General features: G+C 68.3%; 52 protein-coding genes and 1 pseudogene (1 of these 53 running past the window's edge). 25 read left to right on the top strand and 28 right to left on the bottom strand.

The features are described from left to right. Positions 1 to 232: pseudogene (locus QTI17_RS28575) on the top strand (UxaA family hydrolase); the annotation flags it as partial. A gap of 161 nt (positions 233 to 393) precedes the next feature. Here the strand turns inward: QTI17_RS28575 and QTI17_RS28570 are convergent. Beyond that, positions 394 to 2,274 carry a DEAD/DEAH box helicase gene (locus QTI17_RS28570; RefSeq protein WP_286537031.1) on the bottom strand — a complete coding sequence of 627 codons (1,881 nt, stop codon included), beginning with the start codon at positions 2,272 to 2,274 and terminating at the stop codon, positions 394 to 396. Between the two features lie 247 nt (positions 2,275 to 2,521). Further along, positions 2,522 to 3,109 (bottom strand): oligoribonuclease, encoded by a 588-nt coding sequence (orn, locus tag QTI17_RS28565; RefSeq protein WP_286537029.1) that lies wholly within the window; start codon positions 3,107 to 3,109, stop codon positions 2,522 to 2,524. Positions 3,110 to 3,226: 117 nt separating this feature from the next. Here orn and QTI17_RS28560 point away from each other — a divergent pair, with 117 nt between their 5' ends. From QTI17_RS28560 to rsgA, 3 genes are all read left to right on the top strand, one after another. After that, positions 3,227 to 4,498, top strand: coding sequence for a M48 family metallopeptidase (locus QTI17_RS28560; RefSeq protein WP_286537027.1), 1,272 nt, complete (start codon positions 3,227 to 3,229; stop codon positions 4,496 to 4,498). 14 nt (positions 4,499 to 4,512) lie between these two features. Further along, entirely contained in the window at positions 4,513 to 4,848 is a 336-nt protein-coding gene (locus QTI17_RS28555) for a 4a-hydroxytetrahydrobiopterin dehydratase (RefSeq protein ID WP_286537025.1), read from the top strand. A 101-nt stretch (positions 4,849 to 4,949) separates the two neighbouring features. Then, positions 4,950 to 5,810: a ribosome small subunit-dependent GTPase A gene (gene rsgA / locus QTI17_RS28550; RefSeq protein WP_286537047.1), complete on the top strand. Its 861-nt coding sequence runs from the start codon at positions 4,950 to 4,952 to the stop codon at positions 5,808 to 5,810. Here the strand turns inward: rsgA and hisC are convergent. The 7 genes from hisC to rpsP all read right to left on the bottom strand — a co-directional run bounded on the left by hisC (position 5,804) and on the right by rpsP (position 10,950). After that, positions 5,804 to 6,895, bottom strand: coding sequence for a histidinol-phosphate transaminase (hisC, locus tag QTI17_RS28545; protein WP_286537024.1), 1,092 nt, complete (start codon positions 6,893 to 6,895; stop codon positions 5,804 to 5,806). The two genes, rsgA and hisC, sit on opposite strands and share 7 nt — an antisense overlap. Beyond that, positions 6,892 to 7,893: a CobD/CbiB family protein gene (locus QTI17_RS28540; protein WP_286526779.1), complete on the bottom strand. Its 1,002-nt coding sequence runs from the start codon at positions 7,891 to 7,893 to the stop codon at positions 6,892 to 6,894. Before QTI17_RS28540 ends, hisC begins: the two co-directional genes overlap by 4 nt. A gap of 53 nt (positions 7,894 to 7,946) precedes the next feature. After that, positions 7,947 to 8,663 carry a CoA pyrophosphatase gene (locus QTI17_RS28535; protein WP_286537023.1) on the bottom strand — a complete coding sequence of 239 codons (717 nt, stop codon included), beginning with the start codon at positions 8,661 to 8,663 and terminating at the stop codon, positions 7,947 to 7,949. 171 nt (positions 8,664 to 8,834) lie between these two features. Further along, positions 8,835 to 9,218 (bottom strand): 50S ribosomal protein L19, encoded by a 384-nt coding sequence (rplS, locus tag QTI17_RS28530; RefSeq protein ID WP_286537022.1) that lies wholly within the window; start codon positions 9,216 to 9,218, stop codon positions 8,835 to 8,837. A 119-nt stretch (positions 9,219 to 9,337) separates the two neighbouring features. Next, entirely contained in the window at positions 9,338 to 10,084 is a 747-nt protein-coding gene (trmD, locus tag QTI17_RS28525) for a tRNA (guanosine(37)-N1)-methyltransferase TrmD (protein ID WP_286537021.1), read from the bottom strand. 28 nt (positions 10,085 to 10,112) lie between these two features. Further along, entirely contained in the window at positions 10,113 to 10,667 is a 555-nt protein-coding gene (gene rimM, locus QTI17_RS28520; RefSeq protein WP_286526785.1) for a ribosome maturation factor RimM, read from the bottom strand. A gap of 19 nt (positions 10,668 to 10,686) precedes the next feature. Next, a complete protein-coding gene (gene rpsP, locus QTI17_RS28515) occupies positions 10,687 to 10,950 on the bottom strand; it encodes a 30S ribosomal protein S16 (protein WP_028248676.1) in 264 nt (87 codons plus the stop codon). A 164-nt stretch (positions 10,951 to 11,114) separates the two neighbouring features. Here rpsP and QTI17_RS28510 point away from each other — a divergent pair, with 164 nt between their 5' ends. Then, entirely contained in the window at positions 11,115 to 11,636 is a 522-nt protein-coding gene (locus tag QTI17_RS28510) for a GNAT family N-acetyltransferase (protein WP_286537019.1), read from the top strand. Next, on the top strand, positions 11,633 to 12,079 hold the full coding sequence (locus QTI17_RS28505) for a TM2 domain-containing protein (RefSeq protein WP_286537018.1): 447 nt from the start codon (positions 11,633 to 11,635) through the stop codon (positions 12,077 to 12,079). The genes QTI17_RS28510 and QTI17_RS28505 overlap by 4 nt, the downstream gene beginning before the upstream one ends. A gap of 303 nt (positions 12,080 to 12,382) precedes the next feature. On the opposite strand, the gene QTI17_RS28500 is transcribed toward QTI17_RS28505, so the two are convergent. The 5 genes from QTI17_RS28500 to hda form a co-directional block, all read right to left on the bottom strand. Continuing rightward, complete coding sequence (locus tag QTI17_RS28500) at positions 12,383 to 13,393, bottom strand: inorganic phosphate transporter (RefSeq protein WP_286537017.1); 1,011 nt, start codon at positions 13,391 to 13,393, stop codon at positions 12,383 to 12,385. 17 nt (positions 13,394 to 13,410) lie between these two features. After that, positions 13,411 to 14,055 (bottom strand): DUF47 domain-containing protein, encoded by a 645-nt coding sequence (locus QTI17_RS28495; RefSeq protein ID WP_286510057.1) that lies wholly within the window; start codon positions 14,053 to 14,055, stop codon positions 13,411 to 13,413. A gap of 95 nt (positions 14,056 to 14,150) precedes the next feature. Next, positions 14,151 to 14,609, bottom strand: a complete 459-nt coding sequence (folK, locus tag QTI17_RS28490) for a 2-amino-4-hydroxy-6-hydroxymethyldihydropteridine diphosphokinase (RefSeq protein ID WP_286537016.1) — start codon at positions 14,607 to 14,609, stop codon at positions 14,151 to 14,153. Beyond that, positions 14,610 to 16,211 (bottom strand): polynucleotide adenylyltransferase PcnB, encoded by a 1,602-nt coding sequence (gene pcnB / locus QTI17_RS28485; RefSeq protein ID WP_286537015.1) that lies wholly within the window; start codon positions 16,209 to 16,211, stop codon positions 14,610 to 14,612. Positions 16,212 to 16,230: 19 nt separating this feature from the next. Continuing rightward, positions 16,231 to 16,917 (bottom strand): DnaA regulatory inactivator Hda, encoded by a 687-nt coding sequence (hda, locus tag QTI17_RS28480; RefSeq protein WP_286537013.1) that lies wholly within the window; start codon positions 16,915 to 16,917, stop codon positions 16,231 to 16,233. Between the two features lie 207 nt (positions 16,918 to 17,124). Between hda and purM the strand changes: the two genes are divergently transcribed. The 5 genes from purM to QTI17_RS28455 all read left to right on the top strand — a co-directional run bounded on the left by purM (position 17,125) and on the right by QTI17_RS28455 (position 21,489). Beyond that, positions 17,125 to 18,165, top strand: a complete 1,041-nt coding sequence (gene purM / locus QTI17_RS28475) for a phosphoribosylformylglycinamidine cyclo-ligase (RefSeq protein WP_286537012.1) — start codon at positions 17,125 to 17,127, stop codon at positions 18,163 to 18,165. A gap of 71 nt (positions 18,166 to 18,236) precedes the next feature. After that, on the top strand, positions 18,237 to 19,238 hold the full coding sequence (locus QTI17_RS28470; protein ID WP_286537045.1) for an AI-2E family transporter: 1,002 nt from the start codon (positions 18,237 to 18,239) through the stop codon (positions 19,236 to 19,238). Between the two features lie 102 nt (positions 19,239 to 19,340). Further along, positions 19,341 to 19,910 (top strand): isochorismatase family protein, encoded by a 570-nt coding sequence (locus QTI17_RS28465; protein ID WP_286537011.1) that lies wholly within the window; start codon positions 19,341 to 19,343, stop codon positions 19,908 to 19,910. Then, a complete protein-coding gene (locus tag QTI17_RS28460; RefSeq protein WP_286537010.1) occupies positions 19,907 to 20,527 on the top strand; it encodes a DJ-1/PfpI family protein in 621 nt (206 codons plus the stop codon). The genes QTI17_RS28465 and QTI17_RS28460 overlap by 4 nt, the downstream gene beginning before the upstream one ends. Further along, positions 20,506 to 21,489 (top strand): GlxA family transcriptional regulator, encoded by a 984-nt coding sequence (locus QTI17_RS28455; RefSeq protein ID WP_286537009.1) that lies wholly within the window; start codon positions 20,506 to 20,508, stop codon positions 21,487 to 21,489. Before QTI17_RS28460 ends, QTI17_RS28455 begins: the two co-directional genes overlap by 22 nt. A gap of 122 nt (positions 21,490 to 21,611) precedes the next feature. On the opposite strand, the gene QTI17_RS28450 is transcribed toward QTI17_RS28455, so the two are convergent. The 3 genes from QTI17_RS28450 to murJ are packed head-to-tail and all read right to left on the bottom strand — an operon-like array spanning position 21,612 to position 24,504. Continuing rightward, positions 21,612 to 22,031, bottom strand: a complete 420-nt coding sequence (locus QTI17_RS28450; protein WP_286537008.1) for a bleomycin resistance protein — start codon at positions 22,029 to 22,031, stop codon at positions 21,612 to 21,614. After that, the gene (locus tag QTI17_RS28445) at positions 22,031 to 22,882 is read right to left on the bottom strand and encodes a SirB1 family protein (RefSeq protein WP_286537007.1); all 852 of its coding nucleotides are present in this window, start codon (positions 22,880 to 22,882) and stop codon (positions 22,031 to 22,033) included. Before QTI17_RS28445 ends, QTI17_RS28450 begins: the two co-directional genes overlap by 1 nt. A gap of 56 nt (positions 22,883 to 22,938) precedes the next feature. Continuing rightward, on the bottom strand, positions 22,939 to 24,504 hold the full coding sequence (gene murJ / locus QTI17_RS28440; RefSeq protein ID WP_286537005.1) for a murein biosynthesis integral membrane protein MurJ: 1,566 nt from the start codon (positions 24,502 to 24,504) through the stop codon (positions 22,939 to 22,941). Between the two features lie 118 nt (positions 24,505 to 24,622). Here murJ and rpsT point away from each other — a divergent pair, with 118 nt between their 5' ends. After that, positions 24,623 to 24,940 carry a 30S ribosomal protein S20 gene (gene rpsT / locus QTI17_RS28435; RefSeq protein WP_286526799.1) on the top strand — a complete coding sequence of 106 codons (318 nt, stop codon included), beginning with the start codon at positions 24,623 to 24,625 and terminating at the stop codon, positions 24,938 to 24,940. Between the two features lie 109 nt (positions 24,941 to 25,049). Here rpsT and QTI17_RS28430 read toward each other — a convergent pair whose 3' ends face one another. Beyond that, positions 25,050 to 25,382 carry a DUF3579 domain-containing protein gene (locus QTI17_RS28430; RefSeq protein ID WP_286526800.1) on the bottom strand — a complete coding sequence of 111 codons (333 nt, stop codon included), beginning with the start codon at positions 25,380 to 25,382 and terminating at the stop codon, positions 25,050 to 25,052. A gap of 161 nt (positions 25,383 to 25,543) precedes the next feature. Between QTI17_RS28430 and QTI17_RS28425 the strand changes: the two genes are divergently transcribed. The 6 genes from QTI17_RS28425 (at position 25,544) to QTI17_RS28400 (ending at position 31,851) form a co-directional block, all read left to right on the top strand. Continuing rightward, positions 25,544 to 26,749 (top strand): aspartate aminotransferase family protein, encoded by a 1,206-nt coding sequence (locus QTI17_RS28425; protein WP_286537004.1) that lies wholly within the window; start codon positions 25,544 to 25,546, stop codon positions 26,747 to 26,749. Then, entirely contained in the window at positions 26,746 to 27,672 is a 927-nt protein-coding gene (gene argF, locus QTI17_RS28420; RefSeq protein WP_286537002.1) for an ornithine carbamoyltransferase, read from the top strand. The genes QTI17_RS28425 and argF overlap by 4 nt, the downstream gene beginning before the upstream one ends. 77 nt (positions 27,673 to 27,749) lie before the next feature. Next, on the top strand, positions 27,750 to 28,397 hold the full coding sequence (gene kynB / locus QTI17_RS28415) for an arylformamidase (RefSeq protein WP_286537001.1): 648 nt from the start codon (positions 27,750 to 27,752) through the stop codon (positions 28,395 to 28,397). Next, complete coding sequence (gene kynU / locus QTI17_RS28410) at positions 28,394 to 29,692, top strand: kynureninase (protein ID WP_286537000.1); 1,299 nt, start codon at positions 28,394 to 28,396, stop codon at positions 29,690 to 29,692. Before kynB ends, kynU begins: the two co-directional genes overlap by 4 nt. 14 nt (positions 29,693 to 29,706) lie before the next feature. After that, the gene (kynA, locus tag QTI17_RS28405; protein ID WP_286526809.1) at positions 29,707 to 30,543 is read left to right on the top strand and encodes a tryptophan 2,3-dioxygenase; all 837 of its coding nucleotides are present in this window, start codon (positions 29,707 to 29,709) and stop codon (positions 30,541 to 30,543) included. A 57-nt stretch (positions 30,544 to 30,600) separates the two neighbouring features. Further along, a complete protein-coding gene (locus QTI17_RS28400; protein ID WP_286536999.1) occupies positions 30,601 to 31,851 on the top strand; it encodes an SMI1/KNR4 family protein in 1,251 nt (416 codons plus the stop codon). Here QTI17_RS28400 and QTI17_RS28395 read toward each other — a convergent pair whose 3' ends face one another. From QTI17_RS28395 to acnA, 5 genes are all read right to left on the bottom strand, one after another. Beyond that, positions 31,852 to 33,027 (bottom strand): FAD-dependent monooxygenase, encoded by a 1,176-nt coding sequence (locus QTI17_RS28395; protein ID WP_286536998.1) that lies wholly within the window; start codon positions 33,025 to 33,027, stop codon positions 31,852 to 31,854. A gap of 9 nt (positions 33,028 to 33,036) precedes the next feature. Beyond that, entirely contained in the window at positions 33,037 to 33,312 is a 276-nt protein-coding gene (locus tag QTI17_RS28390) for a DUF6587 family protein (RefSeq protein WP_286536997.1), read from the bottom strand. Between the two features lies 1 nt (position 33,313). Beyond that, complete coding sequence (gene feoB / locus QTI17_RS28385) at positions 33,314 to 35,212, bottom strand: ferrous iron transporter B (protein ID WP_478140264.1); 1,899 nt, start codon at positions 35,210 to 35,212, stop codon at positions 33,314 to 33,316. After that, positions 35,205 to 35,486 carry a FeoA family protein gene (locus QTI17_RS28380; protein WP_286537041.1) on the bottom strand — a complete coding sequence of 94 codons (282 nt, stop codon included), beginning with the start codon at positions 35,484 to 35,486 and terminating at the stop codon, positions 35,205 to 35,207. Before QTI17_RS28380 ends, feoB begins: the two co-directional genes overlap by 8 nt. 136 nt (positions 35,487 to 35,622) lie before the next feature. Further along, positions 35,623 to 38,358 carry an aconitate hydratase AcnA gene (gene acnA / locus QTI17_RS28375; RefSeq protein WP_286536996.1) on the bottom strand — a complete coding sequence of 912 codons (2,736 nt, stop codon included), beginning with the start codon at positions 38,356 to 38,358 and terminating at the stop codon, positions 35,623 to 35,625. A 145-nt stretch (positions 38,359 to 38,503) separates the two neighbouring features. Here acnA and QTI17_RS28370 point away from each other — a divergent pair, with 145 nt between their 5' ends. Further along, positions 38,504 to 39,325: a helix-turn-helix domain-containing protein gene (locus tag QTI17_RS28370; protein WP_503011121.1), complete on the top strand. Its 822-nt coding sequence runs from the start codon at positions 38,504 to 38,506 to the stop codon at positions 39,323 to 39,325. Positions 39,326 to 39,457: 132 nt separating this feature from the next. Beyond that, positions 39,458 to 39,958, top strand: a complete 501-nt coding sequence (locus QTI17_RS28365; protein ID WP_286536994.1) for a pyridoxamine 5'-phosphate oxidase family protein — start codon at positions 39,458 to 39,460, stop codon at positions 39,956 to 39,958. A 66-nt stretch (positions 39,959 to 40,024) separates the two neighbouring features. Here the strand turns inward: QTI17_RS28365 and QTI17_RS28360 are convergent, their stop codons facing one another. From QTI17_RS28360 to QTI17_RS28340, 5 genes are all read right to left on the bottom strand, one after another. After that, a complete protein-coding gene (locus tag QTI17_RS28360; protein ID WP_286536993.1) occupies positions 40,025 to 42,610 on the bottom strand; it encodes a bifunctional aconitate hydratase 2/2-methylisocitrate dehydratase in 2,586 nt (861 codons plus the stop codon). A 70-nt stretch (positions 42,611 to 42,680) separates the two neighbouring features. Next, entirely contained in the window at positions 42,681 to 43,262 is a 582-nt protein-coding gene (locus QTI17_RS28355; RefSeq protein ID WP_286536992.1) for a hypothetical protein, read from the bottom strand. A gap of 28 nt (positions 43,263 to 43,290) precedes the next feature. Then, the gene (locus QTI17_RS28350; RefSeq protein WP_286536991.1) at positions 43,291 to 44,298 is read right to left on the bottom strand and encodes an HpcH/HpaI aldolase/citrate lyase family protein; all 1,008 of its coding nucleotides are present in this window, start codon (positions 44,296 to 44,298) and stop codon (positions 43,291 to 43,293) included. Beyond that, on the bottom strand, positions 44,295 to 45,071 hold the full coding sequence (tam, locus tag QTI17_RS28345; RefSeq protein ID WP_286536990.1) for a trans-aconitate 2-methyltransferase: 777 nt from the start codon (positions 45,069 to 45,071) through the stop codon (positions 44,295 to 44,297). The genes QTI17_RS28350 and tam overlap by 4 nt, the downstream gene beginning before the upstream one ends. Before the next feature lie 13 nt (positions 45,072 to 45,084). After that, positions 45,085 to 46,071, bottom strand: coding sequence for a malate dehydrogenase (locus tag QTI17_RS28340; RefSeq protein ID WP_286510110.1), 987 nt, complete (start codon positions 46,069 to 46,071; stop codon positions 45,085 to 45,087). 191 nt (positions 46,072 to 46,262) lie between these two features. On the opposite strand from QTI17_RS28340, the gene QTI17_RS28335 reads away from it, so the two are divergent. From QTI17_RS28335 to QTI17_RS28315, 5 genes are all read left to right on the top strand, one after another. Then, positions 46,263 to 47,024, top strand: coding sequence for a GntR family transcriptional regulator (locus QTI17_RS28335; RefSeq protein ID WP_286536989.1), 762 nt, complete (start codon positions 46,263 to 46,265; stop codon positions 47,022 to 47,024). A 145-nt stretch (positions 47,025 to 47,169) separates the two neighbouring features. After that, complete coding sequence (gene sdhC, locus QTI17_RS28330; RefSeq protein ID WP_286536988.1) at positions 47,170 to 47,616, top strand: succinate dehydrogenase, cytochrome b556 subunit; 447 nt, start codon at positions 47,170 to 47,172, stop codon at positions 47,614 to 47,616. An 18-nt stretch (positions 47,617 to 47,634) separates the two neighbouring features. Next, complete coding sequence (sdhD, locus tag QTI17_RS28325) at positions 47,635 to 48,000, top strand: succinate dehydrogenase, hydrophobic membrane anchor protein (protein WP_286536987.1); 366 nt, start codon at positions 47,635 to 47,637, stop codon at positions 47,998 to 48,000. Between the two features lie 4 nt (positions 48,001 to 48,004). Next, positions 48,005 to 49,813, top strand: a complete 1,809-nt coding sequence (gene sdhA, locus QTI17_RS28320) for a succinate dehydrogenase flavoprotein subunit (RefSeq protein ID WP_286536986.1) — start codon at positions 48,005 to 48,007, stop codon at positions 49,811 to 49,813. Positions 49,814 to 49,835: 22 nt separating this feature from the next. Continuing rightward, positions 49,836 to 50,534, top strand: partial view of a succinate dehydrogenase iron-sulfur subunit gene (locus QTI17_RS28315; RefSeq protein ID WP_286526827.1) — the 5' portion only. It continues 3 nt past the right edge of the window; the window shows 699 of its 702 coding nt (coding positions 1–699); it begins with the start codon at positions 49,836 to 49,838; its stop codon lies beyond the right edge, outside the window.

Genomic DNA, 50,534 nt, shown 5'->3' with positions numbered 1-50,534 from the left:
CGAGGTGCCGGTGATCAAGGTCGCCACGCGCAGCGACCTGGCGCGCCGCTGGCACGACCTGATGGACGTCAACGCCGGGCGCATCGCCGACGGCGAGGCCAGCATCGAGGAGGTGGGCTGGGAGCTGTTCAAGCTGATGCTCGATGTGGCCAGCGGCCGCAGGAAGACCTGGGCGGAGCAGTGGAAGCTGCACAACGCGCTGGTGTTGTTCAACCCGGCGCCGGTTACCTGAGACCTTGCGGGACAGTCCTGAGACCTTGCGGGACAGACCAACAAACTGCGCAGCAGTTTTTGCTCTGTCCTCAACTGATCAGATGAAAAACAAAAAAGCCCGCACACAGGCGGGCTTCTTTCATGGCAGCGAGCGGCAACCAGCGCCGCTCGGCACCGACCTCAACGCGTCGGCTTGAACCCGCGCGGCTTCTGCGCATCGCGCGGCACGAACACCTTGCCGCCACCGCCGCCGGCATGGCCGCGCGGCGCGAAGCCCTCGCCGCGACCGGCGCCGCCACCACCGAAGCCCCCGCCGCGCGGAGCGCTGTCGCCCCAGCCCGGCTTGCGGCCGTAGCCGCCGCCGCCTTCATCGCGGCCACCGCCGAAACCGGCATTGCCCGCATTCTGGAAGCCGCGCGGCGCACCGGCGCCCGGGCCGCGTGCATTGCGGTCGTTGAAGCCGCTGGCACCGGCATAGTTGCTGCCGCCGCCACCGAAACCACCGCCATTGCCGCCGCGATGGCCACCACCGCCGCCGCCGAACTTGCGGTCGCGCGAATGGCTGTCACGGCTGTCGCGGCCGCGGAAGTCGCCCTGCGGCGCACGCGATTGCGGCGCACGCTGCTGCGGCTCGAGGCCGGGGATGACTTCGGACTTGAACTGCTGGCGCGTGTAGCCCTCGATGTCGAAGATCCGGCGGCGGTCACGCTGCTCGGCGAAGGTGATCGCCAGGCCGTCGCGGCCGGCACGGCCGGTGCGGCCGATGCGGTGGGTGTAGTCCTCGGCCTTCATCGGCAGGCCGTAGTTGAAGACGTGCGTGATGGTCGGCACGTCGATGCCGCGCGCGGCCACGTCGGTCGCCACCAGGATCTGCACCTGGCCCTGGCGCAGCGCCATCAGGCGGCGGTTGCGCAGGCCCTGGCTCAGGGCACCGTGCAGCGCCACGGCGCTGAAGCCGTCTTGCTGCAGGTCGTTGGCGAGGCCGTCGCATTCGACTTGCGTGCTGGCGAAGACGATCGCCTGGTTGATGGTCGTGTCGCGCAGCCAGTGGTCGAGCAGCTTGCGCTTGTGCTGCATGTTGTCGGCCCAGAACAGGCTCTGCTTGATGTTGGCGTGCTTTTCCTGCGGGCTGTCGATGGTGACCCGCTGCGGCTCGCGCATCACGCGCTGGGCCAGCTGCTGGATGCGCGGCGCGAAGGTGGCGCTGAACATCATGGTCTGCTGGCGTTCGATGGTCAGCTGGTTGACTTCGGCCAGGTCGTCCGAGAAGCCGAGGTCGAGCATGCGGTCGGCTTCGTCGACCACCAGGAACTTGACCTGGTCGAGCTTGATCTGCATCGAGCGCTGCAGGTCGAGCAGGCGGCCGGGCGTGGCGACCACGAGGTCGGCGTTCTGCAGCTTGGCGATCTGCAACTGGTAGGGCATGCCGCCCACCACGTTGGCGATGCGCAGGCCGCGGCAATGCTTGACCAGGTCGATGGCGTCATGTGCCACCTGCTGGGCGAGTTCGCGCGTCGGGCAGAGGATCAGGGCGCCGGGCGTGGCGGCCTTGAAGTGACGCGAGTTGGTCGGGTCCTTGCGCTTCGGCTTCTTGGGCGGTGCTTCGCCGCGTGCGGCGGCTTCGGCGGCCAGGCGCTGGAACTCGGCCTTGCTGGCGGCTTCGGCTTCGGCCTGCCGCTGCAGCAGCGTGTGCAGCACCGGCAGCAGGAAGGCCGCGGTCTTGCCGCTGCCGGTCTGGCTCGAGACCATCAGGTCGACGAAGCGGGTGGCGCCGTCGGCACCGCCGCTGGCGGTCATGGCGCGCGGGATCACCTGCTCCTGCACGGTGGTCGGCTGGGTGAAGCCCAGGTCTTCGACCGCGGCGATCAGCTCGGGCGCCAGGCCCAGCTTGACGAAGCCATTCGGCAGCTTGGGTTCGGCGGCGGTCTCGACTGCGTCGAGCGCCTCGAGCTCGGGCACTTCGGCGGCAACGGAAAGCGACTCGCTGACCACGGGGGAAACAGCGAAATCATCGGATTGCACAGGCGCGAACTCGCCCTGCGCTTCAAAAGCGTCGGTCATTTATTCAATCTCAAACGCGAGCGCTGCCGTAGGCGGCGCCCCGTCGGGTGGTGAAAAACATCAACCATCCAACGACGTTCAGCCGTCGACTCTCGTCGGGGCTGCGGCCCGTGATTCAGTCACTCGAATGACTCAGTCACTCAGTGGCTCGGGCGCGATGTGCAAGATAGGGAGATGCAAGAAAACGCTGAAAGCTCTTTCAGCGAAGCCCGCAATTATCGCATGAACTCGGGTTTTCACCTAATCCTTAGTCCACAAGCCTCAGAAAAGTCTCCCGGTAGTGCGCCAGTTCGTCGATCGACTCGTGCACATCGGCCAGCGCCGTATGGGCCTGCTGCTTCTTGAAGCCGTTGTAGGCCGCGGGCTTCCAGCGCTTGGCCAGCTCCTTCAGCGTGCTGACGTCGAGGTTGCGGTAGTGGAAATAGGCCTCCAGCTTGGGCATGTACTTGACCAGGAAGCGCCGGTCCTGGCCGATCGTGTTGCCGCACATCGGCGAGCCGCTCTTGGGGATGTAGCGCGAGATGAAATGCATCAGCTCTTTTTCGGCCGCCGCCTCGTCCAGCGTCGAGGCCTTGACCTTGTCGATCAGCCCGCTGCGGCCGTGCGTGCCCTTGTTCCAGGCGTCCATGGCGTCGAGCAACTCGTCGCTCTGGTGGATCACCAGCACCGGCCCCTCGATCCGCGGCGTCAGGTCGGGTCCGGTGACGACCACCGCGATTTCCAGCAGGCGCTCTTTCTCGGGGTCCAGGCCGCTCATCTCGCAATCGAGCCAGACGAGGTTCTGGTCGCTCTTCTTGAGTGTGGCGGGGGCGGTCGGTTCGGTGGTTTCGGGCATCGGGCGATTGTCGTCGATGCCCCGGCGCCGCCCGCGCGCCGGACGCCCCTGTTGCCAGCAGGCCGACCGGCCCACCCGGCTGGAGGCCCGGCAGGCGGGGGGCTAAACTCGACCGCCATGCCCACCCCCCTGCCCGCCTCCCTCATCCTCACGATGGCCTTCGCGCTCGCGCTGGTCGCGGGCCTGGTCGTGAAGTTCTGGCTCGCCAGCCGCCAGGTGCGACACGTCGCTCGCCACCGCGGTGCGGTGCCCGCCGCCTTCCGGCAAGCCATCACGCTCGACGCCCACCAGAAGGCCGCCGACTACACGGTCGCCAAGACCCGCTTCGGCCTGCTCGAACTGGCCTGGGGCGCGGCCGTGCTGCTGGCCTGGACCCTGTTCGGCGGGCTCGACCTGCTGAACCGCCTGCTGCTCGACCTCCTGGGCGGAGGCATGTGGCAGCAGCTGGCACTGCTGGCCGCCTTCGCGCTGATCGGCGGCCTGGCCGAACTGCCCTTCACGCTGTGGCAGACCTTCAGGCTCGAGGAGCGCTTCGGATTCAACAAGATGACCTGGCGCCTGTGGCTCACGGACGCGGTCAAGGGCGTGCTGCTCGGGGCGCTGATCGGCCTGCCGATCACGGCGCTGATCCTCTGGCTCATGGGCGCCGCCGGCAAGCTATGGTGGCTGTGGGCCTGGGCCGCGTGGATGGGCTTCAACCTGCTGCTGATGCTGGTCTATCCGACCTTCATCGCGCCGATCTTCAACAAGTTCAAGCCGCTCGACGACCTCGCCTTGAAGGAGCGCGTCAACGCACTGATGCAGCGCTGCGGCTTCGCGGCCAAGGGCCTGTTCGTGATGGACGGCAGCACCCGCAGCGCCCACGCCAATGCCTACTTCACCGGCTTCGGCGCCAGCAAGCGGGTGGTCTTCTACGACACGCTGCTGCGCCAGCTCAGTGCCGGCGAGGTCGAGGCCGTGCTGGCGCACGAACTGGGGCACTTCCGCCACAAGCACGTGATGAAGCGCATGGTCGCGATGTTCGCCCTGAGCCTGGCCGGCTTCGCCTTGCTCGGCTGGCTGTCGGCCCACAGCTGGTTCTACACCGGCCTGGGCGTGCAGCCCAACCTGATGGCGCCCAACGACGCGCTGGCGATCCTGCTGTTCATGCTCGCGATGCCGGTGTTCGGCTTCTTCGTGGCGCCGCTGCCGGTGCTGGTGTCACGCAAGCACGAGTTCGAAGCCGACGCCTATGCCATCGCACAGACCAGCGGCGCCGACCTGTCGGCGGCCCTGCTCAAGCTCTACCAGGACAACGCGTCCACCTTGACGCCCGACCCGCTGTTCGTGAAGTTCTATTACTCGCATCCGCCGGCTTCCGAGCGCCTCGCGCGCATGGCCGCTGCCTGAACCGAAAGCCGACCATGAGCAGCATGCTGAAAACCAAGGACTGGAAGACCCAGGCGCGCCGCGCGCTGAGCGCCACCGAGATCGTCGCCGCACTGGCGCGGCTCGAGGGCTGGAAGCTCACCGGCGACGGCAAGGACGTCGCGATCGAGAAGAGCTTCTCCTTCGCCAACTACTTCGAGACCATCGCCTTCGTCAACGCGCTGGCGCTGGTGGCGCACCGGCACGACCACCATCCCGACCTCTCGGTGCATTACAACCGCTGTGTGGTGCGCTTCAACACGCACGACGTCGGCGGCCTCTCGGCGACCGACTTCGAGTGCGCGGCGCAGGCCGATGCCCTGCTCGCCTGATCTCGGCATGGAAAGCACCCTTGGCTAAGCAGCAGCGCGGCGGCAATACCGGCGCTGCCCTCCACGACGGCTTGGTGGTCGCCAGCCATGGCCGCCATTGCATGGTCGAGACCCCCGACGGCACGCGCCTGATCTGCCATCCGCGCGGCAAGAAAAGCCAGGCCCTGGTCGGCGACCGCGTGCAATGGCAGGCCAGCGAGGACGAGGGCACGATCGAGCGCGTGCTGCCGCGCAAGAACCTGTTCTATCGCCAGGACGAGATCCGCACCAAGTCCTTCGCGGCCAACCTCGACCAGGTGCTGATCCTGATCGCGGCCGAGCCCGAGTTCTCGGAAACCCAGCTGACCCGCGCCCTGATCGCAGCCGGCGCCGAGCGCATCACACCGGTCATCGCGCTGAACAAGAGCGACCTGGCCGTGCCCTTCGAGCGCGCCTCGAAGCGGCTGGAGCCCTACCGCCGCATGGGCTATCGCGTGCTGCCGATGTCGCTCAGGGCCGACGGCGGCGCCGGCCATGGCGAACTGACCGAGCTGCTGGCGGGCAAGGTGACCCTGGTGCTGGGCCCCTCGGGCGCGGGCAAAAGCACGCTGATCAACCTGCTGGTGCCCGGCGCCAGCGCGCTGACCGGCGAAATCTCCCAAGCGCTGAATTCGGGCAAGCACACCACCACCAGCACCACCTGGTACTGGGTCGACGCCGAGCGCTCGACCGCGCTGATCGACTCGCCGGGCTTCCAGGAATTCGGGCTGCACCATATCGAGCCGATGCAGCTGGCGCACCTGATGCCCGACATCGCCCAGGAAGCCACGGCCTGCAAGTTCTACAACTGCAGCCACCTCCACGAGCCGGGCTGCGGCGTCATCGCGCAGGTCGAGTCGGCGACGCAGGCCGGGACGATCAGCGCCTCGCGCTACCGCATCTACGGCGAGCTGTTCGCCGAGCTGAGCCAGACCCGCTATTGAGACGTTGCGGGATCGCTCAGGATCTCGCCCAGCGCGCCAACCAGCGCACTGCACTGCTCCCTGCTGCCGACGCTGATGCGCAGGTACTGCGCGATGCGCGGCTGGGCGAAATGGCGCACCAGCACCGCGCGGGCGCGCAGCGCCGCGGCCAATGCCGCCGCGTCGTGCTCGGGATGGCGCACGAAAAGAAAGTTGGCTTGCGAAGGCAGCACCTCGAAGCCCAGGTCCTCGAGCTCCAGCGCCAGGCCCTCGCGGGTGTCGACCACCGCATCGCGGGTCTTCGCGAACCAGGCCTCGTCCTCGAGCGCGGCCACGGCGCCGGCGCTGGCGAGGCGGTCGATCGGGTACGAATTGAAGCTGTTCTTGACCCGCTGCAGCCCATCGATCAGCGGCGCCTGCCCGCAGGCGAAGCCGACCCGCAAGCCGGCCAGCGAGCGCGACTTCGACAGCGTCTGCACCACCAGCAGGTTGGGATGCCGGGCGATCAACGGCAGCGCGCTCTGGCCGCCGAAATCGACGTAGGCCTCGTCGACCAGCACCACGCGCTCCGGGCAGGCCGACAGCAGCGTCTCGATCTGCGCCAGCGGCAATCCCCTGCCGGTCGGTGCGTTCGGGTTGGCGACCACGATGCCGCCGCAGCCCGCCTTGGCACGCGCGGCCAGCGCGTCGGCGTCGATGCGCAGGGCTTCGTCGACCGGCTGCAGCGCGCAATCGATGCCGTAGAGCTGCGCGTAGACGCGGTAGAAGCTGTAGGTGATGTCGGGCAGCAGCAGCGGCGCGTCCTGCTGGAAGAAGGCGAAGAAGGCATGGGCCAGCACTTCGTCCGAGCCGTTGCCGACGAACACCTGCCGGATGTCGAGCCCGTGGCGAGCGGCGATCGCCTCGCGCAGCACGGTCGATTCAGGGTCCGGGTAGCGCTCCAGCCCCTCTTCGGCGGCGCGCTGGATCGCATCGATCGTGCGCGGCGATGGCGGATAGGGGTTCTCGTTGGTGTTGAGCTTGACCAGGTTGGCGATGCGCGGCTGTTCGCCCGGCACGTAGGGCTCGAGTGCCGCGATGCGCGGGCTCCAGAACGTCGGCGTCATCCGAGCAGGCGGGCGAGCGTCAGCAGCGCCAGCAGCACCATCCACATCACGACCGAACGCCAGACCAGGCCGACGACGCTGCGCAGGTGGCCGGGCTCGGGCTCGCGCCCGGGCGTGCTGCCGCCATCGGGCAAGGCGCCCCCGGCGAACGATTCCCCGGCTTGGGCGCGCGACAGCGGATCGTTGACCGGCACCGTGCTCAGCGTGCCGCCGCCGAGGCTCACGTTGACTGCGCCGGAGGTGGCCGCGAGGATCACGCCGTCGTTGCCGTTCGGGAAGCGGCGGGCGTCGTTGCGCCAGCAGTCGATCGCCTCCTCGAAGCTGCCGACCACCGCGAAGCCCAGCGCCGTGATCCGCGCCGGCAACCAGTCGATGACGCCCCAGGCGCGCGCCGCGGCCTGCTGGACCCAGATGCTGGACGGCTGCATCGAGGCGCCGTTCTTGTGGGCCCAGTAGCGCGAGACGAACTCGCTCATCCGATAGAAGACCGCGCCGGCCGGACCGAGCCCGATCGCCGCAAGGATCGAGAACCACGCCAGCACGCCGAACACGTGCCGATGCGCCGCGATCACCGAGTGCTCGATCACATGGCGCACGATCTCGCTGCGCGGCAGGTTGGCCGCATCGACCTGCTGCCAGTGGGCCAGCAGCGACCGGGCCAGCGGCTCGTCGCCTTCGTCGAGGGCATCGCGGATGCCGGTGAAATGGTGGCTGAACTGGCGAAAGCCCAGCGTGACATAGAGCAGCGCGATGCTCCACAGGACCGCGAACGGCAGCCCCAGCGTAAGGATCAGCGCCCAGTGGACCGCCAGCGCCAGCAAGGTCGGCACGCCCACCGCGAGCGACCACGCGACCCAGCCGTGGTGCGGCTTGCCGGCATCGAAATTGCGGCTGGTCCAGCGCGTCCACGCCAGCACGCCGCCGTAGACGGGGTTGTGGTACGCCAGCGGGCGCACCTGCTCGATCAGCAATGCGCAGAGGATCGCAAAGAAGCTCATTGCTCGATGATAGCGACTGCCCAGGGCTGGTTCGGACGCCCCCGCGTCCGCCGTCAAGCGCTGAGGAAGCGGTAGAGGTTGCGCAGCATGCCGGCGGTCGCGCCCCAGACGAAGCGCTCGTGCGGGCCATCCTGGTAGGGCATCGACAGCCACTCGCGCGCGGTCGCGTCCGCGCCGACCATGGCATGGCGGCGATGGTTGGCGGGATCCATCAGGAAGGCGAACGGCACCTCGAAGGCCTCTTCGACCTCGTAGGGATTGAGGTTCAGTTCGAAGCCCGGACGCACCAGGGCCACCACCGGCGTGACGATGAACGAGGTGACCGTGGTGTAGGTCGGGAGGCTGCCGAGAATCTCGATGTAGTCCGCCGACAGGCCGACTTCCTCCCAGGCCTCGCGCAGCGCAGCGGCGGCGATGTTGGCGTCCTCGGGGTCGACCCGACCGCCGGGGAAGGCGACCTGCCCCGAGTGATTCTTGAGGTGCGAGCTGCGCTCGGTCAGCAGCACCGTCGGCTGCTCCCGCATCACGATCGGCACCAGCACCGCGGCCTGCGCCGGCGCGCGGTCGAACATGCGCGGCTCGCGCCGCACCTCGGGCGTCCAGGCCGGCGGCGTGGCGAAGCGCGCGCGCAAGGCCCGGGCCCCGAGCTGCGCCGGATCGACAGCGGGCAGGCCGCTGTCGACACCGATCGGTGGCACCTCGCGCGGATCGAAGGACTGCAAGGCCGTCGGGACGACGGCGTTGATGACTTCGACGGGAGAGGCGCGCATGGCCGGCGGTGAGGTGGTCAAAAAAATAGATCTCTACAAATAAAACGCAAAAGGCCCCGGCGCGACGACCCAGGGCACACAACTAAATCACGAACCGCCCGCCCGCACGCGGCGCCAATGCAAAAAGCCGCCTCGGACGGCGGCTTTCTGCACGGCAAGGGCGCTCTCTGCTTACTGAGCGGCCGCAACGGACGGGGCCTTGCCCGGCAGCTTTTCCTTGATACGTGCCGAACGGCCGCTGCGCTCGCGCAGGTAGTACAGCTTGGCGCGGCGGACGTCGCCGCGGCGCTTGACTTCGATCTTGGCGATCAGCGGGCTGTAGGTCTGGAAGGTGCGTTCCACGCCTTCGCCGCTGGAGATCTTGCGCACGATGAAGCCGCTGTTGAGGCCGCGGTTGCGCTTGGCGATCACGACGCCTTCGTAGGCTTGCAGGCGCTTGCGCGAGCCTTCGACGACGTTCACGCTGACGATGACCGTGTCACCGGGCATGAAATCGGGAATCTGCTTGTTGAGCCGGGCGATTTCTTCCTGCTCGAGGGTCTGGATGAGGTTCATGTTGTCCTGGATTCGATCTTGTCCGCGCTACACAAAAGGCGCTGTGGGTTCGTTGGAGTGACCCTTGGGTCGCTTCACTGAACCCGGCGCGGCCGGCCAGAGGATCGGGGAACCCGAGATTATAGCTTTTTTTTGAGCATCTTCTCGTCGATCGCGCTGAGGCGTCCGGCGACCCTGGCCGCGTCGATCAGATCGGGACGCTTGTCGCGGGTGATGGCGAGCCGCTGGTCGCGGCGCCAGCGCTCGATCTGGACGTGGTGTCCCGACATCAGCGGCGCCGGCACGCCCTCGCCCCGCCATTGCTCGGGGCGGGTGTAGTGAGGGCAGTCGAGCAGGCCGTCGAGCGCCGGATTGAAGCTGTCCTGCACGTGGCTGGCCTGGTCGCCGAGCACGCCCGGCTGCAGCCGCGCGACCGCATCGAGCAGGGCCATGGCCGGGATCTCGCCGCCGGAGAGAACGAAGTCGCCCAGGCTCAGCTGGTGCGTGACGCGGGCGTCGATGAAGCGCTGGTCGATGCCCTCGTAGCGGCCGCAGACCAGCACCGCGCCCTCGCCGGCCGCCCATTGCTCGACCGCCTGGTGGCGCAAGGTCTCGCCGATCGGCGAGAACAGCAGCACCGGCGCCGCGGCGCCGCGGGCGGCCAGTGCGGCGTCGAGGCAGGCCGACAGCGGCTCGGCCATCATGACCATGCCAGGGCCGCCGCCGAAGGGCCGGTCGTCGACGCGCCGGTAGTTGCCCTCGGCGAAGTCGCGCGGATTCCACAGCACCACCTCGACCTGCTTCGATTCGTAGGCGCGGCGCGTCACGCCGCTCGCGAGAAAAGGCGCGAACAGCTCGGGGAAGAGAGTGATGACGTCGAAGCGCATGGCGGCACCGGTGCCGGGCCCGGACGGCTCAGTAGTCGGGCTGCCAGTCGACCGTGATCAGCCGACCTGCCAGGTCGACCTTGTCGACGAAGGCCGAGACGAAGGGCACCATGCGCTCGACCGGCTTGCCGTCCTCGATCGCATCGAGCACCAGCGTGGTCTGCGGGCCGGTGGCCAGCAGCTCGCGCACCTTGCCGAGCGCCACGCCTTCGCGGTTGACCACCGCCAGGCCGATCAGGTCGACCCAGTAGTACTCGTCGTCGCCGGCGGTCGGGAAGCTCGAGCGCGGCACGAACACGCGCGCGCCGCGCAGTGCCTCGGCCGCATTGCGGTCGGGCACGTCCTCGGACGAGGCGACGATGACGTCGGAATGTTCCTTGGCTTCGCGGATCGCGAGCTTGAACGCCTGGCTGCCCGCGGCGCCCGGGGGCTGGAGCAACCATCGCTTGGAAGAGAACAGCGCCTCGGGTTCGGCGCTGTGGGGCAGGACCTTGAACCAGCCCTTGATGCCCCAGGCATCGGCGATGCGCCCTACTTCGATCGCATCCGCCGGCAATTCGGCGGCTTCGAGTGATGGCAGCATCGCCTCAGTCAGCTACAGCTTAGGCTGCTGCCTTGGGAGCCGCGGCAGCGGCTTGCTTGATCAGGCGGGTGACCGTGGGCGAGGCTTGCGCGCCGACGCTCTTCCAGTAGGTCAGGCGGTCCTGGGCGATGCGGATGCTTTCCTCGTTTTCCTTGGCGGTCGGGTTGTAGAAACCCAGGCGCTCGATGAAACGGCCATCGCGGCGAACGCGCTTGTCCGACACGACGATGTTGAAGAACGGACGGCCTTTGGAACCGCCGCGGGAGAGTCGAATGACGACCATGATTTATCCTTGGGGTGGTGCAGCAAACCCGCAAGGTTCGCCCACAGTGTTCTTTCAGCGTCGAGACACGCGACATGGCCACCCGGCCAGCGACACGCTGAAAAGCCCATGATTATAGCCCGCTCTCCCGATTCTCCAATTCTCGGCCGCGCCGAGTCCCCCGAATGACACAGATCCGACCCAGCCGCGACGAAGACGTCGCTGCCATCACCGCCATTTACGCCCACCACGTGCTGCACGGCACCGGCACCTTCGAGACCGACCCGCCGACCGCCGCCGACATGGCCGCGCGCCGCGCCGATGTGCTGTCGAAGAACCTGCCCTACCTGGTGGCCGAACGCGACGGCGAACTGCTCGGCTTCGCCTACTGCAACTGGTTCAAGCCGCGCCCGGCCTACCGCTTCTCGGCCGAAGATTCGATCTACCTGGCCGATGGCGCCCGCGGCCAGGGCCTCGGCGCCCAACTGCTGGCGGCGCTGTCCCAGGCCGCCGAAGCGGTGGGCGTGCGCAAGCTGATCGCGGTGATCGGGGACTCGGCCAACGCCGGCTCGATCGGCGTGCACCGCGGCCAGGGCTTCAGCCACGTCGGTGTGCTGAAGGACTGCGGCTGGAAGTTCGGCGAGTGGCGCGACGTGGTGCTGATGGAGAAGGTGCTGGGCGAAGGCAGCACCACCCGCCCCGAATGAAAAACAAGACCGTGGCCGCATGGCTGGCCTTCCTCGGCGGGCCGCTGGGCCTGCATTGCTTCTATCTGCGCGGCTTTTCGAGCACGCTCGGCTGGCTGCTGCCGATCCCGACCGCACTCGGCCTCTACGGCCTCGAGCGGGTGCGCCTCTATGGCAGCGACGACGGCCTGAGCTGGGCCTTGCTTCCGCTGCTGGGCTTCACGATCGCGGGCTGCGCCCTGACCGCCATCGTGTACGGGCTCATGACGCCCGAGAAGTGGAATGCACGCTACAACGCCGGCCGCACCGGCGACGCCACGGCCGGCAACACCAGCTGGCTGACCATCGGCGCCGTGGTGCTGGCACTGTTCTTCGGCAGCACGATCCTGATGGCCAGCATCGCCTTCAGCTTCCAGCGCTACTTCGAGCACGAGATCGAAGCCGGGCGGAAGATGTCGCAGTAGCTCAGGCAAGGGGCGGGCTCACGCCGACGGTGTGCTCTGCTCCGCGAATGTCCCCCGCCCTTCGGGCTCCTCCTTTATTTCGCTGCGCAGAGCACACCATCGGCGCGAGCCGTCAAGTCGGTGGTTCATCCTCGGCCAGCACCCCGCGGCGCTACCCGTGCCGAGGGGACCGGGTGGCCCCCGCAGCGAAATAAAGGAGGAGCCGAAGGCGGGGGACATTCGCGGAGGGGGCCACCCGGTGCCCTCGGTACGCACCCCTGCAGGCCCCCGGATGAAACACCCCGAACGGCCCCCAAAAATCTCTCAAAAAACCTGGATCCCGATCCAGTAAGCAATCGCCGCCACGAAAGCCGAGGCCGGGATCGTCAGCACCCAGGCCCAGACGATGTTGCCGGCCACACCCCAGCGCACCGCGCTGGCGCGCTGCACCGAGCCGACGCCGACGATCGCGCCGGTGATGGTGTGGGTGGTCGACACCGGGATGCCCAGCGCGGTCGCCAGGAACAAGGTCAGCGCCCCCCCGGTCTCGGCGCAGAAGCCGCCGACCGGCTTGAGCTTGGTGATCTTCTGGCCCATCGTCTTGACGATGCGCCAGCCGCCGAACATGGTGCCGAGCGAGATCGCGGCATAGCACACGACGATGGTCCAGGTCGGCGGCAGCGCCGCATCGGCGGCCGCGTAGCCGGTGGCGATCAGCAGCATCCAGATGATGCCGATGGTCTTCTGGGCATCGTTGCCGCCATGCCCGAGGCTGTAGGCGCCGGCCGAGATCAGCTGCAGCGTGCGGAACCACCGGTCCACGCGCGACGGCGTCGAGCGCCGGAACACCCAGGCCACCAGGATCATCATGAACGAGCCGAGCAGGAACCCGAGCAGCGGCGAGACGAAGATGAAGGCCACGGTCTTCCAGATGCCGGCCGCGATCAGCGAGCTCGAGCCGGCCTTGGCGATCACCGCGCCCACGATGCCGCCGATCAGCGCATGCGAGGAACTGCTCGGAATGCCGTAGTACCAGGTGACCAGGTTCCAGCTGATGGCGCCCACCAGTGCGCCGAACACCACGTGCACGTCGACGATGCCCGGCTGCACGATGCCCTTGCCGATCGTCGCCGCCACGCTCAGGTGGAAGACGAAGATCGCCACCAGGTTGAAGAAGGCCGCGAACACCACGGCCTGGCCGGGCTTGAGCACCCCGGTCGAGACCACGGTGGCGATCGAGTTCGCCGCGTCGTGGAAGCCGTTCATGAAATCGAAGGCGATGGCCAGTACGACCAATCCCACCACCACCCAGAGGGCGACCTGAACCGTTGCCATTCGAAAGATCCGTTGCTTCAGGAGTTCTCGAGGACGATGCCCTCGATGACGTTGGCGACGTCCTCGCACTTGTCGGTGATGGTTTCGAGCAGCTCGTAGATCGCCTTGAGCTTGATCACCTCGCGCACGTCGGGCTCCTCGCGGAACAGCTTGCTCATGGCGCTGCGCATCACGCGGTCGGCATCGGATTCGAGCCGGTCGATCTCCTCGCAGGTCTTCAGCGTCGCCTCGGCCGTGGCCGGGTCGGTGATCTTCGAGAGGAACTTGACCGCGTCCTTGACCCGCTCGCAGCACTTCACGCTCAGCGTGGTGAGGCGCGTGATCTCCTCGGTCATGTGGCGCACGTCGTAGAGCGCCATGGTCTCGGCCGAGTCCTGGATCAGGTCGGCGACGTCGTCCATGGTGTTGATCAGCTTGTGGATCTGCTCGCGGTCGATCGGCGTGATGAAGGTCTTGTGGATCAGCCGGTTGACGTCATGGGTCACGCGATCGGCGGCCCGCTCGGCGTTGTCGACATCGCGGTTGTACTGCTCCCGAAGGTGCAGGTCGTTGTAGTTGGCCACGAGCTGCTCGAACGCGCGCGCGGCTTCGACGATGCGGTCGGCGTGCTGATTGAACATCTCGAAAAAATTCCCCTCGCGGGGCAGCAGCTTGCCGAACATGGCGCTCTCCTGGGTTCATGGGTCGTCGCAGGCACATGCCTGTGACGCCATCGTGAAAAACCGCGCAAGTGTAATGGGCGGGCCCGAAACGGCTCTCAGAGCCGCTCGATCCGCTGGTCCGCCACCTGTGCGAGTTGCTGGGACGTGACCTGCTCCGGGGCGATTTCCGCCAATGGCAGCAGGACGAAGGCGCGCTCGGCCAGCCGCGGATGCGGCAGGCTGAGCTGCGGGGTTTCGAGCACCGCGTCGCCATGGCGCAGCAGGTCGAGATCGAGGGTGCGGGGGGCGTTGCGATAGGGCCGCTCGCGGCCGGCGCCGGCTTCGAGGCGATGCAGCTCGGCCAGCAGCGCGTGCGGATCGAGCCCGGTCTGGAGCGCCACCACCGCGTTGACGAAGTCGGGGCCTCCCGCATCCACCGGTGCGCTCCGATAGAGCGACGAGCGGGCGCTGACGCGGGTGCGCGGCAGCCGGTCCAGGTCGTCCATGGCCCGGAGCACCGTGGCGCGTGCGTCGCCGAGATTGGCGCCGATCGCGACGAAGGCCCTACTGTCCATTCACTCGGCCGCCGCCACGCCGCCGGCCTCGCCGGCACCGCCGCTGCGCGGCTTGCGCCGGCGGCGGCGCTTGCGCGGCGCATCCGAGGCCTCGCCGTCGGGGCGCGGCGCAGTCTCGGCGTCCGCGCGCTCGCCCTCGTCCGGGCCGCTGGCGCGGCGCTCGGCGGACGCCGGGGCCGGCGTGCGCGCGGGCACCCGCTGGCGGGTCTTCTTGTGCTGTTCGTCGCGCACCTGGTCCATCAGGTCCTGGCGGCGCAGGTCGTCGGCGGTGCTGAACTCCTGCCACCACTCGGCGATCGCCTCGCCGACTTCGCCGACGTCGGCGCGCAGGCGCATGAAGTCGAAAGCGGCACGGAAGCGCGCCTGCTCGACCAGGCTGTGCGGCGTGCTGCCGCTGCGCTTGTCGAAGCGCGGCTGCATCATCCAGATCTCGCGCATGTCGGCGGCCAGCTTGCCGCGGCCCGACACATCGCCGATGCGGGCATTGAAGACATCGTCGATCGCGTCCTGCAAGGCCGGGAACGGCGCCTGCGGGCGCTGGCCGTGCCGGCCTTCGAGCCGCTGGGCCCAGCCGTCGCGCACGTCGGCCCACAGCACGCAGGCCAGCAGGAAGCTCGGCGCCACCGGCTTGCCCTCGCCGACCCGGCGGTCGGTGTCCTGCAGCGCGGCCTGGACGAAGGGCGTGTCGGCGCGCTCGACCACGACGTCGAGCAGCGGATAAATGCCGGTCGCGAGGCCGAGCTTGCGCAGCTGCGCCACCGTCGCGACCGCGTGACCGGTCTGCAGCAGCTTGAGCATCTCGTCGAACAGCCGGCTTTGCGGCACGTCGGCCAGAAGCCGGCTCGATTCGACCAGCGGCGCCGCGGTCTTGGGCTCGAGCTTGAAGCCCAGCTGCGCCAGCTTGGCCGAGAAGCGGATGGCGCGGATGATGCGCACCGGGTCCTCGCGGTAGCGCGTGATCGGGTCGCCGATCATGCGCAGCGTGAGCTTCTTCGCGTCCTTGATGCCGTTGTGATAGTCGACCACGATCTGGCTCGCCGGGTCGTAGTACATCGCGTTGACCGTGAAGTCGCGGCGTGCGGCGTCTTCTTCCTGCGGGCCCCAGACGTTGTCGCGCAGCACCCGCCCGCTGGCGTCCACGGCGTGCTTCATGCCCGCCAGCTCGCCCTTGCTGGTGCGCTCGTTGCCGGCCACCTGCTCGGCGCCGGCGTTGTCCATGTAGGCGCGGAAGGTCGACACCTCGATCACCTCGTGCTCGCGTCCGCGGCCGTACACCACGTGCACGATGCGAAAGCGCCGGCCGATGATGAAGGCGCGGCGGAACAGGCCCTTGACCTGCTCCGGCGTCGCGTTGGTGGCGACGTCGAAATCCTTGGGACGCAGCCCCAGCAGCAGGTCGCGCACCGCGCCGCCGACCACGTAGGCCTCGTAGCCGGCCTGCTGCAAGGTGGTCACCACGTTCCTGGCGCGCTCGTCGACCAGCGCCGGGTCGATGCCGTGGACCGAGGCGTCCACCTCCTGGCGCTTGCCGAAGCGGGCCTTGCCGCCGGAACCGGGAGCGCCGGATTTGCCGAGGAGTTTGTCGATGAATTTCTTGATCATTGGAGAGAGGGGTTGAGCCCTATTCGTTTTCGAGCATCGACCGGATCAGCGGGATGGTGATCCCGCGCTGGGTCTGCAAGGCATAGCCGTCGAGCTGCGCGAGCAACTCCATAAGGCTGCCGAGGTCGCGGCTGAAGCGGTGCAGCATGTAGTCGAGGACTTCGTCGGACAGCGCAACGCCGCGGTCGTCGGCCGCCTGGCGCAGCACAGCGCGCCGCTCGGCTTCGCTCAACACCTGCAAGTGGAACACATGGCCCCAGCCCAGCCGGGTGCGCAGGTCCTCGCGCAGCGGCAGGTCGGCCGGCGGCAGGGCGCCGGCGGCGACCACGCCTCGCTGCAGGCTCTGGGCGTTGATGAACCAGTTGAAGGCCGCGTGCTGCTGCACCGCGGTGTAGAGATGGACGTCGTCGAGCAGCACCGCGCCCCAGCGTTCGTCGAACTCGGGCGGGTTGACGGCCGCGGGGTCGAGCCAGCCGACGCTGGCGCCCTGCTCGCGCAGCGCGCCACGGACCGCCTCCAGCAGGTGCGTCTTGCCGCTGGCGCCTTCGCCCCAGAGGTAGGTCGGCACCGGCGAATGAAGGGTGGGCGCGCGCGCGTCGCCGACCCACAGCTGCAGGTGGCGCAGGGCCGGCTCGTTCGGACCGGCGAAGAAGCCCGCCAGGGTCGGACCGGTGGCGATGCCGATATCGAGCGCGAGCTGCTTCATGCCAGGGCCGCCGGGGGCGGCTGGAAGGGCGCGGACGACGCGAAGGAAGGGTTCATGAGGGATTGGCGCAGGACACGAAGTGGCAAGCGGGGGCCGGGTCGACCGGCGCCCTTAAAATCGTGGCGAATTCTATCGGCCCGCCCAGATCGGTTGCCGGCCCTCATTGTCCTCCTCCTTCCGCCCTCCCTTCTTCTGCCCGGCCCGACCATGAACTCCAACTCCACCACCCCGCTTAGCTACAAGGACGCCGGCGTCGACATCGATGCCGGCGACGCGCTGGTCGACCGCATCAAGCCGCTGGCGAAAAAGACGATGCGCGAGGGCGTGCTGGCCGGCATCGGCGGCTTCGGGGCCCTGTTCGAAGTGCCCAAGCGCTACAAGGAACCGGTGCTGGTGAGCGGCACCGACGGCGTCGGCACCAAGCTCAAGCTGGCCTTCGAATGGAACATGCACGACACCGTCGGCATCGACCTGGTGGCCATGAGCGTCAACGACGTGCTGGTGCAGGGCGCCGAGCCGCTGTTCTTCCTCGACTACTTCGCCTGCGGCAAGCTCGACGTCGACACCGCCGCGGCGGTGGTCGGCGGCATCGCCCGCGGCTGCGAACTGAGCGGCTGCGCGCTGATCGGCGGCGAAACCGCCGAAATGCCCGGCATGTACCCGGCCGGCGAATACGACCTGGCCGGCTTCGCGGTCGGCGCGGTCGAGAAGTCGCTCATCCTCACGGGCAAGGACGTCAAGCCCGGCGACGTGGTGCTCGGCCTGGCCTCGGCCGGCGTCCATTCCAACGGCTTCAGCCTGGTGCGCAAGGTGATCGAGCGCGCCGGCGCCGACCTGCCCGCCACGCTCGACGGCAAGCCCTTCCGCGAGGCCGTGATGGAACCCACGCATCTCTACGTCAAGCCGGTGCTCGAGGCGCTGGGCAAGCACCCGATCAAGGCGCTGGCCCACATCACCGGCGGCGGCCTGCTCGAGAACATCCCGCGCGTCCTGCCCGAAGGCACGGCCGCCCACCTCCGGAAGGGCAGCTGGCCGCAGACCGAACTCTTCGCTTGGCTGCAGAAGGTGGCCGGCATCGACGACATCGAGATGAACCGGACCTTCAACAACGGCATCGGCATGGTGGTGGTGATCGAGGCCGCCCAGGCCGCCGCCTGCGCCGCGACGCTGCAGGCTGCCGGCGAGACCGTGCACACCATCGGCGTGATCGCCGAGCGCGGCACCGGTGCCGCCGTGGTCGTCGCCTGAAGCGCCCCGCCCGCGTGAGCGACCCCACCGCTGCCCCTTCGCGTTACGTCGTCACGGCGAGCTACCTGCTGATGGCGGCGGGGCTGCTGCTGATCATGTGGCAGGGGCTGCTGCCGGGTTTGCTGTCCGCCTGCATCGGCTTCCTCGGCACGCGATGGCTGGCGCGGGCCTTCGATCTGGCGCTGCGCCGGCGGCGCAAGATCAGCGCCAACGACCCGGCCTGGAGCGCGGCACCGGCGCTGCCGCGGGTGACGGCGGCGACGCTGGTGATGCTGGCGCCGATCGGCCTCCTGATCCTGGGCTTCTCCGAGGCCCGCGAGTTCGTGCTGAACGCGCCCGACCAGTACAAGGAACTGCTCGACTACATCGCCCGCACGGTGCTCGAACTGCGGCTCAAGCTGCCGCCGGACATCGGCGCCTACCTGCCGGAGGGCTCGGGCGAGGTGCAGCGCATGATCGCCAACTACCTGCGCGGGCAGGCCGGTTCGCTGGCGCTGACCGGCCGCGCCTGGCTCGGCGGGCTGCTGTTCGCCTATGTCGGCCTGATCGTCGGCTCGCTGGCCGCGGTGGCCATCCAGCCACCTTCGCGCCGGCCGCTGGCGCGCGAGCTGCGCGCGCGCATCGTGCTGTTCGGCGAGGCCTTCGGCCAGATCGTCGCGGCACAGTTCTGGATCGCGGCCTTCAACACCTTCCTGACCGCCCTCTTCCTGCTGTTCCTGCTGCCGCTGTGGCAGATGGAACTCCCCTACACGCCGGCGCTGATCACCCTCACCTTCGTCGCCGGCCTGGTGCCGATCGTGGGCAACCTGATCTGCAACACGGTCATCACGCTGGTCGGGCTGTCGGTGTCGCCGCTCACCGCGCTGGTCTGCCTGGGCTTCCTGATCCTGATCCACAAGGCCGAATACCTGATCAACGCCAAGGTGGTCGGCAGCCGCACGCAGATGTCGGTCTGGGAGCTGCTGGCCGTGATGTTCGTCGCCGAAGCGGTGTTCGGGCCGGCCGGGCTGGTGGCGGCACCCCTGTTCTACGCCTACCTCAAGAAAGAACTGAAGACGGCGGGCCTGGTCTGATGTCCGAAAGTGATCGATTCCGGTCCGCCGCGGCCGGGACGACAAGCCGCATATCCTGAAAAATCGGGTGCATCATCCACTTTCGTTTCCGGAGATGCCCCCATGACCAGCTGTCTGATAGTGATCGACGCGCAGGAGTCGTTCCGCCACCGCCCTTATTTCGACGCGCGCGGCCTGCCGGCCTACCTGGCGGCGCAGAACGCGCTGATCCAGGGCTTCGCCGCCGCCGGTGCACCGATCGTCCGGGTCTTCCACAGCGACGGGCCGGCCGTCGCCAGCAACGCCTTCGCGATCGAATCGGGCCATGTGCGCCCGCTCGAAGGGCTCGCGCCCTTCGAGGCCGCCGCCACCTTCACCAAGCGCCGCCACAGCGCGCTGGTCGGCACCGGACTCGACGTCTGGCTGACCCAGAACCGCATCGAGCGGCTGGTGGTCAGCGGCATCCGCACCGAGCAATGCTGCGAGACCACCACGCGCCATGCCTCCGACCTGGGCTGGCAGGTCGACTACGTGACCGAGGCGACGCTGACCTTCGACATGGTGCAGCCCGACGGCCGGCCGCTGACGGCGGCGGACATCCAGGCCCGCACCGCCACCGTGCTCGACGGCCGCTTCGCCAAGGTGTGCAGCGCCGAAGAAGCGCTGGCCCGGCTCGCGGAATCGAGGCCATGAGCGCCCGGACGCTGCAGGTCGCGATCCTCGCCTTCGACGACGTCGAGGCCCTGGACCTGGCGGGTCCCTACGAGGTCTTCACGACCGCGTCCCGCATGCACCAGCGCGACGCGGCCGGCACGGCGCCGCCGTTCGAGGTGCAGTGCGTCGCCCGCACCAGGGCGCCGGTGCGCATGCGGGCCGGCCTCCAGGTGCTGCCGGACCGCAGCTTCGACGACCCGCTCGCGGCCGACGTGCTGATCGTCCCGGGCGGGGTGGTCGATGCCGCGATGGCCTGCGGGGCGACCCGCGACTGGATCGCCCGCGCCAGCCTGGAGGCCCGCATCACGGCCTCGGTCTGCACCGGCGCCTTCCTGCTGGCCGCCAGCGGCGTGCTGCAAGCCGGGGAATCCGTGACCACCCATTGGGAAGACATCGACGACCTGCGCCGCCGCTTTCCGGCTCTGGACGTCCGCGAAGGCGTGCGCTGGGTCGACCAGGGCCGCATCGTCACCTCGGCCGGCATCACGGCCGGCATCGACATGAGCCTGCACCTGGTGGCACGGCTGGCCGGCGAGCCGCTGGCGCTGCGCACCGCACGGCAGATGGACTTCGCGTGGACCCGAACCCCACCCTGATTCGCGTCGTCTTCGCGCTGCTGCCCCACAGCCTGGTGCTCGACTGGGCTGGCCCGGCGGAAGCGCTGCGCATCGCCAACCAGCTTCGGACCGCCGCCGGGCTGCCGCCCCGTTTCGAACTGGTGTTCGCGAGCCCGGAGCCCGAATCCGCCAGCTCGGTCGGCGTCCGGCTGGCCGGCCTGCAGCCGCTGCCGTCGGACTGGCGCATGCCAACCTGGGTGGTGCTGGTCGGACTGCCGGGCGAGGCCATCGCGGTCGACAACCCGCCGGCGCGGGCCCTGCTGCACTGGCTGCGCGGCCTGCGGCTCGAACCCGGCCGGCTCGAACTCGTCACGGTTTGCGCCGGCACGCTGCTCGCGGCCCACGCCGGCCTGCTCGCGGGCCGGCGCGCGACCACGCACCACCACCACCTGGACGAACTGAAGCAGGTCGAACCGAAGTGCGACGTGGTCGCCAACCGCGTCTTCGTGCTCGATGCGCCGCTCTACAGCAGCGCCGGCGTCACCACCGGCATCGACCTGATGCTGCACCGCATCGGCCAGACCTGCGGCGAGACACTGGCGGCCCGGGTGGCCCAGACCATGGTGGTGGCGATCCGGCGCGGCCCGCAGGACCCCGAGCTCTCGCCCTTCCTGGCCTATCGCAACCACCTCCATGCGGCGCTGCACCGGGTCCAGGATGATGCGGTCAGCGAGGCGCCGCAGACCGACTGGACGGTGCCGCGCATGGCCGAGGTCGCCCACACCTCGCCGCGCCACCTGACGCGGCTGTTCGTCGAGCACGCCGGCGTCGCGCCGCTGGCCTACCTGCGCCGGCTACGGCTGGCCACGGCGCAGCTGGCGCTGCATTCGGGCGCCAACGTCACGCAGGCGGCAGAAATGTCGGGCTTCGGGTCCGACACGCAACTGCGCCGCGCCTGGCGCCAGTTCGGACTTCCAGGCTCACCCTCGACGCCAACCTGAATGCGGCCGGCGCAGCCCGGCCGTGTTCGGGAAACACCGAGGAACCGGCTTTGCCGGGCCTCTGGTGTTGCCCCCGGTAGGGGGTGGGCGGGCTACACGCAGTGAGCCCAACCTGGGGCGAGCTACAGATAGCCGCAGAAGCGGAGGATGTGCCCGTCGGGCTCCCGGATGGCGAATTCGCGCAGGCCCCAGGGCTGGGAGGTGGGCGCTTCGACCACGTCGACCCCGCGCTTCACGTAGGCCGCATGCAGGCCGTCGATGTCCTGCCCGACATGGATCACGATCTCGCCGCGCCACGGGCTGGCCTCGCGCCGACCGCACTGCCAGAGGCGCAGGTAGACCGGGTCGCCATAGCTTCGGTCGCCCTTCTTGACTCGCGCATAGCTCGGCGGCTCGCCGGCGATGAAGTCCAGGTCGAAGCCCAGCACGTCGCAGAAATAGCGCGCCGCGCGCGCCGCATCGGCCACCGGCAGCACCGGCTGGACGCCGTGGAACTGGTGCCGGGTACCAAGGTCGGCCAGCGGCGCCTTGGCGGATTCCATCAGAACTCCGCCCGGCGCAGCGCGGCCACCCGCTCGGCGATCGCGTCGAGGTCGAGCGCGTCCTCGGCATGCGCGAGGTAGGTCTCGAGGTCGCGCACCGCCAACGCGGCATTGCCCTGTTCGGCGTGGGCCAGCCCGCGGTCGCGGTGCTCGCCCCAGGCTTCGGGCAGCAGCGCCACCAGCCGGTCCTGGACCGCGATGGCACGCTGCCAGTCTTCCTGGGCCTGGTGGATTTCCTTCAGGTTGCGCAGCATGCGCCCGATGATTTCGCGCGGCGTCGCCGGCTGCAGGTACAGGCCGAGCGGAACGTCGAAATCGCCGACCAGGCCGTTGCTGCGCTTGTAGGGCTCGAGGCGCTCGCTGAGCTCTTCGCGCGAGAGCGACTTGCCGGTGAAGGGATCGATCACCACCTGCCCCTTCGGCAGCGTGACCTTGAGCATGAAATGGCCCGGAAAGCCGACGCCGCGGGCCTGCAGGCCCAGCCCCTGCGCCAGCTCCATCCAGAGCACCGCGAGCGAGATCGGGATGCCGCGGCGGGTGCGCAGCACCGCGTTGAGGTAGCTGTTGTCGGGGTCGTAGTAGTCGTTGACGTTGCCGCCGAAGCTCAGGTCATGGAAGAAGAACTGGTTGAGAGAGCGCAGCCGGTGCAGCGGCGCCGCGTCGGCCGGCAGGCGCCGCTTGAGGCGCGCGAGCAGCTGGTCGACATCGCCCAGCACCTGCTGGACGTCGAGTTCGGGGTATTCGTCCTGCGCCAGGCTGGCGGCCGCCTCCAGCAGCGGGAACTGCTCGTCGCTCTTGACGAGCGATTCGAAGTATTCGAGAGCGGTGGGCGTCGAGAAGCGAAACGTCATGTGTCTTTGTAGAGGAGCGGACGGAGACCGTCAAGGCGCGAGCGAAAACGCGTCGATCAGCGGCGCACGAAGCTGCGCAGCTTGAGCCCGGTCAGCGCCAGCACCGCGAAATAGAGCAGCGCCCCGCCCGCGACCAGCGCGGCCAGCAGGCCGATGCGCTGCAGCCGATGCGCCTGCAGGCCGATCCAGTCGAAATGGCGATCGCCCCAGACCAGCAGCGCGCCGAGCACCAGGCTGGCGAACAGCACCTGGAGCACGAACTTTCCCCAGCCCGGCAGCGGCCGGTAGCTGCCGCGCCGGATCAGCCCGACCAGCAGCCACAGCGCGTTGACCAGCGCCCCGATGCTGATGGTGAGTGTCAGCGCCGCGTGCTGCAGCAGCGGCACCAGGAAGACGTTGAGAATCTGAGTCAGCACCAGCACCCCGACCGCGATCAGCATCGGCGTGCGGGTGTCCTGCTTCGCGTAGTAGCCGGGCGCGAGCACCTTGATCGCCACCAGGCCGACCAGGCCGACGCCGTAGCCCATCAGCGCCACGCTGGTGCGCTGCACATGCAGCGCGCTGAATTCGCCGTTGTGGAAGAGCACCGCCACCAGCGGGCGTGCGAACACCAGCAGCGCCAGGGCGCAGGGCACCGCCAGCAGCACCACCAGGCGCAGGCCCCAGTCCAGCATCGCCGAATAGCGGGCGTCGTCCTTGGCGGCGCGGGCGCTGGCCAGCTGCGGCATCAACACCACGCCGAGCGCAACGCCCAGCATCGCGGTCGGGAACTCCATCAGCCGGTCGGCGTTGGTGATCCAGCTGACGCTGCCGGTCGCCAAGTGGGAGGCGATCTGGGTGTTGATCAGCAACGAGATCTGGGCCACGCTGACGCCGATCAGCGCCGGCAGCATGAGCCGCATCACGCGGCGGGTGGTCGGGTCGCGCCAGGCGTCGCGCAGCGCGCCGAAGCTGGCGCCGATGCGCGGCATCATTCCCAGGCCGCGCAGGGCCGGGACCTGGATCGCCAGCTGCAGCATGCCGCCCACCATCACGCCCACGCACTGGGCATAGATCGGCTCGATGCCCAGGCGCCTGAACAGCGGCGCCCCTCCCACGATCGCCGCGATCAGCGCCAGGTTCAGCAGCACCGGCGAGGCCGCCGGCACCGCGAACTTGCGCCAGGTGTTGAGCACGCCGCCGGCCAGGGCCACCAGCGACATGAAGCCGATGTAGGGGAACATCCAGCGCGTCATGACCACCGCGGCGTCGAAGCCCTGCGGGTTCTTCTGCAGGCCGCTGGCCATGGCCCAGACCATCAGCGGCGCGCCGACGACGCCCAGCGCGCAGACCACCACCAGGGTCCAGGTCAGCAGGGTCGCCACGTGGTCGACCAGCGCCTTGGCGCCGGCGTCGCCATGTTCGGTCCGGGAGGCGGCCAGCACCGGCACGAAGGCCTGGCTGAAGGCGCCCTCGCCAAACACCCGCCGGAACAGGTTCGGGATGCGGAAGGCGACGTAGAAGGCGTCGGTCATCGCGCTGACGCCGAACACCGAGGTCATGAGGACGTCGCGGATGAGGCCGGTCACCCGGGAGGCGAGCGTCAGGAGCGAGACGGTGGAGGCGGATTTGAACAGGGACACGGGGCAGAAGTGTAGGCGCCCGCGCGTGCTCTCCCGGCGTCTGGCGACGGTTTGCCGCAACTCGCCTATAATGGAGGGCTTTGCTGCATCATCCCCAGACCCTCAAGGAACACTGAATATGGCATCCGCCAAGCCCAAGAAGAAGAACCCGCGCCTCGCGTCGGGCCGTAAACGCGTCCGCCAGGACGTCAAGCTCAACGCCGCGAACACCTCGCTGCGCTCCAAATACCGCACCGCCGTGAAGAATGTCGAGAAGGCCGTGCTGGCCGGCGACAAGACCAAGGCGGCAGAAGCCTTCGCGAAGGCCCAGAGCATCGTCGACACCGTCGCCGACAAGGGCATCTTCCACAAGAACAAGGCCGCTCGCGACAAGAGCCGCCTGTCGGCCAAGGTCAAGGCCCTGGCCCTCGCCCCTGAAAAGGCAGTCGCCGCCTGACGCCATCAGGCAAACAGCCCGGATTGGTTCACCGATCCGCCGTTTGATCGGGGTGCGCTGCAGCAAAGTGAAAAACCGCCTTCGGGCGGTTTTTTCATGGGCGTTCGATTCAGGCGGAGGTCTTGGGCAGGGTCGGCGCGTCGGGCACCAGGCAGGCCTCGGCCACCTGCAAGCCGTTGTCCTTGGCGAAGTTGACGCAAAAATCCCAGGCCATCGGCTCGAAATCGCGCAATTCGCGGTTCACCACCACGCACTTGATGCCGTTGATCACGGTCGGCACGCACCAGGGCGAATAGTTCAGGTGGCTGCCGGGCTGCGGGCCGCCGGGGCGGAAAGAGCACATCACGCCCGCCAGTCGCTCGGCCCAGTCGCTGGGACGAAAAGTGCGGCCATCCTGGGTGATTCCCTGAATGAAGATTTCTTTGGCGTTTGGAGAGACCATCTGTTGGCGAGAGAAAAGCGCGAGCAGTTGCTGCGCCGCACAAGATTCTATCCGGGGGTCCCCCGGGCGACACGCCTGGGGGCATTGCTGTGATGCGCAATCCTCACTGAACTGTCGCGACCGGCCGCCTAGAATCCGCGTTCCCTTTTCCGGAGATCCGCATGAGCGCCAATGTTGTCCCCTCGTCGCCCCACGTCATGAACACCTACGGTCGGCTGCCGATCGCGCTGTCGCACGGCCAGGGCTGCCGAGTCTGGGACACCAACGGTCGCGCCTACCTCGACGGCCTGGGCGGCATCGCGGTCAACACGCTGGGCCACAACCACCCCGAACTGGTGCCCGCGCTGCAGGACCAGATCTCGAAGCTGATCCACAGCTCCAACTACTACCACGTGCCGGGCCAGGAGCAGCTCGCGACGAAGCTGACCGAGCTGTCGGGCCTGACCAACGCCTTCTTCTGCTGCACCGGCCTGGAGGCCAACGAAGCCGCGCTCAAGCTGGCGCGCAAGTTCGGCCATGACAAGGGCATCGAGCGGCCCGAGATCGTGGTCTACGAGGCCGCGTTCCATGGCCGCAGCATCGCCACGCTGTCGGCCACCGGCAATCCCAAGGTGCAGCAGGGCTTCGGCCCGCTGGTCGAGGGCTTCATCCGGGTGCCGCTGAACGACATCGACGCGCTCAAGAAGGCCACCGAGGGCAATCCGAACGTGGTCGCCGTGTTCTTCGAGACCATCCAGGGCGAAGGCGGCATCCATCCGATGCGCTGGGAATACCTGCGCCAGGTGCGTGCGCTCTGCGACCAGCGCGACTGGCTCATGATGATCGACGAAGTGCAATGCGGCATGGGCCGCACCGGCAAGTGGTTCGCCCACCAGTGGGCTGGCATCAAGCCGGATGTGATGCCGCTGGCCAAGGGCCTGGGCTCGGGCGTGCCGATCGGCGCGGTGGTCGCCGGCCCGCGCGCCGCCCACATCTTCGGCCCGGGCAACCATGGCACCACCTTCGGCGGCAACCCGCTGGCCATGCGCGCCGGCATCGAGACCATCCGGATCATGGAAGAGCAGAACCTGCTCGAGAACGCCGCCACCGTCGGCGCCCACCTGAAGGCGGCGCTGGAGCGCGAATTCGCGGGCCTGGCCGGCGTGAAGGAAATCCGCGGCCAGGGCCTGATGCTGGGCATCGAGCTCGACCGTCCCTGCGGCGTGATCCTCGGCCGCGCCTGCGACGCCGGCCTGCTGCTGAGTGTCACGGCCGACAGCGTGATCCGGCTGGTGCCGCCGCTGATCCTCAGCATCGCCGAAGCCGACGAGATCGTGGCGATCCTGGCGCCGCTGGTGAAGGCCTTCCTCGCGGAGCCTCAACCATGAACACCACCGCGATCCGGCACTACCTGCAATTCTCGGATTTCGATGCCGGCGACTACGCCCACCTGTTCGCGCGCGCGGCGCTGATCAAGAAGAAGTTCAAGGCCTACGAGCGCCACCAGCCGCTGGTCGACCGCACGCTGGCGATGATCTTCGAGAAGGCCTCCACGCGCACCCGCGTGAGCTTCGAGGCCGGCATGTACCAGCTCGGCGGCAGCGTGGTGCACCTCACCACCGGCGACAGCCAGCTGGGCCGCGCCGAGCCGATCGAGGACAGCGCCAAGGTCATCAGCCGGATGGTCGACCTGGTGATGATCCGCACCTACGAGCAGACCAAGATCGAGGCCTTCGCCGCCCATTCGCGGGTGCCGGTCATCAACGGCCTGACCAACGAGTTCCACCCCTGCCAGATCCTGGCCGACATCTTCACCTTCATCGAGCACCGCGGCTCGATCGCGGGCAAGACCGTGGCCTGGGTCGGCGACGGCAACAACATGGCCAACACCTGGCTGCAGGCGAGCGAGATCCTGGGCTTCAAGGTGCACGTCAGCACGCCGAGCGGCTACGAGGTCGACCAGTCGGTCGCCGGGCTGCGCTCGAGCGCCAGCTACCAGGTCTTCAAGGACCCGATGGAAGCCTGCCGCGGCGCCGACCTGGTGACCACCGACGTCTGGACCAGCATGGGCTACGAGGCCGAGAACGAGACCCGCCGCGCCGCCTTCGCCGACTGGTGCGTCGACACCGAGATGATGCGCGTGGCCCAGTCCGATGCGCTCTTCATGCATTGCCTGCCGGCGCACCGCGGCGAGGAGGTCGAGGCCGACGTGATCGACGGCCCGCAGTCGGTGGTCTGGGACGAGGCCGAGAACCGGATGCACGTGCAGAAGGCGCTGATGGAGTTCCTGCTGCTGGGGCCGATCGCCTGAGCCCGCTGCATCTTCGTTTCAAAGCCTGTTGGAAATAACCGACACCACGACCCTTCGCATGGCGCTAACTTTGCGCCATGTCGAATCAACGCCTCTGGGATATCTCGCCGCCGGTGCATGAAGGCGCGCCGGTCTTCCCCGGCGACACGCCCTACCGGCAGCGCTGGGCCGCGACGATCGCGCCCGGCTGCCCGGTCAACGTCAGCGAGATCAGCCTGTCGCCGCACGTCGGCGCCCATGCCGACGCACCGCTGCACTACGACCCCGCCGGCGCGCCCATCGGCGAGGTCGATCTCGCGCCCTTCCTCGGCCGCTGCCGCGTGATCCATGCGATCGAGCGCGGCCCGCTGATCGAGTGGGCGCACATCGCCCACGCCCTCGACGACCTGCCGCCGCGGGTGCTGGTGCGCACCTACCGGCGGGCGCCGGTCGAGCGCTGGGACGGCGCCCTCGCCGCCTACGCGCCGGCCACCATCGAGCGCCTGGCGGCCCTCGGCGTGACGCTGGTCGGCATCGACACCGCCAGCATCGATCCGGCCGACAGCAAAACCCTCGACAGCCACCAGGTGATCCGCCGGCTCGGCCTGCGCGTGCTCGAGAACCTGGTGCTCGACGAGGTGCCCGAGGGCGACTACGAACTGATCGCCCTGCCCCTGAAACTGGTGAGCGCCGATGCCTCGCCGGTGCGCGCGGTCCTGCGCGAACTCAATCCGGAATCCCCATGACACTCGATGATTGCCGGCGCCTCGACGCCGAAGACCCGCTGGCCGCGCTGCGCGACCGCTTCCTGCTGCCCGAGGGCGTTATCTACCTCGACGGCAACTCGCTCGGCGTGCTGCCGAAGACCGCGCCGGCCCGCATCGCCGAGGTGGTCGCCAAGGAATGGGGCGAAGGCCTGATCCGTTCCTGGAACAGCGCCGGCTGGTTCGACCTGCCGCAGCGGCTCGGCGACAAGGTCGCGCGGCTGGTCGGCGCCGCGCCGGGCGAGGTGGTCTGCACCGACAGCACCTCGATCAATCTCTACAAGGTACTGTTCGCGGCCCTGAGCCAGGTGCTGCTGGCGACACCCGACGCCAGCCCGCAGCGCCGCGTCGTGCTCAGCGAGCGCAGCAACTTCCCGACCGACCTCTACATCGCCGAGTCGATCTGCCGCGAACGCGGCTTCACGCTCCGGCTGATCGAGGCCGACGAGCTGCCCGCGGCGCTCGACCAGCAGGTCGCGGTGCTGATGCTGACCCACGTCAACTACCGCACCGGCGCCATGCACGACATGAAGGCCGTCACGGCCGCGGCCCACGCGGTGGGCGCGCTGACGGTGTGGGACCTCGCCCACAGTGCCGGCGCGGTGCCGGTGGCGCTCAACGACAGCGAGGCCGACTTCGCGATCGGCTGCGGCTACAAGTACCTGAACGGCGGCCCCGGCGCGCCGGCCTTCGTCTGGGTGCACACGCGCCACGCCGGCCAGTTCACGCAGCCGCTTTCGGGCTGGTGGGGCCATGCGGCGCCCTTCGAGTTCACGCCGCACTACCGGCCGGCGCCGGGCGTCGCCCGCTACCTGTGCGGCACCCAGCCGATCATCGCCTTGGCCGGGCTCGAATGCGGGCTCGACAGCGTGCTGGCCGCCGAGCCCTTCGACGCCGGTCAGGGCCCGATGGCGGCGCTGCGCGCCAAGTCGCTGGCGCTCACCGACACCTTCATCACGCTGGTCGAGCAACGCTGCGCCGGGCGCTTCGCGCTGGTGACGCCGCGCGAGCATGCGCGGCGCGGCTCGCAGGTCTGCCTGGCCCTGAACGACGGCGGGCCGGGCGCCTATGCGATGGTGCAGGCGCTGATCGCCCGCGGCGTGATCGGCGACTTCAGGGCCGGCGATGCGCAGATGCCCGACATCCTGCGCTTCGGCTTCACGCCGCTCTACCTCGGCTTCGAAGATGTATGGAACGCGGTCGAGCACCTGGTGCAGGTGGTCGACCGCGAAGAATGGAAACGACCCGAGTTCAACCAGAAGCTCGCGGTGACCTGAGGCCAAGGACTGTCATGAGTACCGAACAAATCGTCCACGACGAAAAGGCGCAGCTCGACTTCAGCGCCTCGATGAGCTACAGCGACTACCTGAGCCTCGACCAGATCCTGACCGCACAGCATCCGCGCTCGCCGGCGCACGACGAGCTGCTGTTCATCGTCCAGCACCAGACCAGCGAGCTCTGGATGAAGCTCATGCTGCACGAACTGCGCGCCGCGATCCGCGCCATCGCCGAGGACGACCTCTCCAGCGCCTTCAAGATGCTGGCGCGCGTGTCGCGGATCATGGAGCAGCTGGTGCATGCCTGGGACGTTCTGGCGACCATGACACCGCCCGAATACAGCGCCATGCGGCCCTACCTCGGCGCCTCCAGCGGCTTCCAGAGCTGGCAGTACCGCTGCATCGAATTCGCGCTCGGCAACAAGAACGCCGCGATGCTCAAGCCCCACGCGCACCGCCCCGAGCTGCTGGCCGAGGTCGAGGCCGCCTGGCGCGCGCCCTCGCTGTACGACGAGGCGCTGCGGCTGCTGGCGCGCCGCGGCCTCGACGTGCCGGCCGACCACCTGGAGCGTGACTGGTCGAAACCCTACGAGGCCAGCGACGGTGTCGAGCAGGCCTGGCTGGTCGCCTACCGCGAGCCCAAGAAGCACTGGGAGCTCTACCAGCTCGGCGAAGAACTCACCGACCTCGAAGACGCCTTCCGCCTCTGGCGCTTCCGGCACGTGACCACGGTCGAGCGCGTGATCGGCTTCAAGCGTGGCACCGGCGGCACCGGCGGCGTAAGCTATCTGCGCAAGATGCTCGACGTGGTGCTGTTCCCGGAAATCTGGAAGCTGCGGACCGACCTCTAGGCAGACCGCGCGACGTCCTTCGCAGCTTCGCATCGACAACAAAGAGAGGAGACAACGATGGACAACGATTTCTTCGGGGATGACGAACTCGCGCAGCTGCGCTCGCACGGCGTCGCGCTGTTCGCGCGCCGCGTGATCTTCGACGCCCGCCCGCCGATGGACGAAGCCCAGGTCGCGGCGCTGCAGGCCCAGTGCGCCGGGCCGCTGCCGCCGGAGCTGCTGTCGCTCTGGCGCCTGACGGCCGGCGGGCGCATCGACTACGACCTCCACCTGCACATGAACGGCAACGAGGAGTCGGTGGTCTGGAGCGAGCTCTTCTACAACGGCGGCGATGGCCCGCGCGACCTGCAGGGGTGGATCGAGCACGAGCGCCAGGGCGCGCAGGAAGCCGCCGCGGACAGCGGCGAGGCCTGGGACGGCAAGCTCACGCTGCTGCCCTTCGGCGGCTTCGAGGACTGCGACCGGGTCTACGCCGTGGTCGAGCCCGGCCCCGACTACGGCCACGTGCTGGCCTGGAAGCAGGGTCTGCCGGCGCCCTGGGCGCACGAGATGCACGAGGACGGCATGACCACCGTCGCCCACGACCTGTGCGCCGCCTTCGAGGCGCTGCAGCTCGACGAGGACCCGCTGGCGCCGGCGGGCGACTACTTTACCGGCCAGGCGCTGCTCGAATACCTCGACCAGCGCCACCAGGAGCACGGCCTGTCGCTGGAGCTGATGGACCGGCTGATCGCCTTCTACCGGCGCGCCATGGTCGACTGGCGCACGCCGCTGGCGGCCGGCACGCTGGCACAGGACGCCCCGCTGGCACGCGTCGCGCTGCGGCATGCGATCGCCACCGACGACGCCGAACTGGTCGCGCGCCTGGCGGCCGCCGAGGTGACGCTCGACGGCCCGCTGCTGGGCAGCGCGATCGCCACCGACCTGGCCCTGAGTCACGGCGCCCACCAGGCCGCGCAGGCGCTGGTGCAGGCCGGCGCACCGGTGGCGCACGATGCGCTCGACTACATCGACAGCGCGGTCTCGCCCGAACTGGTCGGCCTGCTGCTGGAGCGCGGGGCCGAGCCCAGCGCCACCGCGATCGCCGAATGCGTGGCCTGCGGCGCGCCGGCGGCCGCACGCTTGATCGCCGAAGCCTACGGGCGCTCGCACGACGACCTGGCGGGCCGCTATGCCGCCGCCCGGGACGGCATGCTCGCCGAGCTCGAATCCGCCCTGGTCGAAGTGCATGCGGGCCGTCTCACCCACTACCTGGGCCCGGCGGGCCTGGCCAAGCGGGTCGACCATCTGCAGAGCTTCAGCCTCTGATCAACCCTCGTAGAGCCACGGCACGTCGAGCAATCGCGCCCCCAGCAGCCGCAGGGCGGCGTCGCGCCCGAAGCGCACCAGTCCGGTGGCATGGAAGATCCCGCCATTGCGCCGGGCCCGGGCCTGCACCAGGGCATTGCGCTGCCAGCGCGTCTCGGCAAAGCGCATCAACGCCGCCGGCACCGCCGCCGCGTCGCCGCCGTCCAGGGCCTCCGCCAGCGCCACGGCGTCCTCGATCGCCATGCCCGCCCCCTGGGCGAGGTAGGGCAGCATCGGATGCGCCGCATCGCCAACCAGGGCGATGCGTTCGCCCGCCATCTGCGACGGACTGGCGAGGGGCGGCCGGTCGTTGAGGGTCCAGGCCCGCCAATCGGGCACTGCCTCCAACAGGGCCTGGAGCGCGCCGCTGGTGCGCCCGGTCGCGGCCTGCAACGCCGCCAGGCTGGAGGACTGGTCCCAGTCGCGCGCATCGCCGGCGGGCGCCGATTCGGCCAGCACCACCACGTTGAGCGCATCGCCGCGGCGCACCGGATAGGCCACCGCGTGCAGCCGCGGCCCGAGCCAGACCGTGACCTGCGTGCTGCGCAGCGCGGCCGGCAAGGCCGACTGATCGACCAGCGCTCGCCACGCCGTGTGGCCGGTGGCCCGGGGCGGCGAATCTTCCAGCACGAACGGCCGCACCGTGCTCCAGAGGCCGTCGGCGCCGATCAGCGCATCGCCCTCCCAGGCCCGGCGCTCGGTGCTGGACACACAGACCGCATGGTCGCGCGCGACCACGCCGGTGACCCGGGCCGCGGTGGTCAGCGTGACGGCCCCGGTGCCGCGCGCCGCCGCCAGCAGCACCCCGTGCAGGTCGGCGCGATGGACGCAGAAATAGGGGGCGGCGTAGTTGTGCAGCATCGCGTTGCCGAGCGGCATGCGGGCGATCTCGCGGCCGTCGGTGGCGCTGCGAACCACCAGCGCATCGGGCCGCGCGGCGATCCGCACCAGCGGCTCCCAGACCTCCAGCTGCTGCAGCCGGCGCGTCACGTTGGGACCGAGCTGGATGCCGGCGCCGACCTCGCCGAAGGCCACCGCCTGCTCGAGCAGGTCGACCCGGTGGCGCCGCCGGGCCAGCGCCAGCGCGCTGGCGAGGCCCGCGATGCCACCGCCCGCAATCAGGACATGGGCTGGCATGGGCCGCGCTCAGCGGGAGTGCGTGGCAGCGGTCTGGACGTCGGCTTGGGCCTTCCGGCCGGCGCTGCCGCAACTGCCGCAGCTGTCGCAGGCGCCGCAACCCGAAGCCTTGCCGAGCGAAGCCGCCAGCTGCTGCGCCCGCTGGGCATCGACCAGGCCGGCGCGCTGCGTTCCGGCAGCCACCTTGCCCGCGGCCGCGCGGCGCCAGTTGGCAGGCATCCAGCGCCACAGCGCATAGAACGCGGCCAGCGCGACGATCAATCCGACAATGATTTCCTGCGTCATCTCATCCTCCTGTGAGCGCCAGTGCCACCCGATAGGTGATCCAGCACGCAATGTAGGCGAGCGCGAACAAATAGCCAGCCATGATCCAAACATAGCGCCAGGAGCCGGTCTCGCGTTTGACCGCGGCCAAGGTCGAGATGCATTGGGGCGCAAACACATACCAGACCAGCAGCGACAGCGCCGTGGCCAGCGACCAGCTGCCGGCGATCAGGGGCTGCAGCTGGCCGGCGACGTCGTCGCCGGTGGCGGACAGCGCATACACCGTGCCGAGCGCCCCCACCGCCACCTCGCGCGCCGCCATGCCCGGCACCAGCGCGATCGAGATCTGCCAGTTGAAGCCGATCGGCGCGAAGATGTGCTCGAGCCCACGGCCGATGATGCCCGCCAGGCTGTACTGGATGGCCGGTCCGGTGGCGCCTTCGGGCGGCGACGGAAAGGTCGACAGGAACCACAGCAGGATGGTCAGCGTCAGGATGATCGTGCCGACGCGCTGGATGAAGATCCAGGCCCGTTCGTAGAGGCCCAGCGCCAGGTTGCGCAGGTTGGGCCAGCGGTAGGCCGGCAGCTCCATCATCAGCGGCGAGCGCTGCTGGCTGTCGCGGAAGCGCTTCATGACCCAGGCCACCGCCATCGCCGAGACGATGCCGAACACATAAAGGGCGAACAGCACCACGCCCTGCAGGTTGAAGACGCCGCCGACCGTGCGCGCCGGAATGAAGGCGGCGATCAGCAGGGCATAGACCGGCAGCCGGGCCGAGCAGGTCATCAGCGGCGCGATCATGATGGTCGTGATGCGGTCGCGCCAGTTGCTGATGGTGCGGGTCGCCATCACGCCCGGGATGGCGCAGGCGAAGCTCGACAGCAGCGGGATGAACGAGCGGCCCGACAGTCCGACAGTGCCCATCACGCGGTCGAGCAAGAACGCGGCCCGCGGCAGGTAGCCGGAATCTTCCAGCGCCAGGATGAACAGGAACAGGATCAGGATCTGCGGCAGGAACACGATGACCCCGCCGACGCCGGCGATGATGCCGTCGACCAGCAGGCTCTGGAGCATGCCTTCGGGCACGACGTGCTTGATCAGTTCGCCGAAGGCGGCGGTGGCGTCCTTGATCGCGTCCATCGGCACCGCGGCCCAGCTGAACACGGCCTGGAACATCAGGAACATCGTGACCGCGAGCACCAGCATGCCCCACACCGGATGCATCACGACGCGGTCGATGCGATCGCTGGTGGCCAGGCTGCCCGTCGGCTCGCGCACCGCCAGCCCCAGGATGCGGCGCACCTCGCGCTGGGTGTCGAGCACCTCGTCGAGGCCGGGCGCATGCCAGGACTGCGGCATGGCGGCGGCCACCGGCGCGTCGAGGGCTTCGAGCAGGCCCTGGGCCCCGCCGCTGTGGACGCCGACGGTCTCGATCACCGGCACCCCGAGTTCGCGCGACAGCACGGCCGCATCGACCGTGATGCCCTGCTTCTTCGCCATGTCGGTCATGTTGAGCGCCACCACCATCGGCAGGCCCAGCCGCCGGGCCTCGAGCACCAGCCGCAGGTTGAGGCGCAGGTTGGTGGCGTCGGTCACGCAGACCAGCAGGTCGGGCAGCGCCTCGCTGCTCTTGCCGGTGACGACGTCGCGCGTCACGGCCTCGTCGGCCGACAGCGCATTGAGGCTGTAGGCGCCCGGCAGGTCGAGCACGAAGACGCGCCGACCGCCCGCCGTGCGCGAGATGCCTTCCTTGCGCTCGACCGTCACGCCGGCATAGTTGGCGACCTTCTGGCGGCTTCCCGTGAGCAGGTTGAACAGCGCCGTCTTGCCGCAGTTCGGATTGCCGAGCAGCGCGACGCGCTCCGGCGGGCTCAGCGAGACGGCGGCGCCGGGCTGGAAGTTCAGGGTCGCTTCAACCACGGCCGACCGCTCCCGGGGTCACGCGGATCAGCGACGCCTCGTGGCGGCGCAGCGCGAAGGTGGTGTGGCCCAGCCGCACCGCCAGCGGCTCCCGGCCGGGCACGCCGGTGGCGACGATGCGCACCGCTTCGCCGGGCACGAAGCCGATCTCGGTCAGGCGCAGCACCAGCTCCCGCCCCTCCTTCTCGTCGGGACGCAGCACGTCGAGTACCGTGGCCCATTGATGGTTGGGAAGCTGATCGAGGCTGATGGCGGCCGAGGCCGCGCCGGTCATTGTGGTCACCCGCAGAATCCAGAGATTGCAAAATGAGAATTATTCTCGAAAACTCTGGCGTTTGGGGCGATGAGCCCAAGAATCCCTCGGGAACGCGCGGTCCGACCGCGCGAACGCCTCGGAAGTCAGGTCCTCGTCAGGCGGCCAGCAACTGCCGCAGCACGAACGGCAGGATGCCCCCGTGCTTGTAGTAGTCGACCTCGATCGGCGTGTCGATGCGCAGGCGCACCGTGACTTCCTGATGGCTGCCGTCCGGCCGGTGGACCACGATCTTGACGTCCATCTGGGGCTTGAGCTCACCGCCGATCACGACGTCGATCTTCTCGTCACCGGTCAGGCCCAGGCTCTCCCATGAATCGGCGCCGCGGAACTGCAGCGGCAGCACGCCCATGCCGACCAGGTTGGCGCGGTGGATGCGCTCGAAGCTGCGCGCCACCACGGCCTTGATGCCCAGCAGCTGGGTGCCCTTGGCGGCCCAGTCGCGCGACGAACCGGTGCCGTATTCCTCGCCGCCGAAGATCACGGTCGGCACGCCCTGCTCGATGTACTTCATCGCGGCGTCGTAGATGAACATCTTCTCGTTGCCGGGCTGGAACAGCGTCAGGCCGCCCTCCTCGCGCGAACCCTCGGCATCGGCCGGGATCATGAGGTTCTTGATGCGCACGTTGGCGAAGGTGCCGCGCATCATCACGTCGTGGTTGCCGCGGCGCGAGCCGTAGCTGTTGAAGTCGGCCTTCGAGACACCGTGCGCCTTCAGCCAGATGCCCGCCGGCGAGCTTTCCTTGATCGAGCCGGCCGGCGAGATGTGGTCGGTGGTGATCGAGTCGCCGAACAGCGCCATGATGCGTGCCCCGGCAAAGCCGGCGTCGCTCGCGTGCGGCTTCATCTTGAAGCCCTCGAAGAACGGCGGCTCGGCGATGTAGGTCGACTTGGGCCAGTCGTAGACCTGGCCCTGGGTGCCCTTGATGCTGCTCCAGAGCTTGCCCGGGTTGGCCTTGATCTGCTCGTAGTTCTGGCGGAATGCCTTGGCGTTCATCGCGAAGCGCAGGTTGTCGTCGATCTCCTTCGGCGTCGGCCAGATGTCGCCAAGGTAGACATCCTGGCCCTTCTTGCCCTTGCCCACCGGCTCGGTCATCAGGTCGACCATCACGTTGCCGGCGATCGCGAAGGCCACCACGAGCGGCGGCGACGCCAGGAAGTTGGCCTTGAGGTTCGGATGGATGCGGGCTTCGAAATTGCGGTTGCCCGACAGCACGGCGGCGCCGATCAAGTTGTTCTGGGTGATGGCCTCGTTGATCTCGGGCGTGAGGTCGCCGGCATTGCCGATGCAGGTGGTGCAGCCGTAGCCGGCCAGGTAGAAGCCCAGCTTCTCGAGGTAAGGCAAGAGGCCCGCCTTCTCGAGGTACTCGGTCACGATGCGGGAGCCGGGCGCCAGCGAAGTCTTCACGTGCGGCTTGACCGTCAGGCCCGCCTCGACCGCCTTCTTGGCCAGCAGGCCGGCCGCCAGCATCACGCTCGGGTTCGAGGTGTTGGTGCAGGAGGTGATGGCGGCGATCAGCACGTCGCCATTGCCGATCGTGACCTCGCTCTTCGGCAGCGGATGACGCACCTTCAGCGTGTCGGCCGGCTGGTTGAAGCCGTTGGCCTCGTTCGGCTTGCTGTAGAGCTCGGAGAACTTGGTCGCCAGGTGGCCGAGGTCGATGCGGTCCTGCGGCCGCTTCGGGCCGGCCAGGCTCGGCGACACGGTGCCGAGGTCCAGCTTGACGACCTTGGTGTATTCCAGCTCGCCGGGCGCCGGCATGCCGAACAGCCCCTGGGCCTTGTAGTAGGCCTCGAAGCGCTCGACCTCGGCGTCGGTGCGGCCGGTGCCCTTGAAGTAGGCCACGGTCATCTCGTCGACCGGGAAGAAGCCCATGGTGGCGCCGTACTCGGGCGCCATGTTGCCAATGGTGGCGCGGTCGGGCACCGCGATCGAGGCGGCGCCGGGGCCGAAGAACTCGACGAACTTGCCGACCACCTTCTCGCCGCGCAGGATCGCCGTGACGTAGAGCACAAGGTCGGTGGCGGTGACGCCTTCGCGCAGCTTGCCGGTGAGCTCGAAGCCGACCACGTCGGGCGTCAGCATGTAGACCGGCTGGCCCAGCATGGCGGCCTCGGCCTCGATGCCGCCCACGCCCCAGCCGACCACGCCGATGCCGTTGATCATGGTCGTATGGCTGTCGGTGCCGACCAGCGAGTCGGGGTAGTACACCGGCGGATCGCCCTTGTCGTTGGGGCTCTTGTAGACGCCGCGCGCGAAGTACTCGAGGTTGACCTGGTGCACGATGCCGAAGCCCGGCGGCACGACGCCGAAGGTGTCGAAGGCCTGCATGCCCCACTTCATGAACTGGTAGCGCTCGTTGTTGCGCTGGAACTCGAGCTTCATGTTGAGGTCGAGCGCCTTGGGCGTGCCGTAGTAGTCGACCATCACCGAGTGGTCGACCACCAGGTCGACCGGCACCAGCGGCTCGATGGTCTTGGGCGACTTGCCGAGCGACTGCGCGACGCTGCGCATGGCGGCCAGGTCGGCCAGCAGTGGCACGCCGGTGAAGTCCTGCAGCACCACACGGGTGACGACGAAGGGCACCTCGTCGGTGCGCTCGGCATTGGGCGCCCAGTTGGCCAGCTGCTCGACGTGCTCGGCGGTCACCTTCTGGCCGTCGCAGTTGCGCAGCACCGACTCGAGCACGATGCGGATCGAGACCGGCAGCTTGGCGACGTTGGGATATTGCTTCGCGAGTTCCTTGAGCGACCAGTACTTACCGGCCTTGCCCGATGCGGTCTTGAAGGTCTTGAGCGTGGGGGCGAAGGCGTGTGCCGGGGCTTTGGCCATGTGGAAACTCCTGTGTTTTCGTGGAAGCTCCTCAAAGATAGCAGGGTTCGATGACCTCGGCTGCAGTCGCCCCACGGCCCGCGGCGCCAGGTCGATGACCTCGCAGGTCATGGCCGTCCTGCGCCGCTTCACTAGGATGGCGGCCATGAACACCCCGAGCAGCGCCCCCCCGACCGCGGCCGACCCCTTCGGCGCCCACCTCCGCCACTGGCGCCAGCATCGGCGCCTGAGCCAGCTCGACCTGGCCCACGAGGCGCAGGTGTCGACCCGGCACTTGAGCTATGTCGAGACCGGCCGCGCCGAACCCAGCCGCGAGATGGTGCTGCGGCTGGCGGAACGGCTCGACGTGCCGATGCGCGAGCGCAACGCGCTGCTGGTGGCGGCCGGCTACGCACCCATGTACCGGCAGCGCTCCCTCGACGACCCGGCGCTGGCGGCGGCGCGGCGGGCCGTCGACCTGGTGCTCAAGGGCCACGAACCCTATCCCGCGCTGGCGGTCGATCGCCACTGGAACCTGGTGGCGCACAACGCGCTGGTGCCGATGCTGATGGCCGGCGCGGCCCCGCACCTGGTCGAGGCGCCGGTCAACGTGTTGCGCCTGAGCCTGCATCCCGACGGCCTGGCGCCGCGGATCGCCAACCTGGCGCAATGGCGGGCGCACCTGCTCGAACGGCTGCAGCAGCAGATCGCCGCCACCGGCGACGCCACGCTGGCCGAGCTGCACGACGAGCTGGCCGCCTACCCGCAACCCCAGGTGAGCCACGACGCGCCGGCCGCCGGCGGCGAACTCTCCAACGTGGTCGTGCCCTTCCAGCTCGTGACGCCGCAGGGCGTCTTGAGCTTCATCAGCACCACGACGATCTTCGGCACGCCGGTCGACGTCACCTTGCAGGAACTCGCGGTCGAATCCTTCTTTCCGGCCGATGCGCAGACCGCGAATGCACTGAGCAGGCTCGCCGCCCGCTGAAAGACCGGCGGCAGCGCGTCGCACGCACGTCGGTCCTGGACGACACGCAAATGCGCCCGCCCAGCGCATGCCGGCGCCCGGGACGGCCCTAGCGTCGGGGCTTCGATCCACCGACACACCGGAGAACCGCGAATGAGCCAGACCGACGAACAAGCCAAGCTGTGGGAACTGATCAAGGACACCCGCTTCGGCATGCTGACCCACCGCCACGGCGACGGCCAGCTTCACAGCCATCCGCTGACGACGCAGAACAAGAAGCTCGACGAGGGCGCGACCCTGTACTTCTTCATTCCGAAGGACGGGGAGATCGCGCGCCACGTCGCAACCGACCCGAGCGTCAACGTCGCCTACGCCGACACCGACGCCGACAGCTACGTCTCGGTCTCGGGCCAGGCCACGCTGCAGGAAGATGCGGCGAAGAAGGAGGAGCTCTTCAACACCATGGCCAAGTCCTGGTTTCCGAAGGGCGCCGGCGACCCGAACCTGGGCCTGCTGGCGGTGCGCATCGTCGACGCCGAATACTGGGACGTCGACGACAGCAAGATGGTGCAGCTGTTCAAGATGGCCAAGGCCGCCATCACCGGCAACCCGCCCACCGACATGGCCGAGCACAAGAAACTCAACGTCACCTGAGCAGGCCGCCCATGAAAAAAGCCCCGCGCGAGCGGGGCTTTGCTGGGGTCGGACGCGACAGGGAGCTCAGGCAGCGACCTTGTCGGCGATCTCCTTGTACTCGTCGATCTTGTCAAAGTTGAGGTACTGGTAGATCTGTTCGCTGGAGGCGTCGATCACGCCGACGTTGGTCATGTATTCCTCCTTCGTCGGAATGCGGCCGAGGCGCGAGCAGATCGCGGCCAGCTCGGCGCTGCCAAGGTACACGTTGGTGTTCTTGCCGAGGCGGTTCGGGAAGTTGCGCGTGCTGGTCGACATCACGGTCGCGCCCTCGCGCACCTGTGCCTGGTTGCCCATGCAGAGCGAACAGCCCGGCATCTCGGTGCGCGCGCCGGCATTGCCGAAGACGCCGTAGTGGCCTTCCTCGGTGAGCTGCTGCGCGTCCATCTTGGTCGGCGGTGCGATCCACAGCTTGACCGGGATGTCGCGCTTGCCTTCGAGCAGCTTGGACGCCGCACGGAAGTGGCCGATGTTGGTCATGCACGAACCGATGAACACTTCGTCGATGGCCGCGCCGGCCACGTCCGACAGCGTCTTGACGTCGTCGGGATCGTTCGGGCAGGCCACGATCGGCTCGTGGATGTCGGCCAGGTCGATCTCGATGACGGCCGCGTACTCGGCATCGTCGTCGCCCTTGAGCAGCTGCGGGTCCTTGAGCCAGGCTTCCTGGGCGGCGATACGGCGCGCCAGCGTGCGGCCGTCGGCATAACCCTCGGCGATCATCCAGCGCATCAGCGTGATGTTGCTGTTGATGTACTCGATGATCGGTTCCTTGTTCAGGTGCACCGTGCAACCGGCGGCCGAGCGCTCGGCCGAGGCGTCGCTGAGCTCGAACGCCTGTTCGACCTTGAGGTCAGGCAAGCCTTCGATCTCGAGGATGCGGCCCGAGAAGATGTTCTTCTTGCCCTTCTTCTCGACCGTCAGCAGGCCCGACTTGATGGCGTAGAGCGGAATCGCGTTGACCAGGTCGCGCAGGGTCACGCCGGGCTGCATCTTGCCCTTGAAGCGCACCAGCACCGATTCGGGCATGTCCAGCGGCATCACGCCGGTGGCCGCCGCGAAGGCCACCAGGCCGGAGCCGGCCGGGAAGCTGATGCCGATCGGGAAGCGGGTGTGGCTGTCGCCGCCGGTGCCGACCGTGTCGGGCGTCAGCAGGCGGTTGAGCCAGCTGTGGATCACGCCGTCGCCCGGACGCAGCGACACGCCGCCGCGGGTCGCCATGAAGTCCGGCAGCTCGTGGTGCATCTTGACGTCGACCTTCTTGGGGTAGGCCGCCGTGTGGCAGAACGACTGCATGACCAGGTCGGCACTGAAGCCGAGGCAGGCCAGGTCCTTGAGTTCGTCGCGGGTCATCGGGCCGGTGGTGTCCTGGCTGCCGACCGAGGTCATCTTCGGCTCGCAGTAGGTGCCGGGGCGAACGCCCTGTCCTTCGGGCAGGCCGCAGGCGCGGCCGACCATCTTCTGAGCCAGCGAGAAGCCCTTCTTGGTGTCGACCGGGCTGACCGGCAGGCGGAACAGCGTCGAGGCCGGCAGACCGAGGGCCTCACGTGCCTTGGCCGTCAGACCACGCCCGATGATCAGCGGAATGCGGCCGCCGGCGCGCACTTCGTCGAACAGCACATCGCTCTTGACCGAGAACTCGGCAATCACCTTGCCGTCCTTCAGCGCCTTGCCGTCGTAGGGACGCAGTTCGACCACGTCGCCCATGTTCATCTGGCTGACGTCGAGCTCGATCGGCAGCGCGCCGGAGTCTTCCATCGTGTTGTAGAAGATCGGGGCGATCTTGCCGCCCAGGCAGACGCCGCCGAAGCGCTTGTTCGGCACGTAGGGAATGTCTTCGCCGGTGAACCACAGCACCGAATTGGTCGCGCTCTTGCGCGACGAGCCCGTGCCGACCACGTCGCCGGCGTAGGCCACCAGGTGGCCGCGGGCGCGCAGGTCCTCGATGAACTTCACCGGGCCGCGCTTGCCGTCTTCCTCGGGCACGATGCCGGGGCGGGCGTTCTTGTGCATCGCGAGCGCGTGCATCGGGATGTCCGGACGGGTGGTCGCGTCGGGCGCGGGCGACAGGTCGTCGGTGTTGATTTCGCCGGCCACCTTGAAGATGCTGACGGTGATGCTTTGCGGCACTTCGGGACGGCTGGTGAACCACTCGGCATCGGCCCAGCTTTGCAGCACGGCACGGGCGTTGGCATTGCCCTTGTCGGCCTTTTCCTTGACGTCGTGGAACTGGTCGAACATCAGCAGCGTCTTCTTGAGGCCTTCGGCTGCGACGCCGCCGACTTCGGCATCGTCGAGCAGGTCGACCAGCGGGCCGATGTTGTAGCCGCCGAGCATGGTGCCGAGCAGCTCGGTCGCCCTGGCGCGCGTCAGCAGCAGGCTCTTTTCGGTGCCGTGCGCGACGGCCGCGAGGTAGCTCGCCTTGACCTTGGCCGCATCGTCCACGCCCGCGGGCACGCGGTGCGTCAGCAGGTTGAGCAGGAACTCGGCGTCGGCGACGGCCGGCGACTTCATGAGCTCGATCAGCTCGGCGGTCTGCTTGGCAGTGAGCGGCAGCGGCGGGATGCCGAGCGCGGCGCGCTCGGCGACATGGTCAACGTAGGCTTGCAACATCTTCTTTTCTCCGGAAACACAAATGGGCGGGCGGCTCCCGCTCGGAAGCAAGAGCCGCGCCTTGGCGGGATTACTGCGTCTTGGCGGTCGGTGCCGCGTCGCCGCTTTCGAACAGGCTCTTGGGCGGGTTCTTCTTCATGTCCTCGGCCACCTCGAGCTGCTTGGCCGCCTGGCATTCGTCGGCCAGCCGCAGGCCCTGCTTCTGGCTCATGAGCATCGATTTGTTGCCGAGCTGCAACCACATGGCCTCGCGCACCGGGTCCTCGAGCCGCACCGCGCCGGTGCGGCTGCTGACCGGGTGCAGGCGGTACTTGACGCCGGCGTGCGTCAGGGTGAAGAAGCCGGGCTTCTTGGGATCGGCCTCGATGTTCACGCTGGCACCGAGTTCGCACTTGATGGTGCCGGTCAGGATGGTCTCGGCCACCTTCAGGTCCTGCTCCGACAGGGTGACGTCGGTTTCTTCGCTGATGGGCTTGGCTTCTTCGACCCGCTTGATGATGCGCTTGGGCACCACCTTCTGGACGACCTTCTTGCCGGTCGTGTTGGCGGCCGGCTTCGCTGCGGAGCCGGTCGAGCCGGTGGAGCTGGTCTGGGCCATGGCGGCCATCGGCAGGGCCAGGGCAGCGGCGGCAATCAGAGCAATTGTCTTCATGGGAATGGTCTTTCGGGGGGGTTGGATTTCAGGATGAAGCGGGTGCGAACCACGGCTGCGCCTCGGAAGGCAGGCTGCGGCCGGTGGCGTGCGCCCGTTCGAGCACCTGCCAGAAATGGCGATAGCTGGCACGATCATGCAATGTGCCATCGATGCTGACCGGCGCCCACGCGGCAAGGGCGGCGGCGGCAATGATTTTTGTAGCGATTTGAATCTGCCGCTCGTCGGGCGAGAAGGCCTCGAGGATCGGGCGGATCTGGTTCGGATGGATGCTCCACATCCGCGTGTAGCCGAACTCGGTGGCGGCGCGGCGGGCCGAGGCGCGCATCGCGTCGATGTCCTTGAACTCGGTCACGACGCAATGCGAGGGCACCTTGCCATGCGCATGCGCGGCGGAGGCGATCTCGAGCTTGGCGCGTACCACCAGCGGGTGCGTGAACTGCCCGGCGGCGGCCATGCCGTCGGCCGGAATGGCACCGCCGTGCGAAGAGACGAAATCCATCAGCCCGAAGCTCAGAGACTGCACCCTCGGATGGGCAGCGATCTCGAAGGCATGGTGCACCGCCAGCGGCGATTCGATCAGCACGTGCAGCGGCAGCGCCTCGGCGCCGACGGCATCGAGCGCCAGCGCGGCCTCGCGCACATCGTCGATCGACTCCACCTTGGGCACCATCAGGTGGCTCAGGCGATGGCCGGCGCGGCCGGCGATCGTCATCACATCGGCCGGGAACGCGGCATGGTCGACCGGATGGACCCGGGCGCCGACACGCATGCCGGGCGCCGCCGACAGCGCGAGCTCGGTCACCAGCGCCGCATGCTCGGCCTCGCCGCCCACCGGCGCGCCGTCCTCGCAATCGAGCGTGACGTCGAACACGCAGGCGCCGAACTCCTGGGCCATCTCGGCTTGCAGCGCCAGGCTCTTGCGCATGCGCGCCTCGACACCGCTGTAGTGGTCGCAGACCGGCAGCGCGACGGCGCCGGCCTGGGCGCCGAGCAGCACCTCGCGCGGATGGGGAACGGCGTTGTCGGTGCTCATGCTTTCTTCTGCGCCACGATGAACATGCGCGGGAAGGCCAGCAGCAGCCGGCCGTCGGTGCGCGCCGGGTAGGCGCGGGCGATGCGGCGTTCGTATTCGGCCAGGTAGCTGGTCTTCAGCTCGCTGGGCAAGGGATCGACGAAGGGCTTCAGCCCGGTGCCGCTGACCCATTCGACGATGGCCGCCGCGGAGGCCATCGGATGCTGGTAGGCGGTGCGCCAGGCGTCGACCGCCGCGGCCTCGCCGGCCAGCAGGTCGTAGTAGCCGTCGATGCCCAGCAATTCGGTGCGCAGCCGGTCGGGGTTTCCGATGGCCTGCGCCCAGGGTGCCTCGGCCGCCACCTCGCGCATCAACCGATGCGTGGGCTCCTGGCGGTTGTCGGGCATCTGGATCGCCAGCACGCCCCCGGGTGCCAGCAACGCGAAGAGCCTGGGGATCAGGGTCTCGTGGTCGGGCACCCATTGCAGGGCGGCATTGGCATAGATGAGGTCGGGCGCCGCCTCGGGCGCCCAGGTGGCGATGTCGCCGAGCTCGAAGCGGGCCTGCGGCAGGCGCTGCCTGGCACTGGCGAGCATCGGCTCGGAATTGTCGGTGCCGACCACCGAGGCAGCCGGGAAACGCTGCACCAGCAGCTCGGTGGAGTTGCCCGGCCCGCAGCCGAGATCGAACACCCGCGTGGCCTGGGCCAGCGGCACCCGGGCCAGCAGGTCCCGGGCCGGACGGGTGCGCTCGTCCTCGTAGCGGCTGTAGAGCGCGGGGTTCCAGTCGAGCATGCCGGGTCGCGGCTTACAGCAGGTGGGCGACGCCGGCTTGCTCGTCGGTCAGTTCCTTGAGCGTCTTGTCGATGCGTTCCTGGCTGAAGGCGTCGATCGCCAGGCCGTCGACGACCTTGTATTCGCCGTTTTCGCAGGTGACCGGGAAGCCGAACATCACGTCCTTCGGAATGCCGTACTGGCCGTCCGACGGGATGCCCATCGTGACCCACTTGCCGTTGGTGCCCAGGGCCCAGTCGCGCATGTGGTCGATGGCGGCGTTGGCGGCCGAGGCGGCCGACGACAGGCCACGGGCCTCGATGATCGCGGCGCCGCGCTTGCCGACGGTCGGCAGGAAGGTGTTGGCGTTCCAGTCCTGGTCGTTGATCATCTTGGCGACGCTTTCGCCGTTGATGGTGGCGAAGCGGTAGTCGGCGTACATCGTGGGCGAGTGGTTGCCCCAGACGGTCAGCTTCTCGATGTCGGCCACGGCCTTGCCGGTCTTGGCGGCCAGTTGGCTGGCAGCGCGGTTGTGGTCAAGGCGCAGCATGGCGGTGAAGTTCTTGCGCGGCAGGTCGGGGGCGCTCTTCATCGCGATGTAGGCGTTGGTGTTGGCCGGGTTGCCGACCACCAGCACCTTGACGTTGCGGCTTGCGACGGCATTGAGCGCCTTGCCCTGGGCAGTGAAGATGGCGCCATTGACGGCCAGCAGCTCGGCACGTTCCATGCCCGGGCCGCGCGGACGCGAGCCGACCAGCAGCGCGTAGTCGGCGTCCTTGAAGGCGGTCATCGGGTCGCCGTGGGCTTCCATGCCGGCCAGCAGCGGGAAGGCGCAGTCGTCGAGCTCCATCATCACGCCCTTGAGCGCCTTCTGGGCCTTTTCGTCGGGGATCTCGAGCAGTTGCAGGATGACCGGCTGGTCCTTGCCCAGCATTTCGCCGGAGGCGATGCGGAACAGCAGGGCGTAACCGATTTGGCCAGCGGCACCGGTGACGGCAACGCGAACAGGCTTCTTGCTCATGGGAATACTCCAGGAAATGATGAAAACGGGGCACGGCCGCGGAGCGCGGCCACGAGGTCGGGCCGGGACACCAAGCCCGGCCTTCAGGCCGTCTTCGATTTTATGCCGATTTGAGCTTTCGGTGGCGCCTGTCTTATGTCTTATATAAGATGTGGGCCCGAAGCACCCTCGCGGTGCACCCACGAAACCCCATGGCCACCTCTCCCACCACTGTCGCCGAGCCCTCCACGCCGTCGTTCAGTCCGCTCTACCAGCAGATCAAGTCGCTGATCCTGCAGAGTCTCCATGCCGGCGAATGGAAGCCCGGCGAGCCGATCCCGAGCGAGATCGACCTGGCCGCCCGCTTCCGGGTCAGCCAGGGCACCGTGCGCAAGGCGATCGACGAGCTGTCGGCCGAAAACCTGGTGGTGCGCCGCCAGGGCAAGGGCACCTTCGTCGCGACCCACGCCGAGCAGCATGTGCAGTACCGCTTCCTGAAGCTGGTGCCCGACAGCGGCGACGTCGACAGCGAAGGCCCGGCCGAGCGCGAGATCGTCGACTGCAAGCGCCAGCGCGCCAGCGCCGACGTCGCCCGCGCCCTGGCCCTGCGCACCGGCGACGCCGTGCTGCAGGTGCGGCGGGTGCTGGCCTACCGCGGCACGCCGACCATCCTCGAGGAACTCTGGCTGCCCGGAACCCCGTTCAGGGGCCTGACCGCCGAGCGCCTCACCGCCTGGCACGGGCCGATGTACGCGCTGTTCGAGACCGAATTCGGCGTCCGCATGGTGCGCGCCGAGGAAAAGATCCGGGCGGTGCTGCCCGATCCTGCGCAGGCGGCGCTGTTGCAGGTCGTCACCTCGACCCCGCTGCTGAGCGTGGAGCGCGTGGCCTACACCTACCACGACACGCCCATGGAACTGCGCCGCGGCCTCTATCGCACCGACACCCATCACTATCGAAACGACCTCGGCTGACAGCGGCCTGGTGCGCCATCATCCGACCATCGCGGTGCGATGACCGGAGCGGCGAAAGCCGCGAGATGGTGCGTTGCAATAGAATTTTGAGTTGTTTGCTTTTCGCCAAAGAACAAGTAGCCCCTCGTAAAACCCGAAAGCCCCCATGACAGAGTTGGCCACCCCACCCCGACAGCCGCGGCGAGAGTTCCGCAATATCAACCCCCTTTCCGACCTGACCACCTACCGGCTGCCGCCGGCCGGCATCGTGTCGATCCTGCACCGCGTGAGCGGGGTGCTGATGTTCCTGCTGCTGCCGTTCATCATCTGGATGTTCGACACCTCGGTGTCCTCCGAGATCTCGTTCGCCCGCTTCACGGCCGCCTTCAATGTCGGGCTCGGCTTCGTCCCGGGCTGGTTCATCAAGCTCGTCGCCCTGGCGCTGATCTGGGCCTACCTGCACCACTTCATCGCCGGCCTGCGCCACCTCTACATGGACGTGAACCATCACGCGGTCGACAAGAAGTCCGGCAACAGCACCGCGCTCGCCACTCTCTTCCTGAGCATCCTGCTGACCGTCGTCCTCGGCGCCAAGCTGTTCGGTCTCTACTGATTGCGCAAGGAAACTGAAATGTCTGTGAACTACGGCTCCAAGCGCATCGTCGTCGGCGCGCACTACGGATTGCGCGACTGGCTCAGCCAGCGCATCACCGGCGCCCTGATGGCGCTCTTCACCGTCATCCTGCTGGCGCAGGTGATCTTCAAGCCCGGCCCGATCGGCTACGACCTCTGGGCCGGCATCTTCGCCGCTCAATGGATGAAGGTGCTCACCTTCGTGGTGATCTCTTCGCTTCTCTATCACGTCTGGGTCGGCATGCGCGATGTCTGGATGGACTACGTCCAGCCGGTCGGCATCCGCCTGCTGTGCCAAGTTTTCACCATCGTCTGGCTTGTGGGTTGCGCGGGTTGGGCCATTCAAGTGCTCTGGAGGCTGTAACCCCATGTCATACACAAAAGAACAAATCACCAAGCGGAAGTTCGACGTCGTCATCATCGGCGCCGGCGGCTCCGGCATGCGCGCCTCGCTGCAACTGGCACGCGCCGGCCTCAACGTCGCCGTGCTCTCCAAGGTGTTCCCGACCCGCTCGCACACCGTCGCTGCCCAGGGCGGCGTCGGCGCCTCGCTCGGCAACATGAGCGAGGACAACTGGCACTACCACTTCTACGACACGATCAAGGGCTCCGACTGGCTCGGCGACCAGGACGCGATCGAGTTCATGTGCCGCGAAGCGCCGAAGGTCGTGTACGAGCTCGAGCACTTCGGCATGCCTTTCGACCGCAATCCCGACGGCACGATCTACCAGCGTCCGTTCGGCGGCCACACCGCGAACTACGGCGAGAAGCCGGTGCAGCGCGCCTGCGCCGCCGCCGACCGCACCGGCCACGCGATGCTGCACACGCTCTACCAGAAGAACGTCGAGGCCCGGACCCAGTTCTTCGTCGAGTGGATGGCCCTCGACCTGATCCGCGACGCCGAAGGCGACGTGGTCGGCGTGACCGCGCTCGAGATGGAAACCGGTGACCTGCACATCCTGCAGGCCAAGACCGTGCTGCTGGCGACCGGCGGTGCCGGCCGCATCTTCGCGGCCTCGACCAATGCCTTCATCAACACCGGCGACGGCCTCGGCATGGCGGCCCGCGCCGGCATCCCGCTGCAGGACATGGAGTTCTGGCAGTTCCACCCGACCGGCGTGGCCGGCGCCGGCGTGCTGCTGACCGAAGGCTGCCGCGGCGAAGGCGCGATCCTGCTCAACAGCAACGGCGAGCGCTTCATGGAGCGCTACGCGCCGACGCTCAAGGACCTGGCGCCGCGCGACTTTGTCTCGCGCTCGATGGACCAGGAGATCAAGGAAGGCCGTGGCTGCGGTCCCAACAAGGACTACGTGCTGCTGAAACTCGACCACCTCGGTGCCGAGACCATCCACAAGCGGCTGCCCTCGGTGTACGAGATCGGCGTCAACTTCGCCAACGTCGACATCACCAAGGAGCCGATCCCGGTGGTGCCCACCATCCATTACCAGATGGGCGGCATCCCGACCAACATCAACGGCCAGGTCGTGATCCAGAAGGGCGAAGACAACAGCGCCGTGGTCAACGGCCTCTACGCGGTCGGCGAATGCTCCTGCGTGAGCGTGCACGGCGCCAACCGCCTGGGCACCAACTCGCTGCTCGACCTGCTGGTGTTCGGCCGCGCGGCCGGCAATCACATCGTCCAGTTCAACGACAAGCTGAAGGAACACAAGGACCTGCCGGCCGATGCGGCCGACCGCACGCTGGAGCGCCTGAACCAGCTCGAGGCCTCGACCGCGGGCGAATACGCGCAGGACGTGGCCAACGAGATCCGCTCGGTCATGCAGCAGCACGCGGCCGTGTTCCGCAAGCAGGCCTCGATGGACGAAGGCGTGCAGAAGATCGCCGCCGTGCGCCAGCGCGTCGCCGCGGTCACGCTGAAGGACAAGTCGCGGGTGTTCAACACCGCCCGCATCGAAGCCCTCGAAGTCGACAACCTGATCGAAGTCGCACAGGCCACGATGGTGTCGGCCGCCGCCCGCAAGGAATGCCGCGGCGCCCACACGGTGGAAGACTACGAGCGTCCGGCCGACGACCCGGTCGCGCCGCTGGGCCGCGACGACGCCAACTGGATGAAGCACACGCTCTGGTACAGCCAGGACAACCGCCTCTCGTACAAGCCGGTCAAGCTGCAGCCGCTGACGGTGGCGTCGGTGCCGCCCAAGGTTCGGACATTCTGAGACTGACTAGAGGTATCCCACGATGAAGCGCACTTTTCAAATCTACCGCTACGACCCGGACAAGGACGCCAAGCCCTACATGCAGACCGTCGAGATCGAACTCGACGGCCACGAGCGCATGCTGCTCGACGCCCTCATGAAGCTCAAGGCGCAGGACCCGACCTTGTCGTTCCGCCGCTCCTGCCGCGAAGGCGTCTGCGGCTCCGACGCGATGAACATCAACGGCAAGAACGGCCTGGCCTGCCTGACCAACATGCTGACGCTCAAGGGCACGATCGTGCTCAAGCCGCTGCCCGGCCTGCCGGTGATCCGCGACCTGATCGTCGACATGACGCAGTTCTTCAAGCAGTACAACTCGATCAAGCCGTACCTGCAGAACGACACCGTGCCGCCCGAAAAGGAACGCCTGCAGTCGCCCGAGGAGCGCGACGAGCTGAACGGCCTGTACGAGTGCATCCTGTGCGCCAGCTGCTCGACCAGCTGCCCGAGCTTCTGGTGGAACCCCGACAAGTTCGTCGGTCCGGCCGGCCTGCTGCAGGCCTACCGCTTCATCGCCGACAGCCGCGACGAAGCCACCGCCGAGCGCCTGGACAACCTCGAGGACCCGTACCGCCTGTTCCGCTGCCACTCGATCATGAATTGCGTCGACGTCTGCCCGAAGAACCTGAATCCGACCCGGGCGATCGGCAAGATCAAGGAACTGATGGTGCGCCGCGCCATC

It is taken from the genome of Variovorax sp. J31P179 (assembly GCF_030316985.1).
Classification (GTDB): Bacteria; Pseudomonadota; Gammaproteobacteria; order Burkholderiales; family Burkholderiaceae_C; genus Variovorax; species Variovorax ginsengisoli_B.
Note: the sequence above shows the minus strand (reverse complement) of the source record. Positions and strands in the feature narration are given on the sequence as shown.

What these genes read in the sequence shown, in the direction of transcription:
- QTI17_RS28350 (WP_286536991.1), bottom strand. Translation starts at nt 44,298, where the DNA reads ATGAGCACCGACAACGCCGTTCCCCATCCGCGCGAGGTGCTGCTCGGC.
- pcnB (WP_286537015.1), bottom strand. Translation starts at nt 16,211, where the DNA reads ATGATCAAGAAATTCATCGACAAACTCCTCGGCAAATCCGGCGCTCCC.
- QTI17_RS28400 (WP_286536999.1), top strand. Translation starts at nt 30,601, where the DNA reads ATGGACAACGATTTCTTCGGGGATGACGAACTCGCGCAGCTGCGCTCG.
- tam (WP_286536990.1), bottom strand. Translation starts at nt 45,071, where the DNA reads ATGCTCGACTGGAACCCCGCGCTCTACAGCCGCTACGAGGACGAGCGC.
- QTI17_RS28570 (WP_286537031.1), bottom strand. Translation starts at nt 2,274, where the DNA reads ATGACCGACGCTTTTGAAGCGCAGGGCGAGTTCGCGCCTGTGCAATCC.
- QTI17_RS28340 (WP_286510110.1), bottom strand. Translation starts at nt 46,071, where the DNA reads ATGAGCAAGAAGCCTGTTCGCGTTGCCGTCACCGGTGCCGCTGGCCAA.
- rimM (WP_286526785.1), bottom strand. Translation starts at nt 10,667, where the DNA reads ATGCTGCCATCACTCGAAGCCGCCGAATTGCCGGCGGATGCGATCGAA.
- QTI17_RS28380 (WP_286537041.1), bottom strand. Translation starts at nt 35,486, where the DNA reads ATGACCGGCGCGGCCTCGGCCGCCATCAGCCTCGATCAGCTTCCCAAC.
- kynA (WP_286526809.1), top strand. Translation starts at nt 29,707, where the DNA reads ATGAGTACCGAACAAATCGTCCACGACGAAAAGGCGCAGCTCGACTTC.
- sdhC (WP_286536988.1), top strand. Translation starts at nt 47,170, where the DNA reads ATGACAGAGTTGGCCACCCCACCCCGACAGCCGCGGCGAGAGTTCCGC.
- QTI17_RS28370 (WP_503011121.1), top strand. Translation starts at nt 38,504, where the DNA reads ATGAACACCCCGAGCAGCGCCCCCCCGACCGCGGCCGACCCCTTCGGC.
- purM (WP_286537012.1), top strand. Translation starts at nt 17,125, where the DNA reads ATGAACTCCAACTCCACCACCCCGCTTAGCTACAAGGACGCCGGCGTC.
- QTI17_RS28470 (WP_286537045.1), top strand. Translation starts at nt 18,237, where the DNA reads ATGGCGGCGGGGCTGCTGCTGATCATGTGGCAGGGGCTGCTGCCGGGT.
- sdhD (WP_286536987.1), top strand. Translation starts at nt 47,635, where the DNA reads ATGTCTGTGAACTACGGCTCCAAGCGCATCGTCGTCGGCGCGCACTAC.
- hisC (WP_286537024.1), bottom strand. Translation starts at nt 6,895, where the DNA reads ATGACGCCGACGTTCTGGAGCCCGCGCATCGCGGCACTCGAGCCCTAC.
- QTI17_RS28390 (WP_286536997.1), bottom strand. Translation starts at nt 33,312, where the DNA reads ATGACGCAGGAAATCATTGTCGGATTGATCGTCGCGCTGGCCGCGTTC.
- hda (WP_286537013.1), bottom strand. Translation starts at nt 16,917, where the DNA reads ATGAAGCAGCTCGCGCTCGATATCGGCATCGCCACCGGTCCGACCCTG.
- QTI17_RS28450 (WP_286537008.1), bottom strand. Translation starts at nt 22,031, where the DNA reads ATGGAATCCGCCAAGGCGCCGCTGGCCGACCTTGGTACCCGGCACCAG.
- kynU (WP_286537000.1), top strand. Translation starts at nt 28,394, where the DNA reads ATGACACTCGATGATTGCCGGCGCCTCGACGCCGAAGACCCGCTGGCC.
- rplS (WP_286537022.1), bottom strand. Translation starts at nt 9,218, where the DNA reads ATGAACCTCATCCAGACCCTCGAGCAGGAAGAAATCGCCCGGCTCAAC.
- QTI17_RS28540 (WP_286526779.1), bottom strand. Translation starts at nt 7,893, where the DNA reads ATGAGCTTCTTTGCGATCCTCTGCGCATTGCTGATCGAGCAGGTGCGC.
- orn (WP_286537029.1), bottom strand. Translation starts at nt 3,109, where the DNA reads ATGCCCGAAACCACCGAACCGACCGCCCCCGCCACACTCAAGAAGAGC.
- QTI17_RS28505 (WP_286537018.1), top strand. Translation starts at nt 11,633, where the DNA reads ATGAAAAACAAGACCGTGGCCGCATGGCTGGCCTTCCTCGGCGGGCCG.
- QTI17_RS28535 (WP_286537023.1), bottom strand. Translation starts at nt 8,663, where the DNA reads ATGCGCGCCTCTCCCGTCGAAGTCATCAACGCCGTCGTCCCGACGGCC.
- QTI17_RS28430 (WP_286526800.1), bottom strand. Translation starts at nt 25,382, where the DNA reads ATGGTCTCTCCAAACGCCAAAGAAATCTTCATTCAGGGAATCACCCAG.
- argF (WP_286537002.1), top strand. Translation starts at nt 26,746, where the DNA reads ATGAACACCACCGCGATCCGGCACTACCTGCAATTCTCGGATTTCGAT.
- QTI17_RS28355 (WP_286536992.1), bottom strand. Translation starts at nt 43,262, where the DNA reads ATGAAGACAATTGCTCTGATTGCCGCCGCTGCCCTGGCCCTGCCGATG.
- QTI17_RS28465 (WP_286537011.1), top strand. Translation starts at nt 19,341, where the DNA reads ATGACCAGCTGTCTGATAGTGATCGACGCGCAGGAGTCGTTCCGCCAC.
- QTI17_RS28560 (WP_286537027.1), top strand. Translation starts at nt 3,227, where the DNA reads ATGCCCACCCCCCTGCCCGCCTCCCTCATCCTCACGATGGCCTTCGCG.
- QTI17_RS28360 (WP_286536993.1), bottom strand. Translation starts at nt 42,610, where the DNA reads ATGTTGCAAGCCTACGTTGACCATGTCGCCGAGCGCGCCGCGCTCGGC.
- QTI17_RS28500 (WP_286537017.1), bottom strand. Translation starts at nt 13,393, where the DNA reads ATGGCAACGGTTCAGGTCGCCCTCTGGGTGGTGGTGGGATTGGTCGTA.
- QTI17_RS28510 (WP_286537019.1), top strand. Translation starts at nt 11,115, where the DNA reads ATGACACAGATCCGACCCAGCCGCGACGAAGACGTCGCTGCCATCACC.
- QTI17_RS28425 (WP_286537004.1), top strand. Translation starts at nt 25,544, where the DNA reads ATGAGCGCCAATGTTGTCCCCTCGTCGCCCCACGTCATGAACACCTAC.
- rsgA (WP_286537047.1), top strand. Translation starts at nt 4,950, where the DNA reads ATGGTCGAGACCCCCGACGGCACGCGCCTGATCTGCCATCCGCGCGGC.
- trmD (WP_286537021.1), bottom strand. Translation starts at nt 10,084, where the DNA reads ATGCGCTTCGACGTCATCACTCTCTTCCCCGAGCTGTTCGCGCCTTTT.
- QTI17_RS28445 (WP_286537007.1), bottom strand. Translation starts at nt 22,882, where the DNA reads ATGACGTTTCGCTTCTCGACGCCCACCGCTCTCGAATACTTCGAATCG.
- QTI17_RS28460 (WP_286537010.1), top strand. Translation starts at nt 19,907, where the DNA reads ATGAGCGCCCGGACGCTGCAGGTCGCGATCCTCGCCTTCGACGACGTC.
- acnA (WP_286536996.1), bottom strand. Translation starts at nt 38,358, where the DNA reads ATGGCCAAAGCCCCGGCACACGCCTTCGCCCCCACGCTCAAGACCTTC.
- sdhA (WP_286536986.1), top strand. Translation starts at nt 48,005, where the DNA reads ATGTCATACACAAAAGAACAAATCACCAAGCGGAAGTTCGACGTCGTC.
- rpsT (WP_286526799.1), top strand. Translation starts at nt 24,623, where the DNA reads ATGGCATCCGCCAAGCCCAAGAAGAAGAACCCGCGCCTCGCGTCGGGC.
- kynB (WP_286537001.1), top strand. Translation starts at nt 27,750, where the DNA reads ATGTCGAATCAACGCCTCTGGGATATCTCGCCGCCGGTGCATGAAGGC.
- QTI17_RS28335 (WP_286536989.1), top strand. Translation starts at nt 46,263, where the DNA reads ATGGCCACCTCTCCCACCACTGTCGCCGAGCCCTCCACGCCGTCGTTC.
- QTI17_RS28495 (WP_286510057.1), bottom strand. Translation starts at nt 14,055, where the DNA reads ATGTTCGGCAAGCTGCTGCCCCGCGAGGGGAATTTTTTCGAGATGTTC.
- QTI17_RS28365 (WP_286536994.1), top strand. Translation starts at nt 39,458, where the DNA reads ATGAGCCAGACCGACGAACAAGCCAAGCTGTGGGAACTGATCAAGGAC.
- folK (WP_286537016.1), bottom strand. Translation starts at nt 14,609, where the DNA reads ATGGACAGTAGGGCCTTCGTCGCGATCGGCGCCAATCTCGGCGACGCA.
- QTI17_RS28555 (WP_286537025.1), top strand. Translation starts at nt 4,513, where the DNA reads ATGAGCAGCATGCTGAAAACCAAGGACTGGAAGACCCAGGCGCGCCGC.
- QTI17_RS28395 (WP_286536998.1), bottom strand. Translation starts at nt 33,027, where the DNA reads ATGCCAGCCCATGTCCTGATTGCGGGCGGTGGCATCGCGGGCCTCGCC.
- rpsP (WP_028248676.1), bottom strand. Translation starts at nt 10,950, where the DNA reads ATGGTCGTCATTCGACTCTCCCGCGGCGGTTCCAAAGGCCGTCCGTTC.